This is a genomic window from Kitasatospora sp. NPDC002965, assembly GCF_040611255.1.
Classification (GTDB): domain Bacteria; phylum Actinomycetota; class Actinomycetes; order Streptomycetales; family Streptomycetaceae; genus Kitasatospora.
On the sequence record NZ_JBEXNT010000039.1, the window covers coordinates 1 to 55,411 of the forward strand.

56 protein-coding genes (1 of these 56 cut by a window edge) are annotated in these 55,411 nt (G+C 71.0%); 23 read left to right on the forward strand and 33 right to left on the reverse strand.

From position 1 onward, the window contains the following. Positions 1-329: 329 nt before the first annotated feature. Both ABZY91_RS17590 and ABZY91_RS17595 read left to right on the forward strand, forming a co-directional pair. A complete protein-coding gene (locus ABZY91_RS17590; RefSeq protein WP_355403303.1) occupies positions 330-1,514 on the forward strand; it encodes a hypothetical protein in 1,185 nt (394 codons plus the stop codon). A 344-nt stretch (positions 1,515-1,858) separates the two neighbouring features. After that, the gene (locus tag ABZY91_RS17595) at positions 1,859-2,290 is read left to right on the forward strand and encodes a peptidase inhibitor family I36 protein (protein ID WP_329883489.1); all 432 of its coding nucleotides are present in this window, start codon (positions 1,859-1,861) and stop codon (positions 2,288-2,290) included. Between the two features lie 79 nt (positions 2,291-2,369). Here the strand turns inward: ABZY91_RS17595 and ABZY91_RS17600 are convergent, their stop codons facing one another. Beyond that, on the reverse strand, positions 2,370-2,564 hold the full coding sequence (locus ABZY91_RS17600) for a hypothetical protein (RefSeq protein ID WP_355403305.1): 195 nt from the start codon (positions 2,562-2,564) through the stop codon (positions 2,370-2,372). A gap of 346 nt (positions 2,565-2,910) precedes the next feature. Between ABZY91_RS17600 and ABZY91_RS17605 the strand changes: the two genes are divergently transcribed. Both ABZY91_RS17605 and ABZY91_RS17610 read left to right on the forward strand, forming a co-directional pair. Then, entirely contained in the window at positions 2,911-4,137 is a 1,227-nt protein-coding gene (locus ABZY91_RS17605) for an MFS transporter (RefSeq protein ID WP_355403307.1), read from the forward strand. A 303-nt stretch (positions 4,138-4,440) separates the two neighbouring features. Then, positions 4,441-4,617, forward strand: a complete 177-nt coding sequence (locus ABZY91_RS17610; RefSeq protein WP_355403309.1) for a hypothetical protein — start codon at positions 4,441-4,443, stop codon at positions 4,615-4,617. 29 nt (positions 4,618-4,646) lie between these two features. Here ABZY91_RS17610 and ABZY91_RS17615 read toward each other — a convergent pair whose 3' ends face one another. The 3 genes from ABZY91_RS17615 to ABZY91_RS17625 all read right to left on the reverse strand — a co-directional run bounded on the left by ABZY91_RS17615 (position 4,647) and on the right by ABZY91_RS17625 (position 6,268). Next, positions 4,647-5,474 carry a serine protease gene (locus ABZY91_RS17615; protein ID WP_355403311.1) on the reverse strand — a complete coding sequence of 276 codons (828 nt, stop codon included), beginning with the start codon at positions 5,472-5,474 and terminating at the stop codon, positions 4,647-4,649. Positions 5,475-5,626: 152 nt separating this feature from the next. Further along, on the reverse strand, positions 5,627-5,752 hold the full coding sequence (locus tag ABZY91_RS17620; protein ID WP_355403313.1) for a hypothetical protein: 126 nt from the start codon (positions 5,750-5,752) through the stop codon (positions 5,627-5,629). Positions 5,753-5,845: 93 nt separating this feature from the next. After that, complete coding sequence (locus tag ABZY91_RS17625; protein WP_355403315.1) at positions 5,846-6,268, reverse strand: tail fiber domain-containing protein; 423 nt, start codon at positions 6,266-6,268, stop codon at positions 5,846-5,848. A gap of 445 nt (positions 6,269-6,713) precedes the next feature. Between ABZY91_RS17625 and ABZY91_RS17630 the strand changes: the two genes are divergently transcribed. The 3 genes from ABZY91_RS17630 to ABZY91_RS17640 all read left to right on the forward strand — a co-directional run bounded on the left by ABZY91_RS17630 (position 6,714) and on the right by ABZY91_RS17640 (position 9,349). Further along, positions 6,714-7,535 carry a type II CAAX endopeptidase family protein gene (locus ABZY91_RS17630; protein WP_355403317.1) on the forward strand — a complete coding sequence of 274 codons (822 nt, stop codon included), beginning with the start codon at positions 6,714-6,716 and terminating at the stop codon, positions 7,533-7,535. Between the two features lie 520 nt (positions 7,536-8,055). After that, on the forward strand, positions 8,056-8,754 hold the full coding sequence (locus ABZY91_RS17635) for a hypothetical protein (protein ID WP_355403319.1): 699 nt from the start codon (positions 8,056-8,058) through the stop codon (positions 8,752-8,754). Then, complete coding sequence (locus tag ABZY91_RS17640) at positions 8,741-9,349, forward strand: Fic family protein (RefSeq protein WP_355403321.1); 609 nt, start codon at positions 8,741-8,743, stop codon at positions 9,347-9,349. The genes ABZY91_RS17635 and ABZY91_RS17640 overlap by 14 nt, the downstream gene beginning before the upstream one ends. A gap of 37 nt (positions 9,350-9,386) precedes the next feature. Here the strand turns inward: ABZY91_RS17640 and ABZY91_RS17645 are convergent, their stop codons facing one another. The 4 genes from ABZY91_RS17645 to ABZY91_RS17660 form a co-directional block, all read right to left on the reverse strand. Then, positions 9,387-10,625, reverse strand: coding sequence for a hypothetical protein (locus tag ABZY91_RS17645; RefSeq protein WP_355403323.1), 1,239 nt, complete (start codon positions 10,623-10,625; stop codon positions 9,387-9,389). Between the two features lie 44 nt (positions 10,626-10,669). Further along, positions 10,670-10,870 carry a hypothetical protein gene (locus ABZY91_RS17650; protein ID WP_355403325.1) on the reverse strand — a complete coding sequence of 67 codons (201 nt, stop codon included), beginning with the start codon at positions 10,868-10,870 and terminating at the stop codon, positions 10,670-10,672. A gap of 373 nt (positions 10,871-11,243) precedes the next feature. Beyond that, positions 11,244-12,542, reverse strand: coding sequence for a Mu transposase C-terminal domain-containing protein (locus tag ABZY91_RS17655; RefSeq protein ID WP_355403327.1), 1,299 nt, complete (start codon positions 12,540-12,542; stop codon positions 11,244-11,246). A gap of 745 nt (positions 12,543-13,287) precedes the next feature. After that, positions 13,288-14,022 (reverse strand): hypothetical protein, encoded by a 735-nt coding sequence (locus tag ABZY91_RS17660; protein ID WP_355403329.1) that lies wholly within the window; start codon positions 14,020-14,022, stop codon positions 13,288-13,290. A gap of 542 nt (positions 14,023-14,564) precedes the next feature. On the opposite strand from ABZY91_RS17660, the gene ABZY91_RS17665 reads away from it, so the two are divergent. Then, complete coding sequence (locus tag ABZY91_RS17665) at positions 14,565-15,728, forward strand: heparin lyase I family protein (protein WP_355403331.1); 1,164 nt, start codon at positions 14,565-14,567, stop codon at positions 15,726-15,728. A gap of 169 nt (positions 15,729-15,897) precedes the next feature. After that, complete coding sequence (locus ABZY91_RS17670; RefSeq protein ID WP_355403333.1) at positions 15,898-16,287, forward strand: roadblock/LC7 domain-containing protein; 390 nt, start codon at positions 15,898-15,900, stop codon at positions 16,285-16,287. Between the two features lie 196 nt (positions 16,288-16,483). Here ABZY91_RS17670 and ABZY91_RS17675 read toward each other — a convergent pair whose 3' ends face one another. Together ABZY91_RS17675 and ABZY91_RS17680 are read right to left on the reverse strand one after the other, a co-directional pair. Next, positions 16,484-17,161 (reverse strand): NUDIX domain-containing protein, encoded by a 678-nt coding sequence (locus ABZY91_RS17675; RefSeq protein WP_355403335.1) that lies wholly within the window; start codon positions 17,159-17,161, stop codon positions 16,484-16,486. Beyond that, positions 17,158-17,541, reverse strand: coding sequence for a DUF4406 domain-containing protein (locus ABZY91_RS17680; protein ID WP_355403337.1), 384 nt, complete (start codon positions 17,539-17,541; stop codon positions 17,158-17,160). The genes ABZY91_RS17675 and ABZY91_RS17680 overlap by 4 nt, the downstream gene beginning before the upstream one ends. A gap of 48 nt (positions 17,542-17,589) precedes the next feature. On the opposite strand from ABZY91_RS17680, the gene ABZY91_RS17685 reads away from it, so the two are divergent. Then, entirely contained in the window at positions 17,590-18,348 is a 759-nt protein-coding gene (locus tag ABZY91_RS17685) for a DeoR/GlpR family DNA-binding transcription regulator (protein ID WP_355403339.1), read from the forward strand. 254 nt (positions 18,349-18,602) lie between these two features. Here the strand turns inward: ABZY91_RS17685 and ABZY91_RS17690 are convergent, their stop codons facing one another. The 7 genes from ABZY91_RS17690 to ABZY91_RS17720 form a co-directional block, all read right to left on the reverse strand. After that, complete coding sequence (locus tag ABZY91_RS17690; RefSeq protein WP_355403341.1) at positions 18,603-19,367, reverse strand: hypothetical protein; 765 nt, start codon at positions 19,365-19,367, stop codon at positions 18,603-18,605. Positions 19,368-19,643: 276 nt separating this feature from the next. After that, on the reverse strand, positions 19,644-19,880 hold the full coding sequence (locus ABZY91_RS17695) for a hypothetical protein (RefSeq protein ID WP_355403343.1): 237 nt from the start codon (positions 19,878-19,880) through the stop codon (positions 19,644-19,646). A gap of 507 nt (positions 19,881-20,387) precedes the next feature. Continuing rightward, positions 20,388-21,218: a PIG-L family deacetylase gene (locus ABZY91_RS17700; protein WP_355403344.1), complete on the reverse strand. Its 831-nt coding sequence runs from the start codon at positions 21,216-21,218 to the stop codon at positions 20,388-20,390. Positions 21,219-21,223: 5 nt separating this feature from the next. Next, complete coding sequence (locus tag ABZY91_RS17705) at positions 21,224-21,976, reverse strand: hypothetical protein (protein ID WP_355403346.1); 753 nt, start codon at positions 21,974-21,976, stop codon at positions 21,224-21,226. Between the two features lie 322 nt (positions 21,977-22,298). Continuing rightward, on the reverse strand, positions 22,299-23,618 hold the full coding sequence (locus tag ABZY91_RS17710) for a UDP-glucose/GDP-mannose dehydrogenase family protein (RefSeq protein WP_355403348.1): 1,320 nt from the start codon (positions 23,616-23,618) through the stop codon (positions 22,299-22,301). Positions 23,619-23,685: 67 nt separating this feature from the next. Next, entirely contained in the window at positions 23,686-24,126 is a 441-nt protein-coding gene (locus ABZY91_RS17715) for an NUDIX domain-containing protein (RefSeq protein ID WP_355403349.1), read from the reverse strand. Between the two features lie 28 nt (positions 24,127-24,154). Further along, positions 24,155-25,921 (reverse strand): asparagine synthase-related protein, encoded by a 1,767-nt coding sequence (locus ABZY91_RS17720; protein WP_355403351.1) that lies wholly within the window; start codon positions 25,919-25,921, stop codon positions 24,155-24,157. A 270-nt stretch (positions 25,922-26,191) separates the two neighbouring features. On the opposite strand from ABZY91_RS17720, the gene ABZY91_RS17725 reads away from it, so the two are divergent. Beyond that, the gene (locus ABZY91_RS17725) at positions 26,192-27,583 is read left to right on the forward strand and encodes a sporulation protein (RefSeq protein WP_355403353.1); all 1,392 of its coding nucleotides are present in this window, start codon (positions 26,192-26,194) and stop codon (positions 27,581-27,583) included. A gap of 92 nt (positions 27,584-27,675) precedes the next feature. Beyond that, positions 27,676-28,311: a hypothetical protein gene (locus tag ABZY91_RS17730; protein ID WP_355403355.1), complete on the forward strand. Its 636-nt coding sequence runs from the start codon at positions 27,676-27,678 to the stop codon at positions 28,309-28,311. 34 nt (positions 28,312-28,345) lie between these two features. Here ABZY91_RS17730 and ABZY91_RS17735 read toward each other — a convergent pair whose 3' ends face one another. The 4 genes from ABZY91_RS17735 to ABZY91_RS17750 all read right to left on the reverse strand — a co-directional run bounded on the left by ABZY91_RS17735 (position 28,346) and on the right by ABZY91_RS17750 (position 34,791). Beyond that, entirely contained in the window at positions 28,346-31,063 is a 2,718-nt protein-coding gene (locus ABZY91_RS17735) for an HAD-IC family P-type ATPase (RefSeq protein ID WP_355403357.1), read from the reverse strand. Positions 31,064-31,116: 53 nt separating this feature from the next. Further along, positions 31,117-32,058 carry a polyphosphate kinase 2 family protein gene (locus tag ABZY91_RS17740; RefSeq protein ID WP_355403359.1) on the reverse strand — a complete coding sequence of 314 codons (942 nt, stop codon included), beginning with the start codon at positions 32,056-32,058 and terminating at the stop codon, positions 31,117-31,119. 205 nt (positions 32,059-32,263) lie between these two features. After that, positions 32,264-34,006, reverse strand: coding sequence for a sulfate permease (gene sulP / locus ABZY91_RS17745; protein WP_355403361.1), 1,743 nt, complete (start codon positions 34,004-34,006; stop codon positions 32,264-32,266). 443 nt (positions 34,007-34,449) lie between these two features. Beyond that, entirely contained in the window at positions 34,450-34,791 is a 342-nt protein-coding gene (locus ABZY91_RS17750; protein ID WP_355403362.1) for a hypothetical protein, read from the reverse strand. On the opposite strand from ABZY91_RS17750, the gene ABZY91_RS17755 reads away from it, so the two are divergent. After that, positions 34,790-37,000 (forward strand): discoidin domain-containing protein, encoded by a 2,211-nt coding sequence (locus ABZY91_RS17755; protein ID WP_355403364.1) that lies wholly within the window; start codon positions 34,790-34,792, stop codon positions 36,998-37,000. The two genes, ABZY91_RS17750 and ABZY91_RS17755, sit on opposite strands and share 2 nt — an antisense overlap. 144 nt (positions 37,001-37,144) lie before the next feature. On the opposite strand, the gene ABZY91_RS17760 is transcribed toward ABZY91_RS17755, so the two are convergent. The 3 genes from ABZY91_RS17760 to ABZY91_RS17770 all read right to left on the reverse strand — a co-directional run bounded on the left by ABZY91_RS17760 (position 37,145) and on the right by ABZY91_RS17770 (position 38,870). Continuing rightward, positions 37,145-37,405: a hypothetical protein gene (locus ABZY91_RS17760; RefSeq protein WP_355403366.1), complete on the reverse strand. Its 261-nt coding sequence runs from the start codon at positions 37,403-37,405 to the stop codon at positions 37,145-37,147. Next, a complete protein-coding gene (locus ABZY91_RS17765; RefSeq protein WP_329952428.1) occupies positions 37,402-37,764 on the reverse strand; it encodes a hypothetical protein in 363 nt (120 codons plus the stop codon). Before ABZY91_RS17765 ends, ABZY91_RS17760 begins: the two co-directional genes overlap by 4 nt. Positions 37,765-38,234: 470 nt before the next feature. After that, entirely contained in the window at positions 38,235-38,870 is a 636-nt protein-coding gene (locus ABZY91_RS17770; protein WP_355403368.1) for a helix-turn-helix domain-containing protein, read from the reverse strand. Positions 38,871-38,980: 110 nt separating this feature from the next. Here ABZY91_RS17770 and ABZY91_RS17775 point away from each other — a divergent pair, with 110 nt between their 5' ends. Further along, positions 38,981-39,943, forward strand: a complete 963-nt coding sequence (locus ABZY91_RS17775) for a zinc-binding dehydrogenase (RefSeq protein WP_355403370.1) — start codon at positions 38,981-38,983, stop codon at positions 39,941-39,943. A 166-nt stretch (positions 39,944-40,109) separates the two neighbouring features. After that, positions 40,110-40,940 carry a DUF4279 domain-containing protein gene (locus tag ABZY91_RS17780; protein ID WP_355403372.1) on the forward strand — a complete coding sequence of 277 codons (831 nt, stop codon included), beginning with the start codon at positions 40,110-40,112 and terminating at the stop codon, positions 40,938-40,940. A 233-nt stretch (positions 40,941-41,173) separates the two neighbouring features. On the opposite strand, the gene ABZY91_RS17785 is transcribed toward ABZY91_RS17780, so the two are convergent. After that, positions 41,174-41,500 (reverse strand): hypothetical protein, encoded by a 327-nt coding sequence (locus ABZY91_RS17785; RefSeq protein ID WP_355403417.1) that lies wholly within the window; start codon positions 41,498-41,500, stop codon positions 41,174-41,176. Positions 41,501-41,768: 268 nt separating this feature from the next. Between ABZY91_RS17785 and ABZY91_RS17790 the strand changes: the two genes are divergently transcribed. After that, positions 41,769-43,478, forward strand: a complete 1,710-nt coding sequence (locus ABZY91_RS17790) for an FAD-dependent oxidoreductase (protein ID WP_355403374.1) — start codon at positions 41,769-41,771, stop codon at positions 43,476-43,478. Here the strand turns inward: ABZY91_RS17790 and ABZY91_RS17795 are convergent. After that, positions 43,462-44,523: a polyprenyl synthetase family protein gene (locus ABZY91_RS17795; protein WP_355403376.1), complete on the reverse strand. Its 1,062-nt coding sequence runs from the start codon at positions 44,521-44,523 to the stop codon at positions 43,462-43,464. The genes ABZY91_RS17790 and ABZY91_RS17795 overlap by 17 nt on opposite strands. 201 nt (positions 44,524-44,724) lie before the next feature. Continuing rightward, positions 44,725-45,837 (reverse strand): hypothetical protein, encoded by a 1,113-nt coding sequence (locus tag ABZY91_RS17800; RefSeq protein ID WP_355403377.1) that lies wholly within the window; start codon positions 45,835-45,837, stop codon positions 44,725-44,727. Between the two features lie 410 nt (positions 45,838-46,247). On the opposite strand from ABZY91_RS17800, the gene ABZY91_RS17805 reads away from it, so the two are divergent. Further along, the gene (locus ABZY91_RS17805; RefSeq protein ID WP_329952431.1) at positions 46,248-46,796 is read left to right on the forward strand and encodes an LURP-one-related family protein; all 549 of its coding nucleotides are present in this window, start codon (positions 46,248-46,250) and stop codon (positions 46,794-46,796) included. Positions 46,797-46,966: 170 nt separating this feature from the next. Here the strand turns inward: ABZY91_RS17805 and ABZY91_RS17810 are convergent, their stop codons facing one another. Continuing rightward, positions 46,967-47,335 carry a recombinase family protein gene (locus tag ABZY91_RS17810; RefSeq protein WP_355403379.1) on the reverse strand — a complete coding sequence of 123 codons (369 nt, stop codon included), beginning with the start codon at positions 47,333-47,335 and terminating at the stop codon, positions 46,967-46,969. A gap of 479 nt (positions 47,336-47,814) precedes the next feature. Between ABZY91_RS17810 and ABZY91_RS17815 the strand changes: the two genes are divergently transcribed. Continuing rightward, on the forward strand, positions 47,815-47,973 hold the full coding sequence (locus ABZY91_RS17815; protein ID WP_355403381.1) for a hypothetical protein: 159 nt from the start codon (positions 47,815-47,817) through the stop codon (positions 47,971-47,973). 43 nt (positions 47,974-48,016) lie between these two features. Here ABZY91_RS17815 and ABZY91_RS17820 read toward each other — a convergent pair whose 3' ends face one another. The 3 genes from ABZY91_RS17820 to ABZY91_RS17830 form a co-directional block, all read right to left on the reverse strand. Beyond that, positions 48,017-48,172 carry a hypothetical protein gene (locus ABZY91_RS17820; RefSeq protein ID WP_355403383.1) on the reverse strand — a complete coding sequence of 52 codons (156 nt, stop codon included), beginning with the start codon at positions 48,170-48,172 and terminating at the stop codon, positions 48,017-48,019. 142 nt (positions 48,173-48,314) lie between these two features. Then, on the reverse strand, positions 48,315-48,455 hold the full coding sequence (locus ABZY91_RS17825; protein WP_355403385.1) for a DUF4259 domain-containing protein: 141 nt from the start codon (positions 48,453-48,455) through the stop codon (positions 48,315-48,317). 70 nt (positions 48,456-48,525) lie between these two features. Beyond that, on the reverse strand, positions 48,526-48,993 hold the full coding sequence (locus ABZY91_RS17830) for a hypothetical protein (protein ID WP_355403387.1): 468 nt from the start codon (positions 48,991-48,993) through the stop codon (positions 48,526-48,528). Between the two features lie 296 nt (positions 48,994-49,289). Here ABZY91_RS17830 and ABZY91_RS17835 point away from each other — a divergent pair, with 296 nt between their 5' ends. Then, entirely contained in the window at positions 49,290-49,700 is a 411-nt protein-coding gene (locus ABZY91_RS17835; RefSeq protein ID WP_355403389.1) for a hypothetical protein, read from the forward strand. Positions 49,701-49,995: 295 nt separating this feature from the next. Here the strand turns inward: ABZY91_RS17835 and ABZY91_RS17840 are convergent, their stop codons facing one another. Continuing rightward, positions 49,996-50,829, reverse strand: coding sequence for an NAD(P)H-binding protein (locus ABZY91_RS17840; protein WP_355403391.1), 834 nt, complete (start codon positions 50,827-50,829; stop codon positions 49,996-49,998). Positions 50,830-51,568: 739 nt separating this feature from the next. On the opposite strand from ABZY91_RS17840, the gene ABZY91_RS17845 reads away from it, so the two are divergent. Then, a complete protein-coding gene (locus tag ABZY91_RS17845; protein WP_355403393.1) occupies positions 51,569-52,099 on the forward strand; it encodes a DUF6245 family protein in 531 nt (176 codons plus the stop codon). Positions 52,100-52,244: 145 nt separating this feature from the next. On the opposite strand, the gene ABZY91_RS17850 is transcribed toward ABZY91_RS17845, so the two are convergent. Further along, positions 52,245-53,075, reverse strand: a complete 831-nt coding sequence (locus tag ABZY91_RS17850; protein WP_355403395.1) for a MerR family transcriptional regulator — start codon at positions 53,073-53,075, stop codon at positions 52,245-52,247. 346 nt (positions 53,076-53,421) lie between these two features. On the opposite strand from ABZY91_RS17850, the gene ABZY91_RS17855 reads away from it, so the two are divergent. The 3 genes from ABZY91_RS17855 to ABZY91_RS17865 form a co-directional block, all read left to right on the forward strand. Continuing rightward, positions 53,422-54,057: a sigma-70 family RNA polymerase sigma factor gene (locus tag ABZY91_RS17855; RefSeq protein WP_355403397.1), complete on the forward strand. Its 636-nt coding sequence runs from the start codon at positions 53,422-53,424 to the stop codon at positions 54,055-54,057. Continuing rightward, positions 54,054-54,824: a hypothetical protein gene (locus ABZY91_RS17860; protein ID WP_355403399.1), complete on the forward strand. Its 771-nt coding sequence runs from the start codon at positions 54,054-54,056 to the stop codon at positions 54,822-54,824. The genes ABZY91_RS17855 and ABZY91_RS17860 overlap by 4 nt, the downstream gene beginning before the upstream one ends. A 583-nt stretch (positions 54,825-55,407) precedes the next feature. Further along, on the forward strand, positions 55,408-55,411 hold the beginning of the coding sequence (locus ABZY91_RS17865) for a transposase (protein WP_355403401.1). 215 nt of this gene lie beyond the right edge of the window; only the first 4 of its 219 coding nucleotides appear in the window; its start codon is at positions 55,408-55,410; its stop codon lies beyond the right edge, outside the window.

A 55,411-nucleotide genomic window follows, 5' to 3' on the forward strand; every position in this document is an offset into this window, starting at 1 on the left:
CCCGCGTGCGCGGCCCCGTACGGGGGTCCCCGACCAAATCCCCCCGGTGAACCCCCGGCGCCTCGCCCCCCGCCCCGGGTTTACCCGGGGCCCGGGCTGCCGTCGCGCCGCCACGGGCGTGCGGGCAGACCGGTGCGGGGCATCGCCGACACTGCGGTCGGGTCGGGTGCGGCGGTCCCGTTCGCGCCCGGCCGGTGCGCGCGGAGGCCGCGCCGGAAGGCCGACGGCCCTGACGGCTCGTCTGTCGGTGGCTGCGTCTAGGGTGCTGGCGACGATGGCGAGTCCGGGTCCTGTCCCACGTACCTCGCCGCGAGGATCTGGAGACCGGTGTGCGTTCTTTCGTGGTGGCGGATGTTCCCGAGACGGACGACGCGGAGGCGTGGCTCGCCTACGCGGACGTGCTGACCGCGGCCGGCGACCCGCGGGGAGCGGCGATCCGTCTGGAGCACGCGTGCGACGCCGAGGGTGGGGACCGGGCCCGGCTCGCCGGGCTCTACGCGGAGGTGGAACGGCAGCTCGGTCTCGACGGGCTGCGCACGGACGGCTCCTGGCGGTTCACCTGGAGGCGGGGCTTCCTCGACGAGGCGCGGTTCGCCCTGGCCGAGGACACCGGGGCGGGGCGTCGGGCGCTGGTCGAGGGGCTGTTGGCGGACCACCCGTGGGCCGCGGCCGTCGATCTCACCGACCCCGAGCGCTGGGAGGGGGCGCTGATCGACGCGGTGCTGTCCCACCCCCTGGCCCACCGGCTGCGCGTGCTGGAGCTGCGCCTGACCGACTACCACCACTCCGCCGAGCACTCCGTCCGCTCGCTCGCCGGCGCTCCGCGCCCCCGGCTGGAGCACCTGTCCTTCGGATACGGGTTCGAGTTCCTCTACGAGGACGGCAGGACGTCGACGGGCGGCCGGATCGATCCCATGGACTACCACGGCGACGGGCTCGTGCGGACGGCTCCGTGGGATTCGCTGCCCGCCCTGCGCACCCTCGAACTCCAGGGGGCGTTCCTCTTCGGCTCGATCCTCCACGACGGCCTGACGCGCCTTCGCGTCCGTGGTCCCGCGACCGGCGACGGGGCCTACTTCGACCTCGGGTCGACGCGGGGTGTGGAGTCGCTGGTGGTGGAGGCCGAGTGCGACGTCTTCGGAGGGTGCTGTCCTGTCGAGCAGCTCGACGAGCTGACCACGGCGGGGTTCCCGGCGCTGAAGCACCTCGACCTGGGCGGGTCGGAGTTCGACGCGACCTCGTTCGAGCTGTTCTCGGCGCTCGCCGAATCGCCGATCCTCCCTCAGCTGGAGAGCCTCACCCTTCCCGACCTGCGGATCGGGCGGTCGGACTGCGAGGGCGAGCCGCTGGCCGTCCTGGCCCGGTGGGCACCGAGCTTCGCCCATCTCGCTCTGGGGGTGCGGGGCACGGTCGACGTCGAGGGGGCCGACGGGTCGGAGGTCGGCCGGCTCTTCCCCGGAATCGGCGCCGGTTCGCTCGCGATCGGCACCTCTGTGGAGCGAGAGGGCGACTGACGTCCGGCCGGGTCGGCTGTCCGGCTCCCGTAGTCGACCACCGACCACCGACCACCGACCATCCGACTCCGGTTCCCGGGTCGGGAATGGCTGCGCCTCTCTCGACCGAATCGAGCGGCCGACCGATGCCTGTCGGCCCCGTGTTCGAGGAAAGAGCCTCGTAGGTAACCCTTTCGTGTGAACTCGCGCAGTCGGCCGCATGCGGAAACGATTCGGCTGGACAGGCCCTCTGTAGCCCCTCCGCATCTGCCGACGAGCGCGGTGCCGTGTGCCACTGGTCCGCCGCCCGTTCGGCCCGACGCGTCATCACCCCCTCGCACGGAGAACTACGAAGGGAACATCGCATGCGCAGCATATGTGCCCGTACGACGTTGGCGGTCGCCGGCGCGACCGTGGCCCTGGCCACGGTGCTGACCGGTACCTCGCCCGCTCAGGCCGATTCCGGCAGCAGCGCGGCCGTCGCGCGGCCCCGGGACAAGATCGCCTGTCCCCGTGGGTTCGTGTGCATCTACCCGGACATCGACTTCGTCGGCCAGCCGTACGTCAAACGCGCCGTCGACGGGAGTGTCCGGCACCTGCCGGACTACATCCGAGGGGCGGGGAGCTCGGTGATCAACAACAGCGGCCGGACCGCACGGGTCTACCAGAAGGACAACTACTTCGGGCGGCACGTGTGCGTGGGGAGCGAGGGCGGCTCGATCCACGACCTGCGCTCGTACCAGCTCAACGACGTCACGCACTCACTGAGGATCAACAACACTCCCTGCGGCGCCTGATACCTCTCGTCGACGCGCACGTCGGGCATGATCACCGTGCCGTCGCCCACCTCGGCCCGCACATCGCGCAGCGCCGTGTTCAGCACGCCGTCCGGGTCGAGGCCCGGGTCCCCTCCGCGTCGTACTCGACCGGAGTCCCGAGAATCGTCACGCCGCCGACGCCCGCTTCCGTGGCTTCGACGACCGCCTTGCGCAGCGAGTCACGGGTGTGGTGGACCACGCTGGGCATCGAGGTGATGGGGATCGGCTCGACGGCGCCTTCCCTGACGGACATCGGCAGCACCAGCTGACGCGGTTCCAGGCTGCCCTGCGGCGACCGGTCGCCGCAGGGCAGGGGTTCGCCGAAGCCCTCGCGGGCGCTGTTCCGGAAACACCGACGTCCTCCGCGATGCCGTACGCACGCGATGACAGGTCCTTCCGGACCGTTGGTTGGCGTAGATACCCTTCGGGTTGTCAGGAGGCCGTGCTTTCAGGTCCGGAACCCGCCACAGTCACTCGATCGAGAGTCCGGTTCGACCACCAACCCTCATGATCGGAACGACAACCGCCACTTGGGGAGGTCGAAGGCTCCGAGCGCGTCTACCGCCTGGGCTCATGACCGGACATGAGGGAGTGAATCTGTGCGGACCGAGTTGGAACCCGAGACCGAGACCGAGACCGAGACCGAGACCGAGACCGAGACCGAGAGCACCGAGACCACCGACAAGCGCTCCTTGCGGTACGCGCTGTTGATCGCGCTGGCGAACGGGATCGGCTACATGCCGTTCGCGCTGACCATCCCGGTCCTGCCCGGCTACGTCACGGGTCGGTTGCACGGTGGTCCGGCGGAGGTCGGCGCGGTCATCAGCGGGTACGCGCTGACCGCGTTGCTGTCCCGCCCGGTGTCGGGCGCGCTGATGAACCGCCTCGGCACCCGGGCCCTGACCATCGGCGGAACGGTGCTGACCACGCTCGCCACCGTCTGCTACCCGCTCGCCGGATCGATCTCCGAGCTGATCGGCCTGCGGATGCTGGTGGGCGTCGGCATGGGCGTGATGCTGGCCGCGGCCGGGGTCTGGCCGGTGCAACTGGTCGCCAGGGACCGGCAGAGCTGGGCGCTGGGGCTGGGCGGCACCGTCAACTACGTGGCCATCGGCCTGGGCGCTCCGCTGGGTAGCCTGATCGATCACCTGGTGGGCCCGGCGGCCGCGTTCGTGATCGCCGGGCTGATCGCCCTGCTCGTCATCCCGATCGCCCTGTGCGTCCCCGAGGTGCGCTTCCCGCCGAAGACGGAGCGGACCGGCACCGACAAGGGCCGGGCCCTGCTCGGCACCGCGCTGCCCGGCGTCGCGCTGATCTTCACCGCGTTCGGCTTCGCGGCCGTCTCCAGCTTCGCGGTCGCGAAGTTCGACGACCTCGGCATCGCCGGGGGAGCGGCGGTGGTCACCGCGTACTCCCTGACCGTGGTGCTGTTGCGGGTGGCGGGCACCTGGATCCGCTGGGAGGCCACACGACCGGTGGCACTGGCCGGCCTGTTCCTCGTCGAGGCTCTGGGGATCGCGCTCCTCGGGGTGGCGGACGGCCTTGCCGTGGGGGTGATCGGCGGTGTCCTCATCGGTGTGGGCATGTGGCAGATCTACCCGGTGCTGGGGCTGTTCGTGGTGCGCTCGGTCAGTGAACGCCAGCGCGCCACGGCGCTGTCCACCTTCGGGGCCTGCTTCACCGCGGGCCTCGCCGCCGGGAGCGGCGCCCTCGGGCTGGTGGCCCGGGCCGCCGGGTACCAGACGATGTTCCTCGTCTGCGCGGCCTGTGTCGGTCTGGGACTGCTGGTGGCAGTGGCCGCGGCCCGCGTCGCCCGGATCGACTGACGGCCTCCCGACGACGGGGTGTCCTCGGCGCGTGGTGAGTGCCTGTGAAGGAAGCCTGCACGTCAAGTTCGGCTCGGATGGGCGGCTCTACCCTGGCCTGGTGATGGGAGAGACGGGTGTACAGCGGTGTCTTCAGTGCGGTGACCGGCTCGTGGTCGGGGCGCGGGTCGAGCGAGGTTCTGCTCGGGGCGGTGCAGGTCGGCGCACTGGCGGGGTGTGCGGCGCTCGCGGGCGCGGGTAGCGGCGATCCAGGAGGGCCGGCGGGCGGTGTGTCCGGTGTGCGGGGTGTCGTGGACGGTGGGGGTGGAGCGCACCCTGTCCTGGATGATCCGGGCCCGCCGCAACGTGCGGGACTACGAGCGCCTGCCCGAACACAGCGAGGCCCACCTCAACCGGGCGGCGGTCACGCTGATGACCGGTCGGCTCGCGCGCCGCCAAGCCGGGGCCGCCATGGCCCTGCCCGCGGCAGCGGCCGCCTGAGGTGCCCGGCGTGGCCGCTCGGCGTCCGGTCAGATGCCGGTCTTGGCGGTGATCCAGGCCCGGTAGGCGCCGACGTTGGTGTACACGGAGGGGTAGGCGCCGCTGCAGGTGCTGACGCCCCAGCTGACGATGCCGATCAGCCGGCCGTTCTGGGCGAGCGGGCCGCCGCTGTCGCCCATGCAGGCGGAGATGCCGGAGCCCTTGTCGTAGGTGCAGACGTGGGTGAGGTTGATGTTCTGTCCGTACCAGCGCAGTTGGCACTCGCCCAGGGTCAGGGTGGTGACGGTGGCCTGCTGGAGGGTGTTCGATCCGTCGCCGCTGCCGCTGAGCTGTCCCCAGCCGGTGAGTGTCGCGGGGCCGCCGAGGAGGTCGGGCAGCAGGGGCAGGGCGATCGGCTGGATCTGTGGGGTGTAGGTGATCGCGGTGGCGAGCTTCAGTACGGCGATGTCGTTCGGCTTGCCGGCGGCGTTGCCGTTGTAGTTCTCGTGCAGGCGGTACTCCTGCGCCGGGTAGAGGGTGCCGGTGGGGAGGATGGTGTTCGACCCGGCCGCCACCCGGATTTGGCTGGCGGCCCGGCCTTCCAGGCAGTGGGCGGCGGTCAGCACCCACTGCTGGCCGATGACCGACCCGCCGCAGATGTGGTACCAGCCTCCGGATGCCTGGTAATGCAGCGAGACCTGGTACGGGTAGGCGCCCGCCGGTGCGTCCGTCCCGCCGACCACCGCGGCAACCGGACCCGCCGGGCCGCCGACTGCGGCCGCCGGTCCCGCCGCGCCCACGAGCAGGCCGGCCGCCGCCAGCATCACCCCCAGCACCGCCGCCAGTGCCCGCCTGTACCGGCTCCGCCCTCGCGTCATGGCCCCGCCCCTCACCTTGTCCCGCACCCCGGGCGGGTGCGGCTTCTGGGGAGCCTCCCGGTCGCGGGCACACTCCCGCAAGCGTCGAACCGGCCGTTCCCGACCATCGGGAACGGCCGGTCCGCGGCCGGTGGTGCCGGTGGTGTGCCGGGTCAGGCGCCGATGCCGATGCCCATGTGGAAGATCCCCGGGACGGAGGTCCCGAAGGTCAGCAGCGCGGTGGAGCCGAGCAGGGCGAGCGCGGTGGCCACTGTCACGGCGCGGCGGGCAGTGTTCACGAGGGGGGTCCTTCCGGTGGCGCGGACGGTGGGGTGGTCAGAGCGGGGTGATGAGGGGGCCGAGGGCGTTGATCAGGCCGATGATCGCCTGGGTCAGGGGCACGGGACGCTCCTGCACGTTGCGGTTGCGGTTGCGGTTGCGGTTGCGGTTGCGGGATCGGGGTCGGGCGCGGTCGGGCGGGCGCAGTGGCAGGCCGGCCGTGCCGGGTGTTGCTGTTCGAGGTGGCGCAGGCGGAGGGAGAGTTCCTGGACGGCGGCGATCAGGACGCCGTTGGCGTCGACGACGTCGATGGTGGTCTCTCGGCGGCCGTAGCCGAAGGCGGCCCGCCAGTCCTGGGCCATCGGGCCGATGTGCAGGGTGTCGGGATCCCAGTCGTAGCGCCACTCACTGACGGGCAGCTCGTCCAGGAGGGCGAGGATCTGCGCGCGGGTGAGGGGCTGCTCCCGTTCGGTCCGGGGCGGCCGGGGCGCGAGGAACGTCGAGGCCATCCCCCGGAGCAGGGCGGTGAAGCGCACGGATCCTCCGGTCCGTCGTGGTGGGCGGGTCAGGAGATCGGCTTGATGTCGTGCTTCACGTCACGGTTGCTCGTGATCAGGGGGATGACGATGGGTTCGAGGGCGGTGACGATCTTCAGGACGTCGGCCAGCCAGTTCACGGGAACTCCACGGTGCGCGAAGGGATAGCGGTCGCCGGTCATTCCATCAGCCCGGACCGCCCGTGCGCGGGGGAAGATCGAAAGTGACCGCGCCTGCCGCATTCGATCACGCCCGCGAGGGTGCGCGGCCCTGACCCGGCCTGCCGGACCGTCACCGCGAAGGCGCCGGACCCTGGGCCCTTCATCGAGCCTTGTCCGTTTAGCTACTTTTGGGAGACCTTCATAGATTTTCCTTATCTATGGGATTATTTGTCCGCCCGTCCTCGTTCGGGCACCTTTCCCCCCTGCCCCTGAGGAGTTGCCCCGTGTCCGCACAGCCGCCCCCCGCCCCGGCCGGGCGCACGCTCACCTGGCCCTGGTTCCTGGCCGTGGTCGTCGTCTACCTCGCGATCCTCCAGGGCCTCGGCTCGCTGATCGGCGTCGACCGGGGCAGCGGCGACAGTCAGTTCCCCACCACCGAGTCCGTGGTCCGCAACGGCGTGATCCCCATCGGCCTGTCGGTCCTGTTCGGCGCCGGCGTGGTGACCTGGCTCGGCTGGTGGGGCGGCGTCCTGAACTACCGCGTGCCGGTGCGGCGCTGGGTCCGCTTCGTCCCCGTCTCGATGCTGGTGGTCGCCGTCCTGGCGGTGAACTACCCCAACCTCGCCGACCAGCCAGCCTCTCTGGTGCTCGCCCTGGTCGCCATGACCGCGCTGGTGGGCATCGGCGAGGAACTGATGTTCCGCGGCATCGGCGTCCAGGTCTTCAAGCGCGCCGGCCTCAGCGAGGGCAACGTCGCCCTGTGGTCCTCGGTTGTCTTCGGCGTCGTCCACGTCAGCAACGCCTTCGGTGAAGGCGCCCAGGCCATCCTCCAGGCCGTCATCGTCTCCACCTCCGGCTACTTCTTCTACCTCTGCCTGCGCGTCGGCGGAGTGCTCCTGCTGCCGATGCTGGTCCATGGCCTGTGGGACTTCAGCCTCGTCTCCAACGCGGTCGGCACCGACCCCAAGACCTCCCCCGGGATGATCCTGCCGATCGTCCTCCAGGTCGTCCTGATCGTCCTGGTGATCGTCAAGCGCCGCACCATCGAACCACCGGTCCACACCGGGGCCGGCACCCCGCCCGCCCACCGCACCGTCGGGCACTGACGCAGCCAATCCACCAGCGATGCCTCCGCCCACCCGGGCGGGGGCATCTTCCGTTCGCACGGGGCAAGCCGGACAATGTCGCCCCGCCCGCAGGGCCACATTGCCATGATGATCTTGAAGGCGGCTTGCGTGGCTCGTCACCCCCTGCCAACTCAAGACCCCCGACCGCGTCAACCACCGACCTTGTCCCGTCTCATTCGATCTTGCTCATGAGCAAGGCCGTGACCTGCGCGGATGCAACGGCATGTGAGAGGGGTTCAGGTGGAAGTCTCAGATGCCGTTGCCTCTCAGATGCACTTCGCGGCGGGTATCTCAGTTGACGTTGTCGGTTGCTGCGACTCTCGGTGTTTTGTCGGGTGCTGGACTGGTTCCGGCTCGGAAAATCGTTCGCCAACCCGGGGTCTGTGGGCCGAGACTGATGAGCCCATCACAGCGGACGGAAGAGCGGCCAGCACTGACGTACAACCGAGACACCTTGCCCTTCCCCGAGAACCTCGTGCCCCGAGCCCCTGATCCGGGCATGCACCACTGGGAGGGTCTCGACCCGGACCGTCACCCGTTCACCTGGGACGACGACGAGGAAGCCTTTCTTTGCGCGCTGGTGCGCGAGTGGGTGCCACCCGTGCTCTCCGGCATGAGGGGTCACTGGGAGGGCGAGTACTGGTGTGCAAGCCAGGTGGACGCGATCATCCGGGAGCGGTACGGGAACTGGGCTCAGGGATGGAACTGGTGCTACCGGTACGGCGGGCCCATTGGCAGCTGGGTCACCGGGGCAACCTCGGTGACGACCCCTGATGAGACTGCGGCAAGCGTCGTGGCCGCGCTGTTGGAGTGGCGGGAGTGGTTGGAGAGGATGGCTCAGCGCTTCGCGGAGCTGGCGCCGCCACCAGAAGCCTCTCCCGAGGATCGCAGCTGGCATCTGGAGCGGGCCTGCGTCCGGCTCGTGACACTCGCGCTGGACTCGGGAGCGGAAGGCGGTTGGCACGGGCAGGCCGCGCGGGTCCTGCGCTGGTTCCTCACCACCACCGGCATGGGGCAGGCCGAGGCTGAGCAAGCGGTGGAGAGCGCGATCGGCGGCCGGTTCAAGAGCTGGGTCGCCCCTGGACGGACGCTGATCGAATCTGTCGGCGAGGACCTCGCCACCGGCCTGACCGGCCATGCCCCCTATCGGGACCACCGTGAGCGGGCGGCCCTGGAGGATCTCCATGACCGCTATTGACAGTCTTTCGACCTGGCTGCGCGTGCGCCGCGAGACCGACTGGCAGCAAGCACCCGCCCTGCGGCGGGGGTTGACTGCGCGCGATGGGTTCCGGGCGTGGTGTGAAGGGCCAGTCCGCCAGCGCGACGCTGTCCGCGCCGAGCGCCTGCTCGCCGCCCACACTCTGGCCTGCGCCGATGCCGCACGCCGCGCCCCGCTGGACTTCGCCCTCCTGGCCAGCTGGCAGCGCGAGGTCCTCGGCGGGGTGGAGGCGCCATTCCGTGCGGCGGACGCCTATGCGAAGGCCGGCCGCGAGCGCTATGGCCTGACCTCACGGACCCAGGCTGACTTCGCCGCCTGCCTGCACGAGGCGACCGACCAGGGTCTCCCGCTAGCGGCCCGCGCGGCCCGCGTGTACCTCGACGTGGCGTTCTTCCATCCTTTCACCGACGGCAATGCCCGCTCGGCCCTGCTGGCCTTGGTCCACGTCCTGGCCCGCGAGGACATAGTCCTTTCGGAGGTCGGCCCTCTCCAAACAATCCGCTACGCGGACGACCCGGCGGGCGTCGCTGACCTGGCCACTCTCATCGGCGTGCTCAACCGCCGCCGATGCTGAAGTCTTCAGGGTGAGGATGCTGTAGGTGTCGGACCCCTCAGTAGTCGTCGTGGAGCGCCGTTCGCTGGCGGTAGGCGGCTTGCCGACAGCGGGCTGAGCAGTAGCGAGCGTCTTGACGTCGGTCGTTGCCGCTCGTCCAGGTGACGCCGCATGCCGGGCACTCCACCTTTTGCATGGAGGACGAGGGATTGCTGAGTGCGCGCTGGTGCTGTTCGAGCCTCCAGTTGCGTGATCTGCATGCGGTTGAGCAGAACCGCGTCCTCGAATTTCGGGCCTTCAGTTCGTTGCCGCAGTTGGCGCAACGGCTCCGGTCGTCCGAGGTGAGCATGGTGGCCCGGCGGGGAAGTTCGTTCGGCCTCTTTGAGCCGTTCGCCCGGGGCTCGTCCGGCTTCGGCCACGGGTGGTCGGGCAGGGTGCGGTAGTAGCGTTCCTCCTCGATCCAGCGGACGAGTGGGTCGGCGGCTCCGGCGCCTTCGTAGCGGTAGCCGAGGGCGACTCGGTCACGGACTTCCTTGATGAACCGGCGGAAGTCTCCGGTGTTGCCTGTGAAGGGCAGGCTCCGGAGCGTTGGCGAGGCCAGGAGGCCGGCAAGGGCGACGATATTGGGGTAGCCGCTGGCGATCAGCCGGGGGTCGTCGCGGTAGTGGGAACATCCGGGGGCGCTGAGGGCTTGTGCCCTGCGGTCGCGGCGGTGGTGGAACCTGCGGCCGTTCCACCAGTTTGAGCACCAGTCGCTCGCCTCGCGCATGGCGATCTCCACGGTCTGCCAACCGTGTTGACGGACCAGGCGGTGGTGGTCGTGTTGTGCCTGGCTGATCTCGGGAAGCGGACGGATGTCGATCTGCTGGCCGTGGGTGTCAGTCCAGCGGCCGTGGCGGAGGCAGAGCCGGGTGCTTTGGGTGATCCAACACCGGGCTTCGGTGAAGACGCCCTTGCTGGCCAGACAGAGTGTGCAGGCAGCCTGGAGCCGCCAGCCGCAGTCGAGCGGCTGGCATGCCGCGGGCAGATGTTGAGCGAGATCCGGGGTTCGCAAGTCGGGCAGGGCTTTCAGAAGCCGGTCGCGAGGATGGCCGGACAAGCTGCTGATGGCGTCCAGCAGGGGCAGCGGAGCGGGGTGGATTCGATGCTGGCCGTTGATGTGTTCGTGGAGTTCAAGGTGGGTGATTCGATTCGCCAGGACGAGCCGGTTGACGTAGGAGCCCCAGCTTTCGTGGTGCAACGGGGCGACGGTGTGCGGGAGCCGCCGCAGGTGCGGCGACGGCAGGTTCCGGATCATGCCGCGTCTTCGGCCTCGTCGCCGGCGGGGCCGGGGCTGTCGGACTAGGTGTTGTGGTCGACCGGGACGGAGTCCAGCAGGCGGCGAGTGATCCGTTCGCTGCCGTCGGCGATCGCGCTGATAGCGCCCGCGCGGACGAGATGGGACAGGCTGCTGATGCTGCCGCCGGTGCGGGTGTGGAGATACTTCGCCGGCCGGACCAGGCTGCCGGGCTCGTGATGGTGCAGCCGCAGGGAGCCCTCCATCGCCGCGATCTTTCGCGTACTCGCATTTCGTGGGCCCGACCGAGTTGCTTGATGGCGGTGGATTTGCCCGTTACCCAGAGCCCGGAGACGATCAGCCCACGGCGGGCACTGATCTCCCGCCGGTTCACCAAGGTCAGCAGCCGGCCCTGGTGAAGGACCTCGCGGATGGTCGGGGTCTCCACGATGATCAGCTCGGAGTGGTAGTTCACCCGGCCTTCGTCGTACTTGTCACGGGCCCGCGGAGGCAGGTCCTTCCACTCGTCCTCGGACAGCAGGAGGAATGCGATCGGGTCCTCGTCCACGAAACGGCGCCAGCCCTCCAGCGTCGTTGTGGGCATCCGCCGGTCCTCCGGCAGCCCGAACTCGTAGGGTTTCACCACCATTTCTTGGCCTCCCTGCGTGCATCGAAAACTCTGAGCGGGACAACGTCGGCGATGGCCTCGTCGTCGGCCTCCTCGGCTGCGGGCTGCGGCAGTGCGGCAGGCCGGGGAGGACGTTCGGGTCTGGGGCAGGCGGGTTCGCCGCTGGTGGCCTGGGTGCGGGCGGCGACCTTAGAACTGCGGCCCCCGCCGCGGCGGCGTCGGGCGGGCTTGTCCTCGTCTGGCCCCGCGCCCGCGCGTTCCAACAGGTCGTCGACCGCATCCGCGATCGCGTCCTCGGTGGTCGGCTGCCCTTGCGCGCGCAAGTCCCGGGCGGCGTGGTCCCAGGCCAGCTCGCCGAACGGTGTGGCTGTCCGCGACAGGAGTCGCCAGGGGACGGTGATCCAGCGGCCCTCGTGGTGATCGCGGAGCCAGACGAGCCGGATGTCGTAGGGGTCGTGGCGGACTTCCCAGCGGTTCTTGTGCTCGGCGATCCCGGACTTCTGCCGCCGAAGGGCGACCAGTTCGTCGCAGTCGTAGATGCGGTGGCGGATCTTGATGCCGTAGGAGTTGACGGCCTGCCAGCGCGTCGGCAGCAGTTCCAGGTAGTCCTCGGCGCTCAGCGGCAGCGGCAGGTAGCCGCCCGTCTCCACCAAGGTCGCGTACTTCTCGTTCGGGGTGAACGCCCGCCCCGGGGCGAGCGGGTCGCGCAGCGAGTCGTGCGGCCGGTTCTGCCACAAGGTGATCCATTCCTGCAGCAGTTCCTGGAGCTGGTGCAGAGACCACAGAGGCTCGTCCTCCACCTTCCGTCCGCGGTGCTCGGCCGAGCGGCCGGTGTAGCCGGTGAGGAACTGGGCGAACAGGGAGGCGGCCGAGCCAAGTGTTCGCTCGATGTGGGGCTTGTGGGTCGGGGTGCGGGGCGGGGCGTGGATCACCTCGGTGCCGAACGCATTGCAGGCGGCGTGGAAGTTCTTCGACAAGAACGCTTTGCCGCCGTCGACCACGATGGCCTCCGGGATGATCAGCGGGACCGCGGCCGCGTGCCGCAGCCGCTCGTCGACCGACAGCAGCCGCTGATAGGGCAGCGCCGAGTACTCCATCCGCAGGGCCTGCGGCCAGCCGGGCCGCATCGGCGCCGGCGTCACCGCGCGGGCCAGCAGCAGTGCGGCGTCCACCGACTTCGTGGTCGGCCGCAGCACTGCGGCGGCGATGGTCCGCGTCGCGATGTCGACCAAGCCGGTCAGCTCGACACGGTCCACCTCGCCGTTGTCGAGCCGCACCAGCACGTCGAACGGGGTTGAGTCGATCTCCATGAGTTCGCCCGGCCGGCAGGCCCGTCACCTGTGGATCGAAGTCCAGCAGCATCGCGTGGTGCCGCTCCAACTGCGACTCGCACGACACCTGACCGCCCGTCGTGGCCGCCCAGTAGTCCCGCGTCACCGACCCCTGCCCCGGGTAGGACTTGACCGGCCGAACCGGCCGCAGCTTCTCGAAGCCCAACGTCCAGCACGCCGCGAGCGATTCGCGACGACGTACCAGTCCCTCATCGAGTACGCGACGTCGAACTCAGCTGGCTCGGCCACTACGACATCCATCAGCCCACCCACTGCAACGAGACGTATCCGTACTGATCCGAGGAAGCCACAGGCAAGCGGCTGTCAGAGCCCGAAGCGGGCTCAAACCGCTCTTGAGGGGGAACGGAACGTGAGACACCGCAAGATCAACGACAACGTGCACAGAGACAGGGCTGCCTGAGCGGCAACGTCATCTGAGACGCCAGACTTCTCGTCGACTGGAGGCGGCAACGGAGCGTGAGACCAGCTGCGAATCCAACAAGGTCACCTGAGACAACGACAACGCTGCGTGAGACGGGACAACCACCGACCTTCCCTCTCGGTCCGCGGCCCTTGCGCGAAGGGCCGTTCGGTTCTCCGTCACTGTGACGGAGAACCGAACGGCTCCATCCCGTCGAGATCGCTGGCAAGGCCCTGGACAGGCAGTGCGGGTTCAGAAACGGGCACCGGGCGGCAGGCGGACACCCCGCCCCGGGAAGGGGCGTCAGCCGGCCGGCCGGGGGCGCCAGGTGATCGTGGTGATGGAGGCGGTCATGAGGAGCCAGCCGAGCACGGGAACGGCCAGGGTGGCGGCGAGGGGCAGCTGGGACGAGATGAGGGTGAGGCAGCCGAACAACGCCATGGCGGCGACGAAGACGGCCATAGCGATGTAGAAGGGGGTCGCTTGCGCGCCGGTGCGTGACCAGGTCAGTCCGTGGGCGGTGAGTGCCGATCCCAGGGCGGCCAGGAGGGCGATCTCGAGGGAGATCAGCCAGGGCGTGCCCGCGTTCTGGGCGCGGTGCCCCTCGTAGGAGACCTCGGCGACCCGCCCTCGGAAGACCGTCAGGTCCACGTCCGCGCCGGCCTTCGTGGCGTTGTAGAAGGCCGAGTCGACCGTGTAGCTGTGCCTGGGAGCCTCGTCGGGTACGGCCGTCTCGCGCGCCACGGTCAGCGTGTAGATGGTCGAGTCGCCGCTGGTGGCGGCGTACCTGGCCGTCACCCTGCCACTCGCGCGCTGTGCGCAGTCCGTGCCGGGCGTGTGTTCGGCCGTGCCGCAGATTGGGGCATTGCGGTAGGCGCTCGCCGCGTCGTTGGCGTCGACGAACCAGCCGAAGCCGAGAACCGTGGCGGCCAGTCCTGCCAGAAGGAACAGGCCCTGCGTCAGTGCGCGGGCGACCGCTCCCGGGGGCCGGGACCGGGGCCGGGCCGGCGGTTTCGTGTCCCTGATCCGAGCGTTCATCGCAACCCCCATCGATCGCGTCCACGAGCACCTCCCCGATGCCCTTCGGGAATGATTCCAGGGAAGTGCCCGGCCGGGTGAGTAACCCGTCGTCGTTGTAGCGAAGTTGTGGATATTCCGGCCCGACGGGATCGCCCGAACCTTTCCCCGGCCGACTCGTCGGGGACGAAGTGTTGTCCGGTTGGATTCGTTGGAACGGCCTCCTCCCGGTTCGCGCGGACGACATTCCGGGCCTCCTTGAGCTGGGCCGTGCCGTGCCGGGCCGGGGAAGGACGGCGCGCCCTCCGTGGTCGGAAGTGCGGCGGATGGATGCCGCCGGCTGCGTCGGCCGAGCCCGTTCTCACCCCGGAGACGGCCTCCCGGCTTCCGTAACGAGTGGATGTCGGACCAGGACGGAGAAGCAGTGCGGGACTCGGTAACTTGCAACCGGCTCCCGTCGCGCTCGGCACACGCAGGAGGGCCGGTACCTCCCTCAAGACCCTTGCCGTGGACCACGGCATCGGCGAGAGGTCCGCCGTCGCTCCTCCACGCCAGGATGGTTCATGTTCCAGCATCACAGCCACGGCCGTCGGGTCGGCGCGCTCCTGGCCGCCGCGGTGGCGGTGGGAGCCGCGTCCGTCGGCCCCGCCGCCGCTGCGGCGGCCACCACCGTTCCCTTCAGCGACGGGTTCGAGTCCGGCGACACCGGCATGTGGCCCCGCAAGGGGATTGCCGGCAACGGTACGGTGGGCGTCGTGGCGGCGCCCGGCCCTGGCACCGGCAGGGCCGGCCGGTTCACCCTGGCCGACGACGGGAACTCCTTCCGCGCCGAGATCGCCACCAGTCACCTGCCGTACGGCAGTTACCGTTACTCCTTCTCCAACTACCTGCCGAATGACTGGATCCCCTACAGGTACGGGACCTTCGTGTCCCAGTGGCACGGCGGAGCGGCCACCGGGCCGCCGATCGTCCTCATGGTCAGGGCGGACCGGTGGATTCTGTTCGTCACCGTGAGCGGAGCCCAGTACGACCTCGGTCCCGTGCGGCTCGGCCGCTGGAACCGGTGGACGATCGACATCACCTGGTCCACCCCGACCACGCCCGGCTCCGTCCTCGCCAGGCTGGACGGCGCCGAGGTGGGTTCCCACCAGGGGAGAAACAACTTCGAGAAGGAAACCGCCCCGTACCACAAGATCGGCATGTACCGACCGAACTGGCAGGCTTCCAAGGGGCACGTGGGCAGCGGGTTGCCGCCGGTGGTGCTCTACTACGACGACATCTCCATCACCCCGATCCCGCCGGGCACGGGAAACCCGACGGCCGCCGCACCGTCCTCCGCCGCCGTACCGTCCCCCACCTCCCCGGCGCCCGCCGCGCCCGCCGCGCCACCCTCCGGCACGTCCGCGAAAGCCGTGACGCCGCCCCCGCCGGCCCGGCCCTCCGCAGCGGCACCGACGCCCGCGCCGTCGGCGGCGCGGGTTTCCGCCGCCGCTACCGCAGCGGTGGCGCCCTCCTCCGCCCCCGCGGTCATGGAGGACGTACCGATGGAGGCGGACACCGGCACGGACGATGACGCACGCCGTCCGGCGGTGGCGCGCTCCTCCGCCCCCTCGTCGTTCGTCCTCGCCACGGGTGGCGCGCTGCTGGCCGCCGGGCTCGTCCTCACCCACCGCCTCCGCAGGAGCAGCGCCCGGCGCCGGGCTCAGCACGCCCGGACCCTGCCCTGACACAAGGGCCGCCCGTCCGACGGGCAATCCTGCCAGGTGCCGGACCGCAGGCAGCCTGCCTCCCGACCCGACCGGCCGCCCGGCCGGTCCGAGGAAGCGCAGGCCGCTTCCGCCGGCCCATCGAACGCTCGCCGCACCGAGCGAGCCGGTCGACAGAGAAGAGCACGAAATGAGCAGACAGATACCGACCGCCGTGCTGGTCGACGAACTGAAGGCGCTCCGCGACGAGGTCACGGGCGTCTCGGAGAGCCTCATCTCCACGGCGGACGGCCTCCTGGTGGCCGCCGACACGGAGACCGTCCACCCCGAGTCGGCCGCGGCACTGTCGGCGGCCATGCTCGGCCTCGGCCGGCACGCCGCGGCCGAGGCGGGCGTGGGCGGCCTGTGCGACATCGTCACCCGCTGCCACGGTGGCTACGTGGTGGTGATGGCGATCGGCGAGCAGGCCTTGCTGACGGTCATGGGCGACGAGGGCCTCGACCTCGCCACCCTGTACCAGGGCTCGCCCACCACGCTTCGCCGACTGGGCGAGCTGCTCGGGGTGGTCCCCGTGCCCTGAGACGCGGCCCGGGCCGGTGGAGCGTGGCTGTCCGGGGCGGCGGACGCCGCTGCCGGACCACTCGCGCGCGGCACGACGGGGACCCTGACCCGGCAGGCAGGTAGTCGCACGGCACCGCGGATCGGCCAGGACAGCACTGCGGGTGTCCGGTTCGGTTCCGGGCCACCGGGCAGGGAAGGTCAGCGGGCAGGGAAGGTCAGCGGCCGCCCGCGGCGGGGGCGAAGGGCCCGTCGAGTGCTGCCCATTGCAGGAGCAGGATGGTCTTCCCGTCGGCGATGCGTCCGTCGCGGGTCATGGCGAGGGCCTCGGCGAAGGGCAGTTCGAGGACCTCGATGTCCTCGCCGTCCTCCTCGAGTCCGCCGCCGCTCCCGGTCCGGGCGGCCGGGGTGTAGGGGGCGGCGAAGAAGTGGAGGCGTTCGGTGACGGATCCGGGGCTCATGTAGGCGTCGAGGACGTGGGTGAGCGGGCCGAGGGTGACGCCCAGTTCCTCGGCGCTCTCGCGTCGGACGGCGGTGGGCGGGTCGTCCGCGTCGAGCAGTCCTGCGGCGGCTTCGACGAGCATGCCGTCCGGGTGGTCGTTGACGTAGGCGGGGTAGCGGAACTGGCGGGTGAGCAGGACGCGACCGCGTTCGGTGTCGTAGGGCAGGACGACGGCGCCGTTGCCGCGGTCGTAGGTCTCGCGCTGCTGGGTCTCCCAGCGTCCGTCGCGGCGGCGGTAGTCGAAGGTGGTGCGGCGTAGGACGTGCCAGCCCCGGGAGGTGAGCTCGACGTCGCGGACCAGGATGTCGGGGTTGCGGTCCAGACCGTGTCCGGCCCGGTCGAGGCCGGTGCGGCCGCGGTGGTCGGGGGTGTCGATACCCGGGCGGCCGGTCACGCGGTCTCCTGCGGGGTGAGGCGGGGGATCTCGGCCACGTCGTGGTAGATGGGGAGGCCGCGTCGGCGGGCGATGGCGACGTCCTGGTCCGCTCCGGTGGAGTCGCCGGGCAGGCGCAGTACGGCGTCGCAACGGGCGAGGAGGCGCTCGGCCGTGGGGTAGAGGACCTGGTCGGCGAGGGGGTCGGTGGGGCCCGCGCCAGCGGAGTGCAGGACGGGCAGGGCGATCCACTCGCCGATCGCGGGGAGGTGGCCGGCGGCGAAGACGGGCCAGGCGGCGGCTTCGAGGCGGGCGAGGTTGGCGGCCATGGCCTGCGGGTCGCCGTCGGTGCCGGATCGGTAGGGGCCGGCGATGAGGATGAGCATGGGCTTGTCGGTCATGGGCGCTACACTACATGCAGAAACGTGCAAGAACAGGAGAGAATGCGGATGCTGGCTGCTGAACGGCGCGACCACCTGCTCGGTCTGCTCGCCCGCGAGGGCAAGGTCGTCGCCAAGGAGGTCTCCGCCCAACTGGGCATCTCCGAGGACAGCGTGCGGCGCGACCTGCGCGACCTCGCCGCCGAGGGACTCTGTCAGCGGGTCTACGGCGGCGCCCTGCCCGCTTCGCCGGCGGTGGTCGACTACGCCGCCCGGCAGAGCGTGGCCCCGGACGGCAAGCGGAAGGTCGCCGCGGCGGCTGCCGCTCTGGTACGACCGGGCAGCACGCTGATCCTCGACGGCGGCACCACCGCCCTCGCCGTCGCCCACGCGCTCCCGCGTGATCTCGTCTGCACCGTGATCACGCACAGCCCGACGATCGCCGCGGCCCTGCTCGACCACCCGCAGGCGGAGCTCTTCCTGATCGGGGGGCGCGTCTTCAAGCACTCGGCCGTCACCTGCGGCGCCGCCGCGGTCGAGGCCGCGCAGAACGTCTCCGCAGACCTGTGCCTGCTCGGTGTCACCGGTGTGCACCCCGAAGCGGGACTGACCACCGCGGACGCCGATGAGGCCGCGATGAAGCGCGCCCTGGCCGCGCGGGCCGCGGACACCTACATCCTGGCCTCCTCCGAGAAGATCGGCACGGCTTCGCGGTTCCGCGTCCTGCCCTGGAAGAAGGTCAGCGGCCTGATCACCGACGCCGACCCCCACGACACGGTCGTCGAGCAACTCAGAGCGCGCGGAGTGGAGATCCTGGCGGCCGGCTGACGGCCACGACGTTCGACTGCGGTAGCCGTCGGCAGGCGCAGTATGCGGAGCGGGCACGGAGTGGGCCTGCGGCCGGTCGAGTGGGGTGTGGGAGGTGACGCCTCTCCCCGGCGGGTACGGCCCGGCCGCAGGCGCAAAAGGCCTGCGGCCGGCGGCCGGTGAAACGGAGCGCGCACCGAGCCCGCCGCCCGCGCCGGGACCGGTCTTACGCACCGACCCCGACGGGGTTCGGGCAGCGGGCCGCTTCCGGAACCTCAGCCCGCGGTCTCGCTCCGGGCGGGCACCACGGTGTACAGGCCGCGTCCGGGGCGCTGCGCGCGACCGGCCTTGGCGAGGCGTTCCAGCTTGGTGCGGATGGTGTTGATGTTCCCCTGAAGGGTGTCCAGGCCCAGCCGTTCGGTCACCTCGCGGGCTCGCAGGGGCTCCGCGGCCTGGGCCAGCACCGTCAGGACGCTGTCCGCTTCGACCTCCTGGCGCCGCCCGGCCGCCGTGGGCTCGGCCGGTTCGGCGGTTGTCCGGCCGGCGGGCGCCGCCTTCTTGGGCGCTGCGGGCGTGGCCGTGGACGCCCGCTTTGCCGCGGCGGGCCCGGTGTCCTTCGCCACCTTCTTCGCGATCTTCTTCGCGCGGGGGACGGAGGCCTTGGCCTCCTGCACGGGTGCGGCCGCAGCCTTCGGGACGGCCGGCTTCCGGACGGCGGCCTTCCTCGGGGTCCGGGCCGCAGGGATCGGCGGGACCGGCTGGGCCGCGGGGACCGGGGTGGGTTCCGCCTCCGGGGTGTCCGCCGTCGCCGCATTGTCGTGGCCGTCAGCCGCGGCCTCGGCCGGGCCATGGGTCAACTCGTCGGCGAGCGGCTCTCGTTGCCCGCCGAGTGGCGTTCCGGCCAGAAGGCGCAACCCCTCAAGTGCCTTGGTGATGGCCTCCTCTTCCCGCACGGCGGCTGCGATGTCCTCCTCCGCTCGGCGACGCCGTTCCAACACGGCGGGCAGTCGCTCCTCAAGCAGGGCGATCGTCGATCCCACACCGTTTTCCGTAGCGAAGGCGCTCTCGATTCCCACAACACTCCCACCGTCTCAGCCGTCAGTCGTTGCAGTAATCTACGGCTCGCCGCGCCGGTTGTGGGGGGATTGGCCGAATGTCACCCGGCAGGGGCGCCGGGGCGGGGCAGACGAACCCTGCGACGACTCCGCACCTCATCCTGAAACGATCGGTCGCAGGGGGTTCGAATCCCTTCTCCACCACGTCGAACGACGGTGGGCCGCCGGCCGTGCGGCCCACCGTCAGTGCGTTCCTGCGGCTCAGTAGAGGACCACGGAGAGCCGCGCCGGGCCGGTCTCGGTGGTGGTGTCACAGAAGTAGACGACGGCCTGGTGGTTGTTCACGTAGGCCTGGCCGGCCGCGTGGCAGGAGGCGGCGGTCGGGTAGATGCCGATGTAGGTGTAGGTGGCCGCCTGGGCGGTCGGGGCGGCGATGAGGGCGCCGCCGGCCACGATCCCGGCCACGGCCGCGGTGGAGAATGCCTTGCGAAGCGACATGGTGGTCTTCCTCCCATTGGTGAGCGCCGGGGTTCCGTGCCCCTGCGCTTCGCCGAGGAGCCTCCTCCGAATGTGTCGGCGAGGCAATGGTAGAGACCAATTCCGACCGGAAGCAGTGTGGTGTTTCTGTGACGGTGCAGGTCACGGGCTTGCCTGGCGGGCTGACGATCATCTTCCGGACAGTTTTTGCACTGTCCGGAAGATGACAGTCCGCCAGTGACGGCTCTCCGTGGACCACGGTGCACCGGCCGGGGCGGTGACGCCCCGGGGGTGAGGTCGAGGTGTGGGGCGGTTCTCAGGGCTGCCGGCCGGGAGCGGTGTCCTCGTGCGCTCGCTGGTCGCAGCTCAGCGAGAAGGATCCAGCAGCACCGACCCGGCGCAGCCGGCGGAACGGATCGCCACCGCCGCCGGGTCGGTGCTGCTGTGGACACCACCCGGTGTCGCGGGGCGCCGCCGGGGTCTGGAGGGTCCCGCCGGGGTCTGGAGGGCTCCGCCGGGCGGGGCGGCTCAGCGCAGGCCGGCGAAGAGGTCGTTCTCGGGGAGCTCCGCGCCGGTGGTGTCGTGGACGCGGAGGAAGGTCTCGACACCCATCAGCTGGGTGAACTTCTCCTTGCCCATCTTCAGGAAGAAGATGTTCTCGCCCTGGCTGGCGTGCGCGGCCAGCGCGTCGAACTTCTGGCCTCCGAACCCGGTGGTGTCCACCCAGGTGGTGATCTCCTCGTCGGGGAGGCCGATCTCGGGCATCTCCGACTCCTCGGAGCCCGGCTCCTCCCATTCCCCGCCGAGCTCGCGCATGACCTCCCCGAACCGCGCCATCATCGAACGCGGGGCCGTCGTCCAGTACACCTTCGGCGCCGTGCCGGCCAGCTCCAGCGCCCTCGACGTGATGCGGTTGGCCTGGATGTGGTCGGGGTGGCCGTAGAAGCCGTTCTCGTCGTAGGTCACGACCACGTCGGGCCGGTACTTCCGCACCAGGTCGGCGAGGCGGGCGGCCGCCTCGTCCACCGGTGTCGTCCAGAACGAGCCGGGCGCGTCGTTGGCGGCCCAGCCCATCATCCCGGAGTCCCCGTAGTCGAGCATTTCGAGGTGGCTGACCTTGAGGACCTCGCAGCTGGCCTCCAGCTCCTGACGGCGCATCGCGGCGACGGCGGCCGGGTCGTGTCCCGCCTCGCCGGGCTTGACTCCTCCCGGTCCGTCTCCGCAGGCGCCGTCGGTACAGGTGACCAGCACCGTCCGGATGCCCTCGGCCGCGTAGCGGGCGAGCACACCTCCCGTACCGGTGGCTTCGTCGTCGGGGTGGGCGTGCACGGCCATGAGGGTCAAGGGCCGGTCGGTCATGGGGCTCATCCTTCGGTCTGCCGAGTGTTCGGCCTCAGTGTGCGGCACGGGTCTGACAGTGAACGGTTCACCGTGTCCCTGAATCGACTGTTGGAAACGACGGGGGAGCCGAGTCCTATTCCGGTGTGCTCGCGCCACGAGCCGCCGCCGGTGGTTGGTGGGTCGTCACCCACGAGGCACGACGGATCCCGCAGAGCGCCGGCCGGTTTCTGCGTCTTGCGCGCGTGCCCGTGCACGCACGGGCAACACCGCGGGCGCGCCGCTCGGTAGGCTCGGTTTCGGGCTTCCGGGCACCGCGCGGGGGGCGTGAAAGGCGTCCGGCCTCCCCGCCGGTGCCACGCCCCTACCGCTCCGCACATCGACGGGTCGTCGCCGTCGCGGCGGCAGAAGGGAGCGACCGTGCAAAACCACGACACCCACGCCCCGCGTCCGCCACGTCCGGAGGCGGATCGGCTCAGATTCTTCCGGCGGGCCGGGTCGAGCTCGGCCAGGTCGAAGAAGTAGCCGACGTCGAACGCGGCAACGTGATCGCGAAGGCGGTTGATCGTCTCGATCCAGAGGTAGTTCAACGCGGCGTCGAAGAGTCCGACCGAGCCCGCCATGATCATCTTGGCGAGACAGGGGGCCTTCGACCTCGCTTCATCGCTCATCTCTTCGAGAATGACGTCGGGCGTGTTCCTGAGCAGGGTTTCGCGCTGCCGTGCGCTGACGATGATGCTGTCCGTCGGCAGACCCCAGGAGTCCAGCACTGTGAACATGAGGCTTTCGAAGGCCTCCGGTTCCGCTCCCCGCGGCCTGAGCCGCTGCCCGCGAGGCCCACGGGCGCCGGCAGGTTCTGTGGGACTTCCTGAAAGCCTCAGTAGGACACCCGTCCTCGTGGCCGACTACTAGCCTCACGTCCTCGGCGGGCCCGTCAACTCGGGGAGATGCAGCAGCATTTCGGCGGCGCTAGGCGTCCCTGCCGTGCTTTGCTGCTGGGTTTCCCAAGCGCGGTTCGACTGGCCTGTGATTTACGTCGGGCCGCCCCTCCCGAAGGAGGGGCGGCCCGACGCTTCGTGACCGCCCGCGGAGGCCCTGGAGTCAGGGGCGACCGAGGGCGCGGTAGGTCCAGCCGGCGGCCCGCCAGCGGTCGGGGTCGAGGGTGCTGCGGCCGTCGATGACGCGGGGAACGGCGACGCGGGCGGCGACGGCCTTGGGGTCAAGGCGTGCGAACTCGGGCCACTCGGTCAGGTGAAGCAGCAGGTCGGCGTCGCAGACGGCGCCGAGCGGATGGTCGGTGAATTCGAGCTGTGGGTGGGCCTTGCGGGCGTTGTCCAGAGCCTTGGGGTCGAAGACGGTGACGGTCGCGCCGAGTTGGTGCAGTTTCTGCGCGACGGCGAGGGCCGGGGAGTCGCGGATGTCGTCGGTGTCGGGCTTGAAGGCGGCGCCCCAGACGGCGATGTTCTTGCCGTTGATGACGCCGCCGCACTGTTCGCGGGCGAGGTCGATCATGCGCTCGCGGCGACGGTTGTTGATCGCGTCGACCTCGCGCAGGAAGGTCAGGGCCTGGTCGGCTCCGAGTTCGCCGGCGCGGGCCATGAAGCCGCGGATGTCCTTGGGCAGGCAGCCGCCGCCGAACCCGAGTCCGGGCCGCATGCCGCGGCGGCCGATCCGGGCATCGTGGCCGAGGGCCTCGGCCAACAGCTGGACGTCGGCGCCGGAGGTCTCGCAGACCTCGGCCATGGCGTTGATGAAGGAAATCTTGGTGGCGAGGAAGGCGTTCGCGGCGGACTTCACCAGCTCGGCGGTGGCCAGGTCGGTGACGATGACCGGGGTTCCGGACTCGATGATCTTGCCGTAGGCCTGGCGGATCACTGACTCCGCGCGCGTGCCCTGGCCGGTGAAGCCGAGGACGATCCGGTCGGGGTGGAGGGTGTCCTCGACCGCGTAGGACTCGCGCAGGAACTCGGGGTTCCAGCAGACGTCGACCTGGTCACCGGCCGGGGCGAACTCGCGCAGGATGTCGATCACCTGGGGGGCGGTGCCGACCGGGATGGTGCACTTGCCGACGATCACGGCGGGGCCGGTCAGGCGGGGGGCGAGCCGGCGGACGGCCGAGAAGAGGTGGCTGAGGTCGTAGGCCATCTCTCCGGGCTTCTGCGGGGTGCCGACGCCGATGAAGTGCAAGTCGGCGAAGGCGGCGGTCTCCGCGTAGGACGTGGTGAACCGCAGCTGCCCGGTGGCGGTGTGCTTGGCCAGGAGGTCGTCCAGGTCGCGTTCGAAGAACGGGGCCCGGCCGGCGTTGAGGGAGACGACCTTGTCGGGGTCGATGTCCATGCCGAGGACCTGGTGGCCGAGTTCGGCCATGGCTGCGGCGTGGGTCGCGCCGAGGTAGCCGCAGCCGATGACGGTGAGCTTCACGAACGTGTCCTTCCGGAAGGGGTGGGGCCGCCCGGCCGGCGCCCCCGACCCTCTGGAGGGCGGGGCGTCAGGCGGGCCGGGCGGCGAGGTAGCGGTGGATGCCGTGGCGGATGAACGGCGGGACGGTCAGGACGGGCAGGTGCTCGGGGGCGAAGAACTGGAGCTTGACGCCCTCCGTGAGGGGCAGCGCCTGTTCGTCGCCGTCCCAGGAGGCGGCGAAGAAGGTGATGATCTGGCCGGAGCCGACGGTGTCCTTCGTCTCGAAGAGCTCTTCCAGGTCGTCGACGGCCAGGCCCGCCTCTTCGTCGAGTTCGCGGACGATCGCGATGGCCTGGTCCTCGCCGGGGTCGCAGCCGCCGCCCAGCAGGCTCCAGTGGCCGGGCCAGGCGATGCCGGTGATGTCGTCGCGCAGGTGCAGGAGGAGTTCGCCGCGCCGGTTGGTGATGATTGCGACCGCTCCGCGCGGTTCGGCGGCGGACGGCTCGTCGGGGAGAGTCTGGGAGTCCATCCGCTCACCGTAGTGAGCCGACGGGCCGTCATGCCGCTGTCTCCACCGGCTGGTCGTTGAACCAGGCGGCCGCCATCAGCGACTGCATCCGAGTGCGGTCGAACCGCCCGCCGGGCCTCAGGCCGCCGGCCAGCAGCGGCCGCAGCGAGCGCGGCGCCTGGTCCAGGGCGGCACTGATCTGGGCGGTCGCCCAGGGCTCCAGTGGGCCGGTCAGCCAGCTCGGGACCGGGGAGGCGAAACCGAGCTTGTCCCGGCTGCCCCAGACCTCCGGCGGAATCCCGAGCGCCTTCGCGGCGTCCCGCAGGATCCGCTTGCCGGCCGCCGGGTCACCAATCTTGTGCTCGACCGGCAGCCGGTAGCAGAACTCGACCAGGTCCCGGGCCAGGAAGGGCGAGCGCCGCTCCAGCGCGAACGCCGACGCCAGCTTGTCGCTCGTCATCACCAGCGGGCGCCAGGCGGTGGCCAGGTCCGCCAGCGTCAGCCCGCGCGCCAAGTCCCCGCCAGCCCGCCGGAGCGCGTCGGCAACGACCTCGCGCATGCACCCGTCCGGGTCCGAGCCCCGCAGGATCAGCTTCACGATCGCCTCGGCCGGATCCAGCGGGCCGCCCGCCGCGTTCAGGAGCTTGGAGGCCAGCGGCCGGTAGGCCTCCAGCCCGGCGTCCAGCACCGCCTGTGGACCGAACAGGACGAGCGCGTGGCGGACGTAGCCCATCAGGAACTCGTCCGGACCCAGCCCCCCGACCACGACCCGGAGCCCTCGCTCGGCGATCGCCCGGTAGGCCATGTGCTCGGAGAAGGTGGCTGCGTTGCCCATCGGGTAGTCCAGCGCGTGCATGATCTCCGGCAGGCAGCGGGCGAAGTCGGCGGCGGTCGGCTCGATGACGACCAGCTCGGCGCCGACGTCCCGCGCGACGACGGCCGCCGTCGCGGACTCGTCCAGCCGGTCCTGGCCCTGGTAGCGGACCGTGACGCAGACCTGCGGCCGCATCAGGTAGGCCAGCACCGAGGAGTCCAACCCGCCCGAGAGCAGGAGTGCGAAGTCCGAGCCGGGGGCTCGCAGGGGGACGCTCTCGGCCAACAGGGTCGAGAACCGGGCGAGTGCCGTGCGGTAGTCGCCCTGCCAGGGCTCCAGGCCCTCCAACTGCCACCAGGTCCGCTGGACGAGCGATCCGGTGGCGATCTCGAAGGCCAGCAGGCCGGCCGGCGGCAGGAGCTGGATACCTTGGAACGGGGTGTCGACGCCGGTCGGCGTCTCGATGGACAGCATCTCCGGTCGGACGACCAGGGGTGCGGTGCCGTAGCCGGTCAGGGTGGTGACCTCGGAGGCGAACGCGAGGCGGCCACCGTCCAAGCGCCAGTAGAGGGGCTTCTCGCCGAGCCGGTCCCGGGCGAGGAAGAGCCGGCCCTCACGGGGGTCGTAGGCGGCGACCGCGAACATGCCGTCCAGGCCGGCCAGGCAGCCGGGGCCGAGCTTGACCCAGGCCCGCAGGACCAGGTGGGCGTCCGTCTCGCCAGCCTCCAGCTGGATGCCCCAACCGGCTGCCGCCTGACGGTAGTTGTAGATCTCGCCGTTGAAGGTGAGGACGACACCGCTGGCCGGGTCCTGGTAGGGGCCGGGCTGGGCGGTGGTGTCGACGATCAGCAGGGTGTTCATGGACAGCACCGCCCGGCCGTCGGTCGAGGTGAGGTGGCGGGTGCCGTCGGGGCCGCGGTGGTGCTGAGCGAGCCCCATCGCGGCGACGGTCGTGTGGTGGCGGACGGCGTCAGCGCCGGCCAGTCCTGCGAGTCCGCACATCTGGTTGTCACCCCCGAGCGTGAATCGGTGGAGGCCCCCGCCGGAGGGTCTGTGGTCCGGTCCGGCGGAGGCCCGGGGCATCAGACAACCGCGTCCGGTCAGGCCGGGGCAGGGCTCGCAGGGGGGCTCACAACTCGCGAAAGCGGTTCACTGCGTGCAGCGAAGGCAATACCCTCGGTGATCCGGCGTCAGGTGCCGGGTGTACGACTTCTCGTGCCCAGTCGAGTACGACTCCCCGTGCCCAGTCGGGGACCGATTGAGGGGGACGCTGTGGCGTCGACCACGCGCCGGGCCAAGCCGCCGAACGACGCTCTGGCCCGGATGATCGACAAGTGCGAGGGCGCCAGCAACAAGTCGCTGGCCCTCCGCGTGAACCAGCTCGCCCGCGAAGCCGGGCTGACCACGACATATACGCATACCTCGGTCGCGAACTGGTGCCGCCGCGGCATGGTCCCCGAGTGGCCGGTGCCCAAGCTCCTGGCCCAGGCCATCAGCGAACGCCTCGGCCGGCCTGTGCAGTTGGCGGAGATCGGTATGGCGGATGCGGAGACACCGGACTCCGCGGTGGGGTTGGATTTCCCGCGAGACCCCGCCGACGCCGTGCGCGTCGCCACTTCGTTCTGGAGCACTGTGGACCGCCGCGACTTCCTCACCGGAACGGGCTTCGCCGTCTCCGCGTTCACCACCCCGGTCACCCGCTGGCTGGTCACGCCCGCCGATGACGCTGCCGCCCACCGAGGCCGCGGCCGGGTCGGTGCCGCGGACCTCGCCGAGCTGCGGGAGGCTGCCGATGATGCTCGGCGGTGGGACTCGAAGTATGGCGGCGGGAACTGGAAGGCCAACTCCGTCACGGCCTGCCTGCAGGAACGCGCGGTGCCGCTGCTGAACGGTTCGTTCAGCGACGGGGTGGGTCGCGAGCTGTTCTCGGTGACCGCAGAGTTGTCCCGTCTGGCCGGCTGGACAGCCTTCGACGTCGGCCAGCACGACGCCGCCCAGCGGCACTTCATCCAGGCCCTCCGTCTCGCGCGGGCCGGCGGTGACATCGAGCTCGGCTGCTATGTGCTGACGACCATGGCGATGCAGACCTTGCTGCGGGGTTTCGCCAGCGAGGCTATCGACATGGCTCATGGCGCCTTCCAGCGCGCCAAGGGCCAGGCCGCCCCCAGGGTGCTGGCCTTCACCAAGCTCATCGAGGCCCGGGCCCATGCCCGGGACAGCAACGCCAAGGCGGCTTCCGCCGCGTTGACCGCCTCCGAGACGCTTCTCGACCAGGCCCGCGGCGGCGCCGACGAACCGGCTTGGATCGACTTCTATCACCACGCCCGGCTCTCGGCGGACGCCGCCGAGGTCTTCCGCGACCTGGGGAGGCCGAAGGAGGCTCTCGTCTGGAACGCGCAGGCCGCAGCCATGCAGCCGGGCGTGTTCACCCGCTCAGTGGGGATGCGTCTGGCCATCGTGGGGACCGCCCATCTCCAGGGCCGCAACCTCGACCAAGGCCTCGCGCTCGGAAACCAGGCCGTCGAGATCCTTGCCCGCGTGCAGTCCTCCCGGGCTCTGGACTACGTCCGCGAGTTCACCGCCGCCCTCGCCCCCTGGCGCCGGGAGACGGCCGTTCGGGAGTTCGTCCACCGAACGCGTCAGGAGCTCAGGGTCGCTGCCTGACCTGGCCTGACGCCGGGAGAACGCTAGGCTCTCGCTGCCAGATCCATGATCAGTACGGATGTTCGGGTGCGGCCCGGGGTGAGGGATGACCGATGAACGAGGCAAGCGAGTCAGATCCTGCGGGATCGGATGCGGAGGTCAGGCCGACGGAGGCCGCCGGGCCGGTCGCGGCGCCCGAGAGTCCTGCGGGCAGGTGCTGGGGGCGTTGGTGGCTGCTCGGCGGCGCCGCCGCGCTGTCGGCGGCCCTTGTGGCGACAGTGTTGGTGCTCGGTGAGGACGAGTCGGTGGTCGAGCAGTCGATCTGCGGGTTGGAACGGGCGGCCGGCACTCCGCTGAACACCCTGTTGCCGCCCGGTCGTCCCGGCCTGGGGGAATGGGCGGTGGAACCGCGGGGCGACGAGGGGCGGATCCGCTGGTCCTGCCAGATCACGGTGGACGGTCAGGAGGCCCTCTCGATCTCGATGTTCGAGATGACCGGAGTCGAAGGCGACCAGCCCGAGAGTGACCTGTCGCTGGAGGACCTGGTCGGTCGTACGGTAGTCAGCTCCAGTGGGTCGTCGGCGATCGAGTACTGCTCCAACGACCACACACGGGTGGCGGGCTCTTTCGTGTACGAGAACATGGACCTGCTTCCGACGGACAGGGCGAAGCAGGACAGCCACGCCCGCGCGATGGCCGACGTGGCGGAGGCCGTACTCGCCGGGCGGGGACGGGATGTCTGCCGTTGACGGCAGAGCGGGCAACGCCGGCCCCGGCCTGGTGTCACAGTGCGGGCCGGCCCTGCCGGGCCGCGACCTTGCCCAGCTCCCAGAGGAGCAGCAGGGCGAGGGGGGCGAGCAGCGCCCAGCCGAACTGGGCGAGGGTGAGCTCGGTGGTGCCGAGGATGCGCCGGAAGGCGTCCGTCTGTGTCACCAGGACCGCGAGGACGAATTCGCCCAGGGCCGCCAGGTTCATCGGCCTGCTGTCGAAGGTGCTGGTGCTCAGGACGGTGGCGCGTTCGCTGCGGCATTCGTACGCCGCCACGATCAGGCAGAGCGCGAACGCGGTGAAGGCGATCGAGCTGCCGGTCTTCAGGCTTCCGTAGTGGTGTTCACCCAGTTTGATCAGCAGGAGCAGGGCCACGGTGACGGCGAGTCCGCTGAGTCCGACGGTGAGCATGACGGACCGGGTGAGCAGCGATTCGCCGCGCGGGCGCGGCGTGCGCCGCATCAGGCCGGGGCTGGCCAGGTCGAAACCGAGGGCGAAGCCGAAGGGCGCGTTGACGACGAAGTGGATCCACAGCACCTGCGGCGGGGTGAACGGTTCGCCGGCGGCGATGTTGAAGACCGTCGCGCCGAGGAAGGTCAGGACGAAGGTGACCAGGAGCATCAGGACGAACCGGATGTACTTGGTGAGGTTGTCGTAGAGCTTGCGCCCCTCCTCGACGGCGTACACGATGGTGGCGAAGTTGTCGTCGGAGAGGATCATCCGGCCGGCGTTCTTGGCCACGTCGGTGCCGCTGCCCATGGCGATGCCGATGTCGGCGGCCTTGATGGCGGGCGCGTCGTTGACGCCGTCGCCGGTCATCGCGACGACGTTGCCCTTCTTCTTGAGCGTGTCGGCGAGCAGGACCTTGTGTTCGGGGGCGACGCGGCCGACCACCCCGATGTCGTCGATCCGGGCGAGCCGTTCGTGCTCCGGCATCGCGGCGAAGTCCGCTCCGAGGATCGCGGCGCCGGGGATGCCGAGCTGCCGCGCGATGGCCTCCCCGGTGGTGACGTCGTCGCCGGTCACCATGCGGACCCGGATGTGGGCGGCCTGGGCGCTGGCCACGGCGTCCCTCGACTCCGCGCGGGGCGGGTCGACCATGCCGACCAGGCTGGTCATCCGCAGATCGGTGACGAGTGCGAGCAGATCCCCGTTCGCGTCGAACTCCGCCGGGTCGAGATCGCGCTCGGCCGCTGCCATCACCCGGCGGCCCTCGCCCCCCATCCGTTCGGACGCCGCGTCGGCACGGGCGCTCGGCGCGCCGTGCCACGGGACGGTCCGGCCGTCGGCGAGCGCGGTGGCGGCGCGGGCCATGACGGCGGGCGCGGCTCCCTTGACGAAGCAGCGCACGACTGGCCGGCCCGTCGCGTCCACGGCCGAGGTGAAGGTGGCCATCAGCTTGTACTCGGGGTCGAAGGGCAGTGTGGCGAGCCTGGGGTGGCGCTCCCGGGTGGCGTCGATGTCCAGGCCTGCCTTGTGGCCGAGGACGAGCAGCGCACCCTCGGTCGGGTCGCCGACCACCGTGCCGTCCACCAACCTGGCGTCGCTGGCGATCAGGTACGGCAGGATGGCCTCCTCGACGCCCGCCGAGGATCCGGCCGCGTGGTGGATCCGTCCTTCCAGGCCGTAGCCGCTGCCCGAGACCGTGTAGCGGTCGGTGGGGGTGAGGACCTCGACGACGGTCATCTGGTTCATCGTCAGGGTGCCGGTCTTGTCGGAGTTGATGGCCGAGGTGAAGCCCAGGGTCTCCACGGACGGCAGTTCCTTGACGATGGCGTTGCGTTTGGCGAGGTTCAGGCTGCCCACGGAGAGGATCACCTGGGTGACGGTGGGCAGGGCCTCGGGGATGGCGGCGACGGCCAGCGACACGGCGCTGACGAACAGGGCGTCCCAGGCCTGGTCGCGGCTGCGGCCGAGGGCGAACATCACGACCATGGTGAGGCCGGCCGCCGCCGCGATCCACAGCGTCAGGGTGTTCAGCTCCCGGGTGAGCGGCGTCTGCTCCTTCTCGGTCGCCGAGAGCATCCCGGCGATCTTGCCGAGTTCCGTCCCGGCGCCCGTGCCGGTGATGATCAGCACACCGCTGCCGTGGGTGACCGGGGTGTTCATGAACGCCATGGTGGACTGGTCGCCCGGGCCGAGCCGGTCGCCCGTCAGGGTTCCCGCACCCTTCACCGCCGGCACGCTCTCGCCGGTCAGCGCCGACTCGTCGATCTGCAGTGAGCTGGCCCGGACGATCCGCCCGTCCGCGGGGACGGTGTTGCCGGCGGCGATGAGCACGACGTCGCCGACCACCAGCTGTTCGGCGGGGATCTCCGCCTCGGCCCCGTCCCGCCGGACCCGGGCGGTGGTCTTCATCATCGACCGCAGCGCGTTCATCGCGCTCTCGGCCTTGCCCTCCTGCCTCAGGCCGACGACCGCGTTGAACAGCGTCAGGACGATCAGCAGGACCGCGGTGCTCCACTCCCTGATCGCCAGCGCCACCACGGCGGAGGCGACCAGGATGATCTGCATGTAGCTGCGGTACTGGTCGAGGAATCGCAGCCAGCCCGGCCGCGCACTCTCCTCCGGCAGCGCGTTCGGGCCGTCCACGGCCAGCAGTTCCGCCGCCCGGGCCGCGGGCAGTCCGACCTCCGGATCCACGCCGAGCCGTGCCGCCACCTCGTCCGGCGGTGTCGCGTACCAGGGCCGCATGGCCGGGCCCGTGTCCGACCGGTCAGCTTGCGGCGCCATGTCCGTACCTCCGAACCGTCCCGTTCGTCGCCGGGGGGAGGCCCCTCCGGCGTTCAGTCACGGTGCTCGGCCTCGTACGGGTCGCGCTCGGCGTCTTCGGGGGCCTGCTGCTCCAGGAGCCTTTTGGCGGCCCGCAGTTCCTTGCGGGCCTTCTTGCCGACGGTCGGGTACCGGGGGTCGATCTCCATCAGAGTGTGCGCGAGGACCGCGGCGGCGCAGATGCGCGCGAACCACTTGCGGTCGGCCGGCACGACGTACCACGGCGCCCACGGCGTACTCGTGGCGGAGAGCATCTCGGAGAAGGCGTGCTGGTAGTCGTCCCAGCGCTCGCGCTCCCGCAGGTCCGCCGCGGAGAACTTCCAGTTCTTCTCCGGCAGGTCGATCCGCTTCAGGAAGCGTGTGCGCTGCTCCTCCTCGGAGAGGTTCAGGAAGATCTTCACGATCCTGAACCCGTTGTCGCAGAGGTAGCGCTCCCAGTCGTTGATCTCGCGGTAGCGGCGGTCCCAGACGTCCGGGCCCTTCGCCGACCCGGGCAGCCTCTGCCGGTCGAGGTTCTCGGGATGGACCCGCACCACGAGGACCTCCTCGTAGTGCGACCGGTTGAAGATCGCGATGTCCCCGCGGGCCGGCAGGCGTCGCGCGTAGCGCCACAGGTAGTCGTGGTCGAGCTCCTCGGTGGAGGGCACCTTGAAGCTGCTGACGTGGACGCCCTGCGGGTTGACCCCGCTCATCACGTGGCGGATCGTCCCGTCCTTCCCGCCCGCGTCGATCGCCTGGAGGCAGAGCAGTACCCCGTAGCTGTCCTGCGCGGCCAGCTTCGCCTGGTACTCGGCCAGCAGGCCGACGCCGGTCCGGAGCAGCTCGACGCCTTCCCGCTTCTTCATCCGGGCCTTGTAGCGGGGGTCGAAGTCCTCGGCGAGGTCGACCCGCGAGCCCGGTTCCACGCGTAGCGGCTCGATGAACTTCGCGATCCGCCTGGCCTGCTTGTGTGTCATCGCCGACACCGCCTCCTCCAGGTCGCGGTCACGGTCACGGGTTCGGATCGTCCGTCCGGTGCGGGCGCCGGGCCCGGCGCGTGCCGGTGCGCCGACGCCGGCACGGCGACCCGGCCGGCCGTCCGGTGGACACCGGTACCTGTCACCCTCCGGCGGGCCGGAGGGCCTGTCCAACCGGGTGCCGCCGTCCGGGCAGCCGCCCGCCTCACGGCCGGTCGGTGGTCCGCGGCCCGGGGCCGCCGCCGGAGGCCCAGACACGGTAGGCGGTGACGGCGGTGGGAAGCGTGGGGAAGATCCGGTCCGTGCCGACGGAGTCGGTCAGCCCGTACGCGTCCAGGTCGGCCCGCAGGTCCTGCTTGACCCGGGCGAGGGCGAAGACGACGCCGCGTCCGGCCAGCTCGGCCCGCAGCGCCTCCAACGAGTCGAGCGCGGTGATGTCGACCTCCACGTTGGCCTCCGCGTTGAGGACGAACCAGCGGACCGCCCCGGCCTCCTGGGCGACCGCGGCCAGCGCCCGGCTGCGGAAGTCCTCCGCGTTGGCGAAGAACAGCGGCGAGTCGTAGCGGTAGACGACCAGACCCGGGACGGTGTGCGCCTGCGGGTAGTCGTCGATGTCGTGCATCCCGGGAACACCGGGCACCATTCCCTGGACGGCGTCGTGCGGGCGGGCCACCCGGCTCAGCAGCTCCGCCACCGAAAGCCCCACGGCCACCAGCACCCCGTACAGGATGTCGAGCGCGAGCACCCCGACCAGGCATCCGACGGCCAGCAGGAACTCCCGGCGCCGGAACCCCTTCAGCCGGCGCAGCCCCGCCACGTCGATCATGCGGATCGCGGCGAAGACGACCAGCGCGCCCAGCACGGCCGTCGGCGTGTACGTCAGCAGCGGGCTCAGGAACAGCAGCACGGCGAGCACCGCGACGCCGGCCGCCAGTGCGTACGCCTGGGTGCGCCCGCCCGCCGACTGGGCGAGCGCGGTGCGGCTGGCACTGCTGCTCACCGGGAAGCCGTGCAGGAGTCCGGCGCCGAGGTTGGCCCCGCCGAGGGCGATCAGCTCCTGGTTGGCGTCCAGCTGCTCGCCCTCGGCGCGGGACTCGAAGGCCCGCGCGGTGAGGATCACGTCGGTGTAGCCGACGAGCAGCACCCCGAGCGCGGGCAGCACGAGGCGGTGCACCTCGCCCAGGTCCGGCAGGGAGAGACTGGGCAGCCCGGCCGGGATCTCGCCGATCACGGCGATTCCGTGGTCCTGCAGTCCGAACGCCGCCACCACCGCGGTGCCGGCGACCACGGCCAGCAGTGGCCCGGGGAAGCGGGGAACGAAGCGGTCGAGGGCGAAGAGGAAGAGCAGTGCCGCCGCGCTGAAGACCATGGTGGCGGTGTCCGCCTGCGAGAGGTGTCCCACGAAGTAGTTCAGCTGTGGACCGAACCCCTCGCCCTCCACCTCGACGCCGGTGAGCTTGGACAGCTGGTCCACCATCATGATCAGCGCCACCCCGGCCAGGTAGCCGATCAGGACCGGCCGCGAGAGCAGGTCGGCGACGAATCCCAGCCTCGCCAGCCACGCCAGCGCGAACAGTACGCCGACCACCACGGCGAGCGTGGCGGCCAGCACCGCGTAGCGGTCCGCGTCCCCGCCGGCCAGCGGGCCGACCACGGTGGCGGTCATCAGTGCGGTCGTCGACTCGGGCCCCACCGACAGCAGCCGGGAGGATCCGAGGAGGGCGTACACGGCCAGCGCCGGGAGGATCGCCCAGAGCCCTGCGACCGGTGGCAGACCCGCGACGCCCGCGTAGGCCATGACCTGCGGCACGAGGTACGCCGCGACGGTGCCGCCGGCCAGCAGGTCACCGCGCAGCCAGCCGCGCCGGTAGCCCCTGAGTACGGCGAGCCCGGGGAGTGCAGGTGCCGAGGGGCGCCGTCCGCCGCTCCGTGGACCAGGCTGCGGCATGAATCTCCCTCCGTGACCCGTTCATGATGCGGCAGAGCTTCGTGGATCTGCGGCAAGGCTCCCGTCCAGCGCGTCCGCGTCGGAGGCCGGAACCTTCCGGCCTCCTTCTGACGGCCCACCACGGAGGGCCGTACCACCGAGGCGTTGCCCAGGCCGGGCTCCGGTGAACGGTGCAACTCGACAATGCGCATGACCACGGAGTGGATTGCTCGAAGTTGCTCGTAATGCTCTGGATGTTGTCAACTCTTGACAGATTGCTTGACAGATTGTCTGCGGGGGCGCTGTAGTTGCCCCACTCACTCCCGCTCTAGCTCTTCTGGAGCCCGCATGATGTCTTCATGGCGTGGGGGAATGCTGGTGGCCTCGGTCGGCACGGTCCTGGTGCTCGCCCTTGCCGGTCCCCCTCTGAAAGCGGCGGCTGTCGACGTGCCGTCCGACCCCGTCTACTCGTCAGCCTCGGGCGTGCTCTTCCCCGGTGTCGCACCGGGCACGGCTACGGGGGCGGCGTCCCCGTCCGGATTCACGCTGTCGAACAACGCTCTCTCGGCCTCGTGGGCGGTGAACGGAAGCAGGGTCTCGCTCTCCTCGTTCACGAACTCCGCGAACGGAACGCCCGGCAGCGTGCCGGCGGCGATCGGTGAACTGTTCTCGTTCACCCTCGCCGACTCCACCGTCATCAGGTCCTCCCAGTCCACACTCACCTCCGCCCCGACCCTGAGCACGCTGGCGGCCGACACCTCCGCCGTCCGCCTCTCCCAGAAAGCCGCCGGCAAGGCGGTGAGCATGAAGTTCCGCTGGACATCGGGCGGCAAGACCCTGGACGTGACCTGGAGAGCCGAACTCCGCGACGGCGCGAACAGCGTCCTGCAGAGGTTCACCATCACCCCGGTCGGCGGGACCTTCGACGTCACCAGGCTCCAGCTGATCGACATGACCCTGCCCGGCAGCAGGGTGGACGGCGCCGACGACGGCAGCCCGGTGGTCGCGGGCCCGCCCGGAGCGGAGACGCTCTTCGTCGGTGTCGAGAACCCCATGGCCAAGCCCACGGTCGACGGCGCGAACGTGACCATCGGTGTCACACGTGCGGGCGATCTCACCCCCGGGAAGTCCTACGAGTACACCGCCTCCCTGGGCGTCGCCCCGGCCGGCGGCCTACGGCGCTCCTTCCAGTACTACCTGGCGCGCGAACGCGTCCACAGCCGCCACACCTTCCTGCACTACCAGAGCTGGTTCGACCTCAAGCCGCCGGGGCTGGTCGTCGACTCCTCCGAACTCACCTCCGCCATCAACCTCTTCGGCAGCGAGCTGACCCGCCGCGGAGCCAAGGTCGACAGCTTCTGGGTGGACGACGGCTGGGACTACCTGCGTTCCCCCAGGAAGGCGGACGAGTCGAACCTCAACGTCTGGTCCTTCGACCCCACCCAGTTCCCCACCGGGTTCGGTCCCCAGAAGAGCGCCGCCGCCCAGTACGGGGGAGCGTCGCTGTCGGTGTGGATGTCGCCCTTCGGCGGCTACGGAACCAGCGCGGACGCACGGAACGAGCTGAACAGCAGCAAGCCGGCCGCGCAACAGTACGAAACCCACAGCGGCGGCAGGTTCAAACTCAGCGACCCCGACTACTACGCCCGCTTTCGCGCGGTGGCCTTCGACATGATGGACAATCAGGGCGTCAGAGGCTTCAAGTTCGACGGCATCGGCGGGGGACTCAACCAGTCCGGCCCCAACAGCAATTACCTCACCGACTACGAAGCCCTGATCGATCTCACCACCGATCTCCGCGGCCGCAACAAGGACGTCTGGGTCAACGCCACCGTCGGAACCTGGGGATCCCCCTACTGGCTGTGGTACGTCGACTCCATCTGGCGCGACGGCGAGGACGCGGGCCAGACCGGGGACGGCTCCCCCCGGGAGAAGTACGTCAACTACCGCGACTCCCAGACCTTCCGGAACATCGCCACCCAGAACCCCCTCTTCCCCGTCCCCTCCGTGATGAACCACGGCATCGTCTTCTCCGACCGGGCCCCACAGTTCGGCGCCGACCACGACCTCTCGAAGCAGTCGGTCCGCAACGAGGTCTCCAACGACATCCGCTCCTACTTCGCGCAGGGAATGGGACTGCAGGAACTCTACGTCCGCAACACACTGGTACGCCCCGAGCTTCCGGGAGCACCCTGGTTCTGGGACACCCTGGCCGCCAACGCCAAGTGGGCCCGCACTAACCAGGACCTGCTCACCGACGTCCACTGGATCGGCGGCGACGCAGCAGCCGGCGACATCTACGGCACCGCCGCCTGGAACTCCACCGCCGGCACGTCCAAGGGCATGCTGATGCTGCGCAATCCCTCAGCCACGGCCAAGACCTTCACGGTGGACCCGCAGCAGATCTTCGAGCTGCCCGGCGGCACCCAGGGCGCGTACCGCTTCACCGAGAAGGACGGCCTGCGCGCCGCCTTCACCGCTCAACGCGGCACACCGACCGGCATCACGCTGCAGCCACACGAAGTGGTGGTGTTCGAGGCCGCGCCCACCACCGGCACCGCCGCCTACACCGCCATCCCGCGCGACGGCTGGACAGCCACCGCCGACAGCACCGAGACCGTACGGGAGAACGGCCAAGCCGCCAACGCCATCGACGGAAACAACTCCACCATCTGGCACACGCAGTACGGCACCGACATCACCCCCATGCCGCACTGGATCGACATCGACCTGGGCCGGTCCCGCACCGTGGGAAGGCTCGACTACCTCCCGCGCGAGGACGGCGGCACCAACGGCACCATGGCCGACTACCAGATCCTGACCAGTACGGACGGAAACAACTGGACCGCCGTGGCGAGCGGCACCTTCCCGCCCGGCCCGGGCATCAAGACCATCACCTTCCCCGACACCACCACCCGCCACGTCCGACTGAAGACCACACGAGCCGCCAACGGCGCCGGCTACGCCTCAGCCGCTGAGATCAGCCTCTACCAGCGACAGGCCACCGCGCGATGACCGTGCCGGTACCGGCAACACCATCAGCATGACCGGAAGGCCGACCCACCCCATGGTGGGTCGGCCTCTGCCCGGGCCCACACGGTGCGCGCCCAAGAATCAGAGCGTTCCAGGAGCCCCGACCGAGCCGCCCGGGCGAGTGCCTCACGCGCACTCCGCGCCGGGTTCGGCGGGCGGCGCGTGCGCAGGTGGGCGGGCGGCCGGCGGGTGGGCGGCGTGGACGCACGGGCCCGGCGGTGTGTGGTGCCGGGTGATCCGGTGTACGGTCCCGCGGGCGTCCACGGCCCACAGCACGTCCGCGGCGACCTCGCGCCGGGCCATGCGGACGATTCCGGGGCCGCCGTCGGGCAGGTCGACCGTGCGCCCCACCCAGCGGGACCAGGCCGGATCCGAGCTCGTGATCACCGCCCCCACCCCCACTGGGCGATCAGCGCAGACGCCGGGAGTTCGATCACACGGTTTCCCGAACTGGTGAGTTGGGACCAGATCGAGCGCGCTTCGAGGTCGGAGAGGGAGAAGACGAACGGGCCCGGGACGAGCACCGCGCGGAAGGCGCCCGCGGTCAGCAGTCCGATCAGACGCTGGAGGGCGGGGAGCGGGCCCCGGGAGCGGCAGCCGTTGTCGAGGAACACGGCCGGAGGCGCGAACCCGAGCTCGTTCGCGAGGTGCCGCAGTGCGTGCAGGTGCGTTCCCATCCCGCTCGGGTCGAAGGGGTAGCAGCGCAGGTAGACGGCTGCGGAAGTATCGGTACGAACCGGTTTCATGTGTCACGCCCCGGGAATCCGGATAATCCGGGACAGTGCCCCGGAATCGGTCATGACGACAGGAAACCGCTCGGCGACCCGCCGGGCCAGCCCCACCGGTTATCGTTCTCGTCACGGTTCGGCCGAGGAACGGGGCGATCGACGCGGACCGGGAGCGGGATCCGTCCCGCCCGAGGCGCCCCGGCGGGCCATGGGGCGACCGGGAATCACGCGTCCTGGCGGTGCGGCGGTCCTGCGGTCCCGCTGTAGCTACCCAGAGTAACCGTCAGTCCAAGGATGCTTCGACGACATCACCACAGCCGATCCGGGGAGCTTTCAACAGGTGGCGCGGATCCGCGGCGAGGAACCTCCCGAGGCCACAGTGCACAACTTCTCGGCGAAGTACGTCGACCGATTGGGTGAGCGCACCCTTCAGACCTCGGAGAGCCGGGAGAAGTCGGGAAGGCCCGGGGGCCGACTGTGCTGCCACCCTACATCGGTGTACGGGTCCGCAGGTGCGGCGCCGGCGGCAGAGGTGCGGGTGCTTCCGTTTCGGGTGCGGCGCGGAACGCCTCGATCACGTAGGCGGCGAAGCGGCGGGAGGCCGTGAGCCGGGCAGGGCCCGGAGCATCGTGGAGGCCCCGGTGGGCCATGAGCATGAGGATCAGGTCGTCGACGACGAAGTCGGCGCGGAGCCGGCCGGTCTGTTGGGCGCGGCGGGCCAGTTCCGCGATGGCACGCTCGGCCTGCTCGCGGTCGGCGGCGAAGTCCGCGGCGTCGGGATTGGCGGCTATGAAGGCGTCGGCGAATCCCCGGCTGTACGCGTGGAGTTCGCAGATCCGCTCGATCAGGCTCCGGAATCCGTGCCACGGGTCGGGGTCCGTGAGGGCGTCGCGGACGGCGGTGCGGCAGGCCCGGCGTTGCTCGGTGAAGGTCTGGGCGATCAGCGCCTGCTTGGTCGGGAAGTGCCGGTAGAGCGTGGCGTGGCCGACTTCCGCGTGCCGGGCGATGTCGCGCATGGGTGCGCCCAGGCCGCTCTCGCCGAACACGGTGCGGGCGGCGGCCAGGATGCGGGCCCGGTTGTCACGCGCGTCGGAGCGTGCAGCCCGAGACAAGTGGCCGGTCATCGTCTCTCATTTCGGTCGGGCGGACGGATCCGTCCGTTACGTTCCGATGGCGGTGCTGCCTCACGGTCGCAGCAGCGGTGTCCCTCCGTCCAACAGCCCGAGGAGCAGAGATGAAAGCCGTCGTCATCGAGAGGTTCGGAGACCCCAGTGGTCTGGAGGTCGTCGACCTGCCCGTGCCCGCCCCCGCTCCGGGGCAGGTGCTGGTCGCCACGGAGGCGGTCGGGGTGGGTGGTGTGGACGCCGTTATCCGCCGGGGCGCGCTCGCCGCCTACGGCTTCCGGGCGGGCCATGTCCTGGGCAGTGAGGCCGCGGGGCCTGTCATCGCCGTGGGTGAGGGCGTGGACCGTGAGTGGATCGGGCGGCGTGTGTGGGCGTTCACCGGTCTGTCCGGCGGGTACGCCGAGCAGTCCGTCGCCTCGGTCGACGACGTTCTCGAACTTCCCGACGGCCTGACCGGCGTCGACGCGGTCGCCCTCGGCGGCTCCGGGGTGGTCGCCCATTTCGCGCTGGAGCGGGCCCGCTTCGTTGCCGGGGAGACGGTCCTCGTGCGGGGTGCGGCCGGCAGCATCGGGATCACGGCGGTTCAGCTTGCCGCCAGGGGCGGCGCGGGTACGGTGGCGGTCACCGCCTCGTCGGCCGGGCGCGGCGAGCGGCTGAAGGACCTGGGAGCCACGTACGTCCTGGACCGCGCGGGTGAGGGCGGCCCGGACACACCGGCGGGCTTCGACGTCGTTGTCGACGTGGTGGGAGGCCCCCAACTGCCTCGGTTCCTGGACAGGTTGAACCCCAACGGGCGGTACGTGGCCGTCGGTGTGGTCGGAGGGCAGCCTCCGGCGGACTTCGGCATGCGCCTGATGGACGCCTTCCGCAGGTCGCTGTCGTTCGCCACCTTCAGCTCCGACACCGTGCCCGGCCCCGACCGGCAGGCCGTTCGGGCCGCCCAGTTCGCCGACGCCGCGCGCGGGGACCTGCGCACGGTCGTGCACGAGGTGCTGCCGCTGGACGAGGCGGCCCGGGCCCACCGCGCGATGGACGCGGGAGAGGTGTTCGGGAGGGTCGTCCTGGCGCCCTGAACCCGCACGGGGCGGCGGCGCTCACGTCTTGATCCGGGCCACGGGGCGTCGACGGCACCGGGCCGTCGTCCGCCGCCGTCACGGCCCTCCCGGCCGCACGCCGTCAGGACGGCGCCGACCAAGAAACCTGCTGGCCAGGTGCACGGTGACCTGTCATGGTGTCGCCGTGCCTGACGAACCGATGGAGCTACCGCCGATGCCGCCCTCGAAGTGGTCGTCCGGATCCCTGCGGATCACCAGCTGGACCATCTGTGCGAGTGAGATCTCGGTGCGGCTGGGCATCAGCCCCGACAGCGAGTACGAGCGGGGAAGCCTCTCAAGTCCACGGAACCCGCTCAGCCAGCGGCGTGAGGCCGCCGTCTGGATTCTCGCGAGTGGCCTGGACAACGACCGATGGCCCGAGGAGCACGTGGCCGAACTCCTCCGACGTCTGGCCGGCAAGCACGACGCGGTGGCGAGCCTGGCCGCCGACTGCAAGCTGGAGCTGTTCCTCGGCTTCGGCAGTAAGAACGGCCAGGGCGGATGCGCTCTCCCCTCCGCTCTCCTCCGAGAGGCCGGAGACCTCGGCCTCGACATCGCGCTCGACCTGTACCCGCGGGCACCCGACGACCACGCCGGGCCCGACGCCGCGACCGACGACCCTGATCGGCCCGACACCGAGGCGGGGTGGGACGGCCCCTACTATCGAGTCCGCAACGACGACTTCGAGGTCCGCTTCCTCCTGGATCCGTACGAGGATCTCGACGGCGTCTGCAACGCCGATGCCGAAGTCCTCCTCCCCGACGGATCACGGTGGGGCGCGACGATCCTGACCGTCGACGAAGTCGGCCGGCTGATGAACCGGTGGGACGGCACCGGAGAAGCACTGGGCGGCCGGTACTTCTCGTGCTCCGACGGCGTGATCGTCCGTTCCGCAGGCATAGCGGGGATGGTGGATGTGATCGTTGGGCTGCTGGAGACGGGAGATCTCCGGCACACCCTCGAACGACTGGACTGATCGGCGTGACGGCTACCGAGCCTTCGACCTCCGTGTTCGCTCGGCCACACCCGTCGTGCGTCGGACGGTTCGCGGATCCGTGGGCGGAAAGCGTCCTGCGGTCACTGGGTCTCGCGCGGCGCGGATCATCTCCAGGTCCGTGTACGGGTCCGGTTCCCGGTAGCGGCGCCGCTTAGCCGAATTGATCGTAGGTCGGCTCGGGGTTTCAGAAGGAGCAGGAGCCCGGCCGCTCACTACGAGGTCTCCTGCTCGAACGGCTCGTCGCTCCAGCGGAACCAGGCACGGTCACCGTCGACATGGAGCAGGAACTCGGCCACCGGGCCTGTCGGGGCGGCCAGCTCCAGGGTCCGGCGGATCTCATCGGTGACGGCTTCCCACTCGCCGATGTCCTCCTCTTCGGCCAGCACGAGCTCGCGATCGAACAGCGGCTTCACCGCGGCGAAGCCGGGAGCGGGCAGGAACCGGCCTGACACCCAGGGGAAGTCGACGTCCTCGATCACGATCTCGCCGACAACCTCACCCTGCTTCCGCAGCTGCCAGATCTCGCCCATCAGCAACACAATCGTCGCCTCTCCCACGAACCGGAACCGTCCGAAGAAGCCTTTCACACAGCTCTGACACCCGCTGAGCACCAGGGACGGCGGCCTGACGGCCGGAAGAGGCGCCCCCGCCTGCCCCGGCACCCGCACTCCCACGCGAGCGCGTCCACTCACCCCGCCGTGCCCGCCGGTCGCGGACCGGGCGGGCGGCTGACGAACCGTCTGCTCTATCGTTCCCGTACGGGTCGGGTGGGGCCGGTGAGCGGTGGTCGGCCGGAAGGGGTGCGGGGTGTCGGGGGGTTCGGGGCGGACGGTCGTGGTGCTGGGTGGTGGGGTGGCCGGGCTGACGGCGGCCATGGAGCTGGCGGAGCGCGGCTTCGAGGTGACCGTGGTGGAGCCCTCCGGGTGGGGTGGCAAGGCCCGTAGCGCCTCGGTCCCCGGGACGGGGACCGGCGGGCGGCTCGACCTGCCCAGCGAGCACGGGTTCCGGTTCTTCCCCGGCTTCTACCGGAGCCTGCCCGACACGATGCGGCGGATCCCCCTGGAGGGCTCGTCCTCGGGCGTGGAGGGCAACCTGCGGGAAGCGCCGCAGATGCTGTCCGCACGGTCGGGGCGGATCGGCGAGACGGTCGCCGACGTGTCCCTGGCCACCGGCCCGAGGACACCCCTGCAGATCCTCCGCGCCCGGGGCATGAGGCTGGGCGCCGAGGGCGAGCTGAACGAGGAGCTGCTGTACTTCGCCAACCGCATGCTGGTCTACATGACCAGCAGCGCCGAGCGGCGGCTGGGACAGTGGGAACGGACCTCCTGGTGGGACTTCACGGCCGCGGACGGCGCCTCCGAGGAGTACCGCAAGGTGTGCGTCGTCGGGGCGACCCGCACGGTGGTGGCGGCCAGGGCGGAGGTGTGCAGCGCGCACACCGTCGGGGGGTTCCTGGAGGCCTTCGGCTACGGGTTCCTGGGCCGGGGCGAGGCGCAGGCCGCCGACCGGGTCCTGAACGCCCCGACCAGCACGGCCTGGATCGACCCCTGGGTGCGGCACCTGGACCGGCTCGGGGTGCGGCTCGAACTCGGCTGGCGGGTGGAGCGCCTGAGGGTGCGGGGGCGCGCCGTCGTCGGCGCGGTGCTGCGCGGCCCGGGCACCCGGCGGCGGGAGGTGGACGCCGACTGGTACGTGTGCGCGCTCCCCGTCGACCGGATCGGGGCGCTGCTGGAACGCGGCCTGGCCGAGGCCGACCCCGAGCTCAAGAAGACGGCGGGCCTGCGTACCGACTGGATGGTCGGCCTGCAGTTCTACCTCACCGAACCCACCCCGATCACCCGCGGCCACGTCATCTACCAGGACTCCCCGTGGGCGCTGACCTCCATCAGCCAGGCCCAGTTCTGGGACACCGACTTCCGCGCCACCTACGGCGACGGGACGGTCGCCGACTGCCTGTCGGTCGACATCTCCTCCTGGGACACCCCCGGCATCCTCTACGGCAAGCCGGCCCGCGAGTGCACCCGGGCCGAGGTCGTCGCCGAGGTCTGGGCCCAGCTCACCGACGCCCTCGACGACGGGCGTCGGCGGACCCTCCACGAGGGTCTGCTCCACTCCTGGCACCTGGACCCGGCCGTCAGGAACCTCGACGGCCCCGGGCCCGCCACCAACGACGAGGCCCTGCTGATCAACACCACCGGTTCCTGGGAGCTGCGCCCGACGGCGGAGACGGCCGCGGTGAACCTGTTCATGGCCGGCGACTTCGTCCGCTGCCCGGTCAACCTGGCCACGATGGAGGGCGCGAACCAGAGCGGCCGGGCGGCGACGAACGCGCTGCTGCGGGCCGCCGGCCACGGCGGCGAGCCGGCCGTCGTCCACGCCCTGTACGAGGCGGAGGAGCTCCGCCGGCTGAAGGAGGTGGACGCCGCGCTCTACCGGCAGGGCAGGGCGCACATCCTCGACACCCCGCCGCCGTGGTCCTGCCGTACGGGGGACAGCCGCTTCAGTACGACCGGTTGACGATCAGTTCGCAGAGCGCGTCGAGGTCGTCGACGGCCCCGGGCACCGTGCCCGGTTCGTCGATGAGCTGCCGCAGCCGGCGCCGGGCCTCCTCCGCGTGCCCGGCGGCGCGCTCCACCGTCCAGTGCCGGCCGCCGGCTTCCTCCACCAGCAGGGCCAGCGCCGCCGCCTCGGCGCGGTCCGGGGCGGCCGGCAGGGAGTAGCGGCGGGCCAGTTCGTCACCTGCCGCGGTGTCCGAGGCCATCGCGGCGACCACCGGTACCGAGAGCTTGCGCGCCCGCAGGTCCGCGAAGACCGGCTTTCCGGTGACCGCATCGTCGCCCCAGATCCCCAGCACGTCGTCCACCAGCTGGAACGCCATCCCCAGGTCGTGGCCGAACGCGGCCAGGGCCTCGACCTGCGCCGGCCCGCCGCCGCCGTAGAGGGCGCCCAGCCGGCAGGCACAGGAGATCAGGGACGCCGTCTTGCCCGACACCATCTCCAGGCACTCGGGCAGTCCGATGCGCGGCTCACCCTCGAACAGCACGTCCAGGCCCTCACCCACCGCGAGCTGGACGAGCGTGTCCAACAGGGCCGCCGTGGCCTCGCCCGCGACCGCCTCGCCTGAGAACGCCCCGCCCGCGACCGCTTCGCCGCCGGGGCCTGTGAGCACCTCGAACGCCACCATCAGCAGCGCGTCGGCGGACCTGGTCGCGGCGGCAGGCCCGAACACCTCCCAGGCGGAGGCGCGGTGGCGACGGACCGCATCGCCGTCCAGGACGTCGTCGTACAGCAGCGACAGGTTGTGCACCAGCTCCACCGCCACGGCGGCGGGTGCCGCGAGGTCCGGCTCCCCTCCCACCGCCCGGGCGCAGCTCAGGGTCAGGGCCGCCCGGACGTTCTTGCCGCCGCGCCCCCCAGCCGGGGACCCGCCGGACCATCCGAAGTGGTACGCCGCCACCTCCCCGAGCGCACCGCCCAACTGCCCGACCCAGTGCCGCAACTGCGGTTCGCAGGTGGCTGCCGCGCCCCGCAGCAGCGACTCGGCCCGCGTACGATCCGACAACACCCGGCCCACCCCGTTCCCCCGGCCGTCCCCGCCCCAGGCGAGCCTACGCGACCGCCCGGGCGTGCTGCCCCTCGCCGAACAGGCCGGCCCGGTGCCCGGCGCTCCCGCCCCGCCCGGGGACACCGCCCCCGGTGTCGTCAGCGACCGGACGACCGGACGACCGCGCGCCGGGCGGACCCCGGCGCGCGGCCGCTCGGCTCAGTGGCGCGGACGGCGCCGGGAGGCGAGGACCACGGCACCGCCGACCACCAGCAGGAACGCCGAGGCGCCTGAGACCCGGGGGAGACCGGGCCCGGCTCCGGTCTCCGGCAGTTCCCCGCTCGGAGACGGATGCGGGACCCGGGTCGGGGTCGGGGTGGGAGCCGGTGTCGGCGTCGGACGCGGAGTGGGCGACCCGGAGGGCGAGGGGGACGGTGACGGAGACGGCGTGGGCGTGGGCGTGGGCGTGGGCGTGGGCGACGGGCTCGGCGAGGGCGAGGGCGAGGGCGACGGTGTGGGCGTGGGGGACGGGCTCGGCGACGGCGTCGGGGTGGGTGAGGGCGTGCCCGCCCGGCAGCTGACCTCGACCTCGCCCAGGCGCAGGTTCGTCACCTCCCCCTGGTAGAGCTGGTTGCCGCCGGTGTCGTTGAGCGTGCCCCGGACGTCGATGTCGAGCCAGGCCTCCGCGGTGTCCTGCCGGTTCTGTGCGGCCGGGTCCTGGTGGGGCGCGACGGTCACGGTGAGGGTGCTGGGTCCGATCTCGGGCCTGTCGAGGTCGGCGCCGGTGACGGCGAGGGTGGAGGTGCCGATGGGGACGAGCTGCCCGAGGACGGTGATCTGGCCGGCGTCCGTCCGGTTGTAGGCCAGGGCGTAGGGCCCGACGGGCGGCGGCACGCACTCGGCGTAGGAGTCCATGGAGGCGACCGTGCCGCTGGGCGCGATGCGGATCAGGTCCTTGCTGCCGAGCCGGACGACGAGGTCGGTGAGCTGGGCCTGGGCGTAGTACTTCGCGGCGTCGGCGGCGGTCCGGGTCGTCATGGTGCTGATGGTGATGCGGCTGAGCATGCCGTCCGGGTCGCTGAAGTCCCCGTCGTCGGTGTCGCCGACGAACGTGCTGAGCGCCGTGCCGTAGGTCCCGCTGTACGGGGTGAAGCCCAGGGGCGGCACCGAGGGGGTGGTCAGCTGCACCAGCTTCGCGCCGGCGAGCGTGCCCGGTGGGAGCACTGCCGCTGCGGGGGTCTGGCCCTGTCCGAGGAGCACCACGCTGGCGAGGCCGGCGGCCGTGACCGCCCCGGCGACGGGGAACGCCGCCCTGCGTACGAAATCGTCCATGCGGCAGCAGTAACAGCCCCGCGGCGAACCGCCGGACAGGCTCGGCGTCCCGAACCCGTTCGGCCGCCGGAGCTCCCACCGGCGGCCTAACCAGGCGCGGGCCCGCGTCGGCCCGGCCCCCCTTCTCCTGGCGCCCTCCCCGTCCGCCTCGCGCCCCGGAGGCCGGACGCCGCCCCGCCGGGACCGGCCGGGCCCCGGCCGCTCGGCTGCGGGCCGGGCGGCCCCGGTCCATGTGCACGCCGTTCACCTGTACGGCGCAGCGCGCCCGGCCGTCGGTGGCCCGGCCGGTCCCGGCGGGGTGCGATGGCAGTACCGGAAGGACCTGCCGGCCGGCGGGGGCGAGCGGCCGTTGATCACGACCGGCGCCGAGGCGGGGTGAACCGCCCGCCCACCGGGGAAGGGAGCCGAGGATGTTCGGCGAACGACGGGCCCGCCACCGGGCCAACAACGCCTTCGACGACGGCGAGGGCGTCACCCGCTACCGCATGCAGCAGAAGGTCTTCTCCATCGGGGACGACTACTGGATCGACGACGAGGCCGGTGACCACGTTTACAAGGTCAACGGAAAGGCACTGCGCCTGCGCCGGACGTGGGCCATCGAGGACCGCGAGGGCCACCGGGTCGCCGCCGTGCAGAGCCGGCCGATGCGGATCAAGGACTCGATGGAGATCGAGGACGCCGACGGCCACCGGATCGCGCTGGTCAAGAAGGGCCTGGTGGGGCCGGTGCGGGACCACTGGCGGATCAAGCAGGAGGAGGGCGGCGACCTGACCGTCCACGGCAACATCGTCGACCACGAGTACACGATCGAACGGGACGGCTACAAGGTCGCCGAGGTCTCCAAGAAGTGGTTCCGGCTGCGCGACACCTACGGTCTCGGCATCGGGCCCGACACGGACCACGCCACCGTTCTGGCCGCCGCCATCGCCATCGACGCCATGGCCCACCCCGGCGACTGACCGCCCGCGGCCGAGGACGCTCCGAACGGCTCGGCGCGGGCGAAGACGATCAGGGTCCGGTCGGTCGCAGCCGCCGGCGTGCGGGTCGCGCGCACGGATCACCGAAAGGGTTCGGGACGTGTCCAGAGGGGGCCCCAGGGCGCCCCCGAAGTCTCCTCCGGGCCGTGCGGTCAGGCGCGGGCTTCGGCGCGGGTCCGGCGCCGGGGGAGTTCCACGACCTGGGTGCCGGCCGCACGGAGGAACTGTGCGACGGAGTCCGCGGTGGCACCCTCCAGGGAGAAGACCCAGAGGCCGGGCACCAGCACCGTGTCGACCAGACCCTTGGAGGCCCGGGCGAGCAGAATGCGCAGCTGGGGGCGCAGCGCGGAGGACGAGGTGCCGTTGTCCAGGTAGAGCCTGGGGGTTCCGAGGCCGAGCTGCTGGGCGTGGTCCTCCAGCGCCCACCGGTGAGCGGCCATGTCCCAGTGGTCGTAGGGGTAGCAGCGCAGGTAGACCGCGCTGCTCCCGATCAGGGTGGGCTGCTCGGGGGTGATGGTCATCGTCGCTCCTCGCCGGTACGGCAGGCGTGTGGCGCATGCCGCCGGGCGGTGCCCTGGACGGCTCGGTGCGCGATGGCCGCGCATTCGTCCGGGGTGGGATCGGCTACGGCCAGGTGTCACACGGTGGCTTCGGGTGAGGATGGCGACGGGGTGTGTGCGACCTCGGGAAGTGCCTTCCATCATGGAGCGGCGGAGCGGATATGTCTATACCAATGGGGCGTGCGCGGAACGGTCGGTGCACACCGGTCCCGCTCCGCAGCCGCCGGCCCCCTACTGCCCGCCGGTCCATCGGCGCGGCACGCCGTCCTGACCGGACCGGCACACCCCACCCCCGGCGCGGACGCTGACATTCTCCTTCGTCCCGACCTGCTCACAGACGGGGGAGGGCCGTACCCGGCCGGCTCGTCGTACCGGGTACTTCTGCTGTTCGGGGTGCAGCGGTGGACGGCCCCCAGGTCGGACCGCCCGAGTCCAGGGCTGTGACGACGGCAGCTGTGCGCAAGTACGCGGAGGTCCTGGCCGTCGTCGCCGCGCCGAAGCTCCTGCCGGCTGTCGGCGGACTGACCCCGCACGCCGGGCCCGACCCGTACAGGGGCCTGGCCGAGAGGCTGCTGCGCGAGCGCCGCCTCGGCATCTGACCGACGAGTTGGGCGGCCGTGCGGGGTCAGGCATCACCCAACGTCACTCCGAGGCGGTGTCCGCCTCGTCCAGCGCAGCAGCACGCTTCTCCTCCTCCTTCTCGGAGAGGGCGTAGTCGTTGGTCGGCTTGACGATGGTGTGCGTGATGACCTGCCCGCTGATCTGCTTGGTCTCCAGCCTCTGCTGACCTTCTGCCATTTTCTTGCTCCTTCTCCCGTGTCCGGTACGTCTGTCCTCCGGCATGTTCCCACTCGGGAGCACTGCGTAACGAGATGATGACGAGACACCGGTGAACCCGTCGGCTCGAACCGATCACCCGAACCGTCCGCGCTGACCGGCGTCAGATAGCCGCGAGCCTGGACGGCGCGGTTCGGGTGCTGCGGATGAGGTTCTCGCGTTCGTCCAGGGCCGTCTCGTCGAGGGTGTCGGCGAAATCCGCCGCCGTGTCGTCCTCGAAAGGGCCGATGCCCCAGGTGCCCATGCTGATCTCCTCGTGTCGCCGTTCTGCGATCCGTTCCGGCGATCGGCGGTTGGCGGTCGTCGATCAGCTGTCATGCGGTGCGGATGGCGGCCGCGGGGTGTCGCGGTGTCCGGACGAGGGTAGCGGCGGCTGCGGCGATGTAGAGGATCTGGAGGAGGGTGCGCGGGCCGAGGGGGTCTCCCTGGGCGGTGTTCCTGCGGGCGGCGGAGACGTTGGCAGGGAACACGGCGATCATGAGGGTGATGAGTCCGCCGGCGGCCCATCGCGCGGTGGCGGGGATGATCAGGCCGATCGCTCCGGCGGCTTCGAGCAGGCCGGTGATCGTCACGAGCAGTCCGGCGCGGGGCATCCACGGCGGGACCATGTCGACGAGGTCGGGCCGCAGGGCAGGGGCGAAGTGCGCGATCGAGGTGAGCAGGAACATGGCCACCAGCCCGGCTCGCAGGGCGGGCTGCCAGCCGGCGAGCGCGTCCGCTCCCAGTAGACCGGCCAGTCGGGCCGCGGTGAACCCGACGACCAGCGCGATCAATGGCTCCACCGGAGCGCTCCTTCCAGCAGGTGCTTCCCGGCGACGCGCGCCCGCCCGCTTCGTCCGTCCTCCAGTCCACCACCGGGCACGCACGCCCGCCACTGAGAGCGCGCCCGGCGCGTCGGCCGTGGTTGTTCGTCCCCGCGGGCCCGCGCTGGTCGAACACCACCAGGCGGTAGTCCTTGAGAACGGGCTCCAGCCTGGTTGCCGTCCGCTTGATCGCGGGGCCGCCGGTGAGGAAGAGCAGATTGCCGCTGGGCGCGGTGGGCGTAAGATCGATCTCTTCAGTGGTCAATGGAGGTAGTGTGACTAATTTGGCCAGAGGGTTTTCAATGCGTTCGGTAGAGGATTTCATCGCTGCGGCCGGTCGTTCCGGAAAATTCTCGGAGATTGATACGGTCGAGGCTGTCGCGAATCCTCGGGTGGTTGATATTCATCTGGAGCACTCTGCTGGACACGAGTTCATCGTGATGGTGCGAGAGGACAGGGGTGAGGCCCGGATCCTCTTCGAGGACTACCTGTTCGATGCCGTCCCTGTCCATAGGGTCCTGGAGTTTCTGGACCTGATTGCAAGCTGTGAAGTCGTCCTCGCGCTGAACCGGTCCGGGCGCCTGCTGTCTTTGACGGTCTCCTTGCCCGAGGGCGACTGGATTGACAGGCGGACTTATGCCAATGACTTTTCGGAGTGGGAGAGGAGCGTTGGAGAGCGTGGCTAGCACTCCGCAGGAACCCGAGACTTTGTCTGATCAGAGGACGTGCAGTGAGTTTAGTGGGCTAATTCCTGCCAAGGGATGCTTCTTCCGGGGCCGCCTCTTGGTGACGCGCGGCTCATGTTGGTAGCGAGGGAGTAATGAGGGCGGCGAGGTGGCGCACCTTCCTTTACGGCGAGCCCGAGGCGACCTGGCGCGAACGCGCACCGAACGCGCACCGAACGCCGAGGACGTCCTCAAGGCTCACACCGAGGTCGTAGCCCCGGCTGAGTACAGATGAACGGGGCCAGGACCGGGCGGCTCAACGGAAGGCGGAGGCACTCTCCGAAACCCACTGACGGAATGGCCTGGCCGGGGAGCCGGTGACCCGCGAGACCGTGTCGCGCACCTTCAGCAGCTCGTCGTTGACGTCCCCGCCTGTCACATCGAGCACCGCATCCGCGGCCTCGTCTCCCAGGAACGCGGCCATGTGACGGTGGGCCTCCTCCCTGTTGATCTCAACGAACGGCACCTCCCGCTCCAGTACTGCCGCGATGACCTCCAGCTGCTGACGGGCGGTCACCCGCTCCGGACCGGTCAGGGCGTACGTCCGGCCTTGGTGGCCGGACTCGATCAGTGCCACTCGCGCCACCGACGCGATGTCCGCGGGGTGGATCGTGGGGAGCCCGATGTCCGCGTACGGCACCCTGACCGGTTGGTGCTCGCGGATGGACGCCGCCCACCACAGGGCGTTCGAGGCGAACTGCGTCGGCCGCAGAATCGTCCAGGCCATGCCGCTGTCCCTGAGTAGTCGCTCGACAGTCAGGTTCTCGTCGGCGGGGCCCAGGTGCGGATGGGTCTGGACGGTGATGGACGACACGAGCACCACGTGCTCCACACCTGCCTGCCGGGCGGCGTCGAGGATGTCGGCATCCGGGCCCATGCGCGACACGAGGAACAGCGAACGCACCCCCTCCAGTGCAGGCTTGAGCGAAGCAGGCTCGGTGAAGTCGCCCTCAACGGCCTCGACCCCTTCGGGGAACGAGGCCCGCGTGGCATCGCGAGTGAGACCTCTCAACGGCCCGGCACCGCAAGCGTGCAGATCCTTCAGCAGAGCACTTCCTATGTTCCCGGTGGCTCCCGTTACGAGGATCATGAGCGCCTTCTCCCGTCGTCAGATGATCAGCTGGAGGACACGCTAGAAGCTCAATCGCACTTCAGGTCAAGGAGAGTCCGGACGGGTTCGTGCTGCTGGGCACAGACATGCAGGCCTCGGTACTCGGCTGGGCACTTCACCGAGGACGTCGGCCGTCCACCGTCCCGATGGACGGCCGACCCAGGAGACCTCCGGACGAGCTCACCCGCCCGAGGTCCTCCGAGCCTGGCGCCACCTCGACCGGCTCGCCCGTCGTCGCGACCATAGGATCCAGCACGCCTTCGACCTCGTCCGGAAGATCATCGACGAGTGGTCCGCCGGTGGCATGTCGTGAGAACTCGGGCGGTGGTGGACCCGCCGTCCTGACCACATCGAGCTCCACTTCGCCGGAACGAAGACCCCCTTCGAGGGCCCCTTCGCCCGGCATCCTTTTCCCGAGACCGAGGTGCTGACGGACGTGATCCTCGACCCGCCGACGGAGGCCGTCGACCCCGAGGAGCTCTATCTGGCCGCGACGGCAGAGCCGAGCTGAGCCGGGGATTCGCGCGGATCTGCACCACCCGCCGCCGCCAGGACCCGCTCTGCCTACGCTTCTGCCACCCCCACAGAGCCCGGAAAGGCTCCCGATCAGCCGTCGGACTTGTGACCAGCTCGCTGCCAGGCACTGATTGTCCTCACTTCGGCCCCCGCGTCCGGCCCGGGCGGGTAGCTTGCCGGTATGACGAGTGATGATATTCCCGTGACGGTAGAACAGATCGGCGCCGCCCTGGCCGCGTTGGGCGTCTATGAGGGCAACAACACGCCGGTCGAGCACGCCGAACGGGCCGCGCAGTTCGCCAGCCCCGACGTCTACCGGCTGCGTCTGCTCAACACCCTGCTGGGCGCGGTGCAGGGACAGGCGAAGCTCGCCGACGAGGCGGAAGAGGACGGCGAGGACCTCTTCACCGCATGGTTGGAGCAACTGAACGGGGCTGGAGCCGGGGACGACCCGGTCAGGCAGATATCGTTCCTGGGCTGGCAGGTCCGGCGGGTGGGAATCCCGCTCTTCCTCCTCGCCAACGATCCGGACACCGGGGCCATCGTGGACGCGGCCGCGAAGGCTGCCGAGGCGCTGCACATCATGCTGGGGGTGATCGGCACACTTGAGGAGGCGGACCCGGCCGTCGACTTCGTCAACATCATCAACCAGGGCGGGATGCTGAGGGCGGGCCGAGAGCTACTGGTAACCGCTCTCGACAACACCGACACCGCGCTGGACACGTTCAAGTAGGTCGGCCCGTAGCGGCCCCGGCCCGGCCTGGCCTGGCCCAGGCCCCGGCCCCGGTCGGCCGGGGCCGCCTCCGGCGGCACGCCCCGGACCAGGTCCGGGGCGGCCGTGGCCGGGCCGTCCACGGGCCGGGAGGTCGCCCGGGCTTCTACGCGGCGGGGCCCGGGTGGAAGGGTACGGCGACGTCCATGACGTGCTCGCCCGGCTCGGCGGTGGCCCAGTTCGGGTAGTACACCTCCCGGTTGGAGGCGCTGCGGGTGTGCCCGTGGCCGGTGAGCCAGGCACCGACGGCGTCGTGGACGGCGGCGCCCGACGCGGGAGCGTCGTCGCGCTTCGTCAGTGCGGTGTACGCCTCGCGGTGCGCGGCCTCGATGCGAACCCCGATGTGCCCTGCCGGTTCGACCGGACTGTCGGTGGGGGCGCAGACTTCGACCGGGCCTTCGGAGTCGTCGTCCACCAGCCCGTGGTAGACGGCGAAGAGCGGTCCGGACAGGCAGGCGTTGGCACGCCGCAGGTGGGTGAGGAGCAGTTCGGCCGCTTCGGCGAGGAAGGCCGGCAGGTGCGCGGCGTTCACGTGCCGTTGGATGCTGAGCACCTTCTGCTCGGGGACGTCCCGTTCGGCGATCTCGTACATGGTCTGCGGCCTTCCTGCCAGGACCGCCCGGGTGTAGGTCACCGTGTCGCGGCGGGTTGCGTGTGTGCGCGCCTGTTCGTGCCAGTACGCGTCGAGCAGGGGGACGCGATCCGCTGCGTCCGCGTCGAGTACCGCGGCGATCCGCGCCAGTGGCATCCCCAAGGCGCGCAGCAGCGCGATGTGGCGGGCGCGTTCCACCTGGGTGGAGCCGTAGCGGCGAAGCCCGGTGCGCGGTTCGACGTGGGCGGGCGGCAGCAGCCCCCGTGCGTCGTAGAGCCGCAGTGCCTTGGGGCTGAGCCGGGTCGCGGCGGCGAGTTCCCCGATGGTGATCGTCTGTTCCTGCACGCGGATCACTGTGCCCCCTGCCCCAGGGGCAGGAGCAAGTCCACCACCGGGCGCGGCGCCCCCTCGGCTCCGGACGCCCGGGTCGGGAGGCGGAGGCGTGGGATGCGGCCCCGGATGCGGGGCGTCGCCGGGCACGCTCCCGGGGGCAGGGCAGGACGCTTGGTGACCGAATGATCGGGCTGAATGCCAGGCAGCCGGTCAAGGTGCGTGCTCTTGCGGCAGATCCGGTCAACTTCTGGCCGGCCTGCAGATCCACGGTGCCCAGCCGGTTTCCTGGTCCCGAACAGGCCACGAGGCCGGGGCCGACCGTCGGCCCGGGCTTCCGGGGCGGGAGGACGGACGCCACATGGTCGGCATCGACGGCGGCGGTCGCGCTGATGCGCACGATGACGCCCCGATCCCTCAGGATCACCAGGACCCTCCCGAGCAGGTACCCGAGGGCGGGGACCTCGTACCGGAGACCTCCCTGCCCAACGACCTGGTCGCCCTGATGGTGATGCACGGCGAGGCGTACTGGGAGTACGCGCGCCTGCACCTCGGCGATCCCGACGCCGCCGACGCGCTGGTCGACGACGTCTTCGCGGACCTCGCCGCCAACTGGGACCTGGTGCTGCGCCAGGAGAACGCGGGGCAGTTCTGCTGGGGTGTGCTGCGGGCGACGGTCGACGACACGCCGGAGCGTGTCGTCCGGCCGTCGGCCTTCACCTCCGCCGCGTTCGCGTTCGCCATGGCCGACGCCCGGGAGGCGTTCCGGGCGCTGGAGAGCGGGATCGGCCTGTTCGCGGCGATCGGCGACCTGCCGGACAGGCAGCACGACGTGGTCGTACTGACCTACGTGCTCGGCTATCCGGTCGTCACCGCCGCACGGATCATGGGTATCACCAAGAGCGGGGTGTACAGCCTGCGCCGCGACGCACGCCGCCGGCTCGCCTCGGCGCTGGGTCTGGACGAACAGAGCGCCGTGACGGCGGAAGAGCAGTGATCGACATCCACGGCGCCGTCGACGCGCAGTCCGGGGCCGTCCGCGAGGCCTCGGACCCGGGCCCGGCCTGGTCGCCACTTGCGGCAGTGCGTCTGCCGCAGCCCGAGGCCAGGGGCCGGGCCTCCGCCTGTCTCGACGGCGCGCCGGCCAGGGTCGCGGCGCGCCTGGCGGCGCGGACGCGGGCCTCGCAGCGGCCTTTACCGTCGGTCGCGGTCCGTCTGGACCGGGCCGGGTTCGAGCTGCTGGCGCTGTGTCACCTGGTGCTGGAGGACGCCCGGTCGCCGGGGTGGATCGCGGCGCTGACGGACGCGCCGGAGATCGAGCCGTACGGGGCGCTCGTTCTCGGAGCGCTGTGCCACCTGGCTGTCCACGAGGGGGAGGACGAGGACGGCGCGGTCATGCGCCGGGCGCTGGCGGACGGGTCGCGGACGTGGTGGCAGCTCGGGGCCGGGGCAGGATGCTTCCAGGCCGCCTACGCCCTCGCCTGTCTGTGTGCCGGGAGGGGGGACCAGCGCGAGGCGCGGCACTGGCAGGACCAGGCCCGCCGGCTGGCGGGGGTGCGGGACGTGCGTTCGGCGGTCCTGGCCGCCTTCGCCGGGTTCCGGCCCGGCCACGGCCTGTGCGCCGACGTCCGCCAGGCACTGGCGGCCCTGCCCACCAGCCACGACCCGGACTTCGGGCGCGCACCCGCGATCGATCCCGACGTGCTGGCCGCGGCACTCCACCGGCACCGCACCGGCGCTTGCTGCCGACCCGCGCTGCCGTAGCGGGCTGAGGACGAGGGGACAGCGGCCAGCCACGGTGGCCGGCCACTCGGCGCGCCACGGAACCACGTGCGCCACGGACCCGGGCACGGGGACCGGCGGCGCGGTGACGATGACGGGGATCGAGCGAGACGGTGCCCGGTTCCTGCCCGTCTACGGTCACCGCACGGTCCACGGCATCACCCTCACGGCGCCACCGCAGGACGTCTGGGCGGTGTTGCACGCGGTGACGCTGGCCGACCTGCCGTCCCGGTCGCGAAGCAGACCCTGAAGGACCCGCCGACGGCGCCTCGTCCGTCAGCACCGCGGCGAACACCGACTTCGGCCCCGCGGGATCTTCACCGCGCCGATCGACGTCGACTGACCCGCCCCTACCGGGCGGGAGTCCCCCCGGGTGTGACTGGTCGAGGGTGGATCCTGTCCCCGGGGCGGGTCAGTCGATCTGGTCCGGCACACTGGCGCCAACACCGAGGGAGGGGAGCAGATGATGCACCCGGCGATCGTTCGCCTGACCCGGATGGTTTCGACCCCAGACCGCGTTTGAGATCTGTCGTGTCCCCTTGCTGGGGCGTTCGTTGAGCTCACCGTGA

Coding starts and splice junctions, on each gene's coding strand:
- ABZY91_RS17595 (WP_329883489.1), top strand. CDS start 1,859: ATGCGCAGCATATGTGCCCGTACGACGTTGGCGGTCGCCGGCGCGACC.
- ABZY91_RS17600 (WP_355403305.1), bottom strand. CDS start 2,564: ATGTCCGTCAGGGAAGGCGCCGTCGAGCCGATCCCCATCACCTCGATG.
- ABZY91_RS17615 (WP_355403311.1), bottom strand. CDS start 5,474: ATGACGCGAGGGCGGAGCCGGTACAGGCGGGCACTGGCGGCGGTGCTG.
- ABZY91_RS17635 (WP_355403319.1), top strand. CDS start 8,056: ATGCACCACTGGGAGGGTCTCGACCCGGACCGTCACCCGTTCACCTGG.
- ABZY91_RS17640 (WP_355403321.1), top strand. CDS start 8,741: ATGACCGCTATTGACAGTCTTTCGACCTGGCTGCGCGTGCGCCGCGAG.
- ABZY91_RS17645 (WP_355403323.1), bottom strand. CDS start 10,625: ATGATCCGGAACCTGCCGTCGCCGCACCTGCGGCGGCTCCCGCACACC.
- ABZY91_RS17650 (WP_355403325.1), bottom strand. CDS start 10,870: ATGGAGGGCTCCCTGCGGCTGCACCATCACGAGCCCGGCAGCCTGGTC.
- ABZY91_RS17655 (WP_355403327.1), bottom strand. CDS start 12,542: ATGGAGATCGACTCAACCCCGTTCGACGTGCTGGTGCGGCTCGACAAC.
- ABZY91_RS17660 (WP_355403329.1), bottom strand. CDS start 14,022: ATGAACGCTCGGATCAGGGACACGAAACCGCCGGCCCGGCCCCGGTCC.
- ABZY91_RS17665 (WP_355403331.1), top strand. CDS start 14,565: ATGTTCCAGCATCACAGCCACGGCCGTCGGGTCGGCGCGCTCCTGGCC.
- ABZY91_RS17670 (WP_355403333.1), top strand. CDS start 15,898: ATGAGCAGACAGATACCGACCGCCGTGCTGGTCGACGAACTGAAGGCG.
- ABZY91_RS17680 (WP_355403337.1), bottom strand. CDS start 17,541: ATGACCGACAAGCCCATGCTCATCCTCATCGCCGGCCCCTACCGATCC.
- ABZY91_RS17685 (WP_355403339.1), top strand. CDS start 17,590: ATGCTGGCTGCTGAACGGCGCGACCACCTGCTCGGTCTGCTCGCCCGC.
- ABZY91_RS17695 (WP_355403343.1), bottom strand. CDS start 19,880: ATGTCGCTTCGCAAGGCATTCTCCACCGCGGCCGTGGCCGGGATCGTG.
- ABZY91_RS17700 (WP_355403344.1), bottom strand. CDS start 21,218: ATGACCGACCGGCCCTTGACCCTCATGGCCGTGCACGCCCACCCCGAC.
- ABZY91_RS17705 (WP_355403346.1), bottom strand. CDS start 21,976: ATGTTCACAGTGCTGGACTCCTGGGGTCTGCCGACGGACAGCATCATC.
- ABZY91_RS17715 (WP_355403349.1), bottom strand. CDS start 24,126: ATGGACTCCCAGACTCTCCCCGACGAGCCGTCCGCCGCCGAACCGCGC.
- ABZY91_RS17720 (WP_355403351.1), bottom strand. CDS start 25,921: ATGTGCGGACTCGCAGGACTGGCCGGCGCTGACGCCGTCCGCCACCAC.
- ABZY91_RS17730 (WP_355403355.1), top strand. CDS start 27,676: ATGAACGAGGCAAGCGAGTCAGATCCTGCGGGATCGGATGCGGAGGTC.
- ABZY91_RS17735 (WP_355403357.1), bottom strand. CDS start 31,063: ATGGCGCCGCAAGCTGACCGGTCGGACACGGGCCCGGCCATGCGGCCC.
- ABZY91_RS17740 (WP_355403359.1), bottom strand. CDS start 32,058: ATGACACACAAGCAGGCCAGGCGGATCGCGAAGTTCATCGAGCCGCTA.
- sulP (WP_355403361.1), bottom strand. CDS start 34,006: ATGCCGCAGCCTGGTCCACGGAGCGGCGGACGGCGCCCCTCGGCACCT.
- ABZY91_RS17755 (WP_355403364.1), top strand. CDS start 34,790: ATGAAGTTCCGCTGGACATCGGGCGGCAAGACCCTGGACGTGACCTGG.
- ABZY91_RS17750 (WP_355403362.1), bottom strand. CDS start 34,791: ATGCTCACCGCCTTGCCGGCGGCTTTCTGGGAGAGGCGGACGGCGGAG.
- ABZY91_RS17765 (WP_329952428.1), bottom strand. CDS start 37,764: ATGAAACCGGTTCGTACCGATACTTCCGCAGCCGTCTACCTGCGCTGC.
- ABZY91_RS17770 (WP_355403368.1), bottom strand. CDS start 38,870: ATGACCGGCCACTTGTCTCGGGCTGCACGCTCCGACGCGCGTGACAAC.
- ABZY91_RS17775 (WP_355403370.1), top strand. CDS start 38,981: ATGAAAGCCGTCGTCATCGAGAGGTTCGGAGACCCCAGTGGTCTGGAG.
- ABZY91_RS17800 (WP_355403377.1), bottom strand. CDS start 45,837: ATGGACGATTTCGTACGCAGGGCGGCGTTCCCCGTCGCCGGGGCGGTC.
- ABZY91_RS17805 (WP_329952431.1), top strand. CDS start 46,248: ATGTTCGGCGAACGACGGGCCCGCCACCGGGCCAACAACGCCTTCGAC.
- ABZY91_RS17810 (WP_355403379.1), bottom strand. CDS start 47,335: ATGACCATCACCCCCGAGCAGCCCACCCTGATCGGGAGCAGCGCGGTC.
- ABZY91_RS17820 (WP_355403383.1), bottom strand. CDS start 48,172: ATGGCAGAAGGTCAGCAGAGGCTGGAGACCAAGCAGATCAGCGGGCAG.
- ABZY91_RS17825 (WP_355403385.1), bottom strand. CDS start 48,455: ATGGGCACCTGGGGCATCGGCCCTTTCGAGGACGACACGGCGGCGGAT.
- ABZY91_RS17840 (WP_355403391.1), bottom strand. CDS start 50,829: ATGATCCTCGTAACGGGAGCCACCGGGAACATAGGAAGTGCTCTGCTG.
- ABZY91_RS17855 (WP_355403397.1), top strand. CDS start 53,422: ATGGTCGGCATCGACGGCGGCGGTCGCGCTGATGCGCACGATGACGCC.